The 57671-nt window shown below is 73.3% G+C and carries 43 protein-coding genes, 1 tRNA gene, 1 pseudogene and 1 CRISPR repeat array (1 of these 46 only partly in view); of the genes and pseudogenes, 13 read left to right on the plus strand and 32 right to left on the minus strand.

The genetic code is table 11. The annotated features are described in order from the left end of the window. A CRISPR array of direct repeats spans positions 1–3073; the repeat unit is 29 nt; unit sequence GTCCTCCCCACGCACGTGGGGGTGCTCCG. 135 nt (positions 3074–3208) lie between these two features. The 16 genes from C569_RS0121850 to C569_RS33330 form a co-directional block, all read right to left on the minus strand. Beyond that, positions 3209–4540, minus strand: a complete 1332-nt coding sequence (locus tag C569_RS0121850; RefSeq protein WP_026268474.1) for an MFS transporter — start codon at positions 4538–4540, stop codon at positions 3209–3211. Positions 4541–4622: 82 nt separating this feature from the next. Continuing rightward, positions 4623–6005 carry an APC family permease gene (locus C569_RS0121855; RefSeq protein ID WP_018787889.1) on the minus strand — a complete coding sequence of 461 codons (1383 nt, stop codon included), beginning with the start codon at positions 6003–6005 and terminating at the stop codon, positions 4623–4625. Next, the gene (locus C569_RS0121860; protein ID WP_018787890.1) at positions 6002–6535 is read right to left on the minus strand and encodes a MarR family winged helix-turn-helix transcriptional regulator; all 534 of its coding nucleotides are present in this window, start codon (positions 6533–6535) and stop codon (positions 6002–6004) included. The genes C569_RS0121855 and C569_RS0121860 overlap by 4 nt, the downstream gene beginning before the upstream one ends. After that, positions 6532–6675: a hypothetical protein gene (locus C569_RS33325; protein ID WP_018787891.1), complete on the minus strand. Its 144-nt coding sequence runs from the start codon at positions 6673–6675 to the stop codon at positions 6532–6534. Before C569_RS33325 ends, C569_RS0121860 begins: the two co-directional genes overlap by 4 nt. Positions 6676–6721: 46 nt before the next feature. Continuing rightward, entirely contained in the window at positions 6722–7819 is a 1098-nt protein-coding gene (locus C569_RS0121870) for a M23 family metallopeptidase (protein WP_018787892.1), read from the minus strand. Further along, on the minus strand, positions 7816–8319 hold the full coding sequence (locus C569_RS30765; protein ID WP_155945579.1) for a hypothetical protein: 504 nt from the start codon (positions 8317–8319) through the stop codon (positions 7816–7818). The genes C569_RS0121870 and C569_RS30765 overlap by 4 nt, the downstream gene beginning before the upstream one ends. Next, positions 8316–8528 carry a hypothetical protein gene (locus C569_RS0121885; RefSeq protein ID WP_036346522.1) on the minus strand — a complete coding sequence of 71 codons (213 nt, stop codon included), beginning with the start codon at positions 8526–8528 and terminating at the stop codon, positions 8316–8318. Before C569_RS0121885 ends, C569_RS30765 begins: the two co-directional genes overlap by 4 nt. An 8-nt stretch (positions 8529–8536) precedes the next feature. Beyond that, positions 8537–8803 (minus strand): hypothetical protein, encoded by a 267-nt coding sequence (locus tag C569_RS0121890; RefSeq protein WP_018787895.1) that lies wholly within the window; start codon positions 8801–8803, stop codon positions 8537–8539. Further along, the gene (locus tag C569_RS31785) at positions 8800–9396 is read right to left on the minus strand and encodes a hypothetical protein (protein WP_018787896.1); all 597 of its coding nucleotides are present in this window, start codon (positions 9394–9396) and stop codon (positions 8800–8802) included. The genes C569_RS0121890 and C569_RS31785 overlap by 4 nt, the downstream gene beginning before the upstream one ends. Then, positions 9396–11249 (minus strand): type IV secretory system conjugative DNA transfer family protein, encoded by a 1854-nt coding sequence (locus C569_RS0121900; RefSeq protein WP_231394862.1) that lies wholly within the window; start codon positions 11247–11249, stop codon positions 9396–9398. Before C569_RS0121900 ends, C569_RS31785 begins: the two co-directional genes overlap by 1 nt. Continuing rightward, positions 11249–12823, minus strand: a complete 1575-nt coding sequence (locus tag C569_RS0121905; protein WP_081635999.1) for a hypothetical protein — start codon at positions 12821–12823, stop codon at positions 11249–11251. Before C569_RS0121905 ends, C569_RS0121900 begins: the two co-directional genes overlap by 1 nt. Continuing rightward, entirely contained in the window at positions 12820–14316 is a 1497-nt protein-coding gene (locus C569_RS0121910) for an SCO6880 family protein (protein ID WP_018787899.1), read from the minus strand. The genes C569_RS0121905 and C569_RS0121910 overlap by 4 nt, the downstream gene beginning before the upstream one ends. Before the next feature lie 15 nt (positions 14317–14331). Continuing rightward, a complete protein-coding gene (locus tag C569_RS0121915) occupies positions 14332–16401 on the minus strand; it encodes a hypothetical protein (protein ID WP_018787900.1) in 2070 nt (689 codons plus the stop codon). A gap of 4 nt (positions 16402–16405) precedes the next feature. Continuing rightward, positions 16406–16954 (minus strand): hypothetical protein, encoded by a 549-nt coding sequence (locus C569_RS0121920; RefSeq protein WP_155945580.1) that lies wholly within the window; start codon positions 16952–16954, stop codon positions 16406–16408. Positions 16955–17133: 179 nt separating this feature from the next. Continuing rightward, positions 17134–17499 carry a hypothetical protein gene (locus C569_RS0121925; RefSeq protein WP_231394863.1) on the minus strand — a complete coding sequence of 122 codons (366 nt, stop codon included), beginning with the start codon at positions 17497–17499 and terminating at the stop codon, positions 17134–17136. A gap of 33 nt (positions 17500–17532) precedes the next feature. After that, complete coding sequence (locus C569_RS33330; protein WP_155945581.1) at positions 17533–18570, minus strand: hypothetical protein; 1038 nt, start codon at positions 18568–18570, stop codon at positions 17533–17535. Positions 18571–18912: 342 nt separating this feature from the next. Between C569_RS33330 and C569_RS33335 the strand changes: the two genes are divergently transcribed. After that, the gene (locus tag C569_RS33335) at positions 18913–19350 is read left to right on the plus strand and encodes a hypothetical protein (RefSeq protein ID WP_155945582.1); all 438 of its coding nucleotides are present in this window, start codon (positions 18913–18915) and stop codon (positions 19348–19350) included. 1020 nt (positions 19351–20370) lie between these two features. On the opposite strand, the gene C569_RS0121935 is transcribed toward C569_RS33335, so the two are convergent. From C569_RS0121935 to C569_RS0121945, 3 genes are all read right to left on the minus strand, one after another. Then, positions 20371–21390 (minus strand): site-specific integrase, encoded by a 1020-nt coding sequence (locus C569_RS0121935; protein ID WP_026268476.1) that lies wholly within the window; start codon positions 21388–21390, stop codon positions 20371–20373. Then, positions 21387–21707: a hypothetical protein gene (locus tag C569_RS0121940; protein ID WP_036346527.1), complete on the minus strand. Its 321-nt coding sequence runs from the start codon at positions 21705–21707 to the stop codon at positions 21387–21389. The genes C569_RS0121935 and C569_RS0121940 overlap by 4 nt, the downstream gene beginning before the upstream one ends. Positions 21708–21993: 286 nt before the next feature. Continuing rightward, a tRNA-Leu gene (locus tag C569_RS0121945) sits at positions 21994–22077 on the minus strand. Positions 22078–22277: 200 nt separating this feature from the next. On the opposite strand from C569_RS0121945, the pseudogene C569_RS35105 reads away from it, so the two are divergent. The 7 genes and pseudogenes from C569_RS35105 to C569_RS0121980 all read left to right on the plus strand — a co-directional run. After that, positions 22278–22451 (plus strand): annotated as a pseudogene (locus C569_RS35105) (hypothetical protein); the annotation flags it as partial. A 1662-nt stretch (positions 22452–24113) separates the two neighbouring features. After that, entirely contained in the window at positions 24114–25418 is a 1305-nt protein-coding gene (locus C569_RS34485) for a hypothetical protein (protein WP_018787907.1), read from the plus strand. A gap of 206 nt (positions 25419–25624) precedes the next feature. Then, positions 25625–28189: a fibronectin type III domain-containing protein gene (locus C569_RS0121960; protein WP_196806754.1), complete on the plus strand. Its 2565-nt coding sequence runs from the start codon at positions 25625–25627 to the stop codon at positions 28187–28189. A 24-nt stretch (positions 28190–28213) separates the two neighbouring features. Further along, a complete protein-coding gene (locus tag C569_RS0121965) occupies positions 28214–29209 on the plus strand; it encodes a MoxR family ATPase (RefSeq protein WP_018787909.1) in 996 nt (331 codons plus the stop codon). A gap of 2 nt (positions 29210–29211) precedes the next feature. Next, positions 29212–30366, plus strand: coding sequence for a DUF58 domain-containing protein (locus C569_RS0121970; RefSeq protein WP_018787910.1), 1155 nt, complete (start codon positions 29212–29214; stop codon positions 30364–30366). Then, positions 30360–32594 carry a DUF3488 and transglutaminase-like domain-containing protein gene (locus tag C569_RS30775; protein ID WP_051090519.1) on the plus strand — a complete coding sequence of 745 codons (2235 nt, stop codon included), beginning with the start codon at positions 30360–30362 and terminating at the stop codon, positions 32592–32594. Before C569_RS0121970 ends, C569_RS30775 begins: the two co-directional genes overlap by 7 nt. Positions 32595–32838: 244 nt before the next feature. Next, positions 32839–34044, plus strand: coding sequence for an MFS transporter (locus C569_RS0121980; protein WP_155945585.1), 1206 nt, complete (start codon positions 32839–32841; stop codon positions 34042–34044). Positions 34045–34059: 15 nt separating this feature from the next. Here C569_RS0121980 and C569_RS0121985 read toward each other — a convergent pair whose 3' ends face one another. Next, positions 34060–34866: an SDR family oxidoreductase gene (locus tag C569_RS0121985; protein ID WP_018787913.1), complete on the minus strand. Its 807-nt coding sequence runs from the start codon at positions 34864–34866 to the stop codon at positions 34060–34062. Position 34867: 1 nt separating this feature from the next. Next, positions 34868–35842, minus strand: a complete 975-nt coding sequence (locus tag C569_RS0121990; RefSeq protein WP_018787914.1) for an LLM class F420-dependent oxidoreductase — start codon at positions 35840–35842, stop codon at positions 34868–34870. 199 nt (positions 35843–36041) lie between these two features. On the opposite strand from C569_RS0121990, the gene C569_RS0121995 reads away from it, so the two are divergent. After that, positions 36042–36881 carry a DUF1028 domain-containing protein gene (locus C569_RS0121995; protein ID WP_018787915.1) on the plus strand — a complete coding sequence of 280 codons (840 nt, stop codon included), beginning with the start codon at positions 36042–36044 and terminating at the stop codon, positions 36879–36881. A gap of 4 nt (positions 36882–36885) precedes the next feature. On the opposite strand, the gene C569_RS0122000 is transcribed toward C569_RS0121995, so the two are convergent. Then, entirely contained in the window at positions 36886–37557 is a 672-nt protein-coding gene (locus C569_RS0122000) for a maleylpyruvate isomerase N-terminal domain-containing protein (protein WP_018787916.1), read from the minus strand. Positions 37558–37563: 6 nt separating this feature from the next. Continuing rightward, on the minus strand, positions 37564–38445 hold the full coding sequence (locus tag C569_RS0122005) for a phosphatase PAP2 family protein (protein ID WP_026268479.1): 882 nt from the start codon (positions 38443–38445) through the stop codon (positions 37564–37566). Between the two features lie 93 nt (positions 38446–38538). Here C569_RS0122005 and C569_RS0122010 point away from each other — a divergent pair, with 93 nt between their 5' ends. Then, positions 38539–39222, plus strand: coding sequence for a DUF3159 domain-containing protein (locus C569_RS0122010; protein ID WP_018787918.1), 684 nt, complete (start codon positions 38539–38541; stop codon positions 39220–39222). 287 nt (positions 39223–39509) lie between these two features. Here C569_RS0122010 and C569_RS0122015 read toward each other — a convergent pair whose 3' ends face one another. Further along, positions 39510–42407 carry a glycoside hydrolase family 48 protein gene (locus C569_RS0122015; protein ID WP_026268480.1) on the minus strand — a complete coding sequence of 966 codons (2898 nt, stop codon included), beginning with the start codon at positions 42405–42407 and terminating at the stop codon, positions 39510–39512. Between the two features lie 841 nt (positions 42408–43248). Between C569_RS0122015 and C569_RS0122020 the strand changes: the two genes are divergently transcribed. After that, the gene (locus tag C569_RS0122020; protein ID WP_018787920.1) at positions 43249–44742 is read left to right on the plus strand and encodes a GH1 family beta-glucosidase; all 1494 of its coding nucleotides are present in this window, start codon (positions 43249–43251) and stop codon (positions 44740–44742) included. A 54-nt stretch (positions 44743–44796) separates the two neighbouring features. Here C569_RS0122020 and C569_RS0122025 read toward each other — a convergent pair whose 3' ends face one another. The 3 genes from C569_RS0122025 to C569_RS0122035 are packed head-to-tail and all read right to left on the minus strand — an operon-like array spanning position 44797 to position 49269. Then, positions 44797–45210 carry a roadblock/LC7 domain-containing protein gene (locus C569_RS0122025; protein WP_196806755.1) on the minus strand — a complete coding sequence of 138 codons (414 nt, stop codon included), beginning with the start codon at positions 45208–45210 and terminating at the stop codon, positions 44797–44799. Positions 45211–45215: 5 nt separating this feature from the next. Continuing rightward, a complete protein-coding gene (locus tag C569_RS0122030) occupies positions 45216–47867 on the minus strand; it encodes a nitrate- and nitrite sensing domain-containing protein (protein ID WP_026268481.1) in 2652 nt (883 codons plus the stop codon). Between the two features lie 31 nt (positions 47868–47898). Continuing rightward, positions 47899–49269, minus strand: coding sequence for an FGGY family carbohydrate kinase (locus C569_RS0122035; RefSeq protein ID WP_018787922.1), 1371 nt, complete (start codon positions 49267–49269; stop codon positions 47899–47901). A 259-nt stretch (positions 49270–49528) separates the two neighbouring features. On the opposite strand from C569_RS0122035, the gene C569_RS0122040 reads away from it, so the two are divergent. Then, positions 49529–51448 (plus strand): chorismate-binding protein, encoded by a 1920-nt coding sequence (locus C569_RS0122040; RefSeq protein WP_018787923.1) that lies wholly within the window; start codon positions 49529–49531, stop codon positions 51446–51448. A 66-nt stretch (positions 51449–51514) separates the two neighbouring features. On the opposite strand, the gene wrbA is transcribed toward C569_RS0122040, so the two are convergent. Then, positions 51515–52132, minus strand: a complete 618-nt coding sequence (gene wrbA, locus C569_RS0122045; protein WP_018787924.1) for an NAD(P)H:quinone oxidoreductase — start codon at positions 52130–52132, stop codon at positions 51515–51517. A 438-nt stretch (positions 52133–52570) separates the two neighbouring features. On the opposite strand from wrbA, the gene C569_RS0122055 reads away from it, so the two are divergent. Then, the gene (locus tag C569_RS0122055; RefSeq protein ID WP_018787925.1) at positions 52571–53674 is read left to right on the plus strand and encodes a winged helix DNA-binding domain-containing protein; all 1104 of its coding nucleotides are present in this window, start codon (positions 52571–52573) and stop codon (positions 53672–53674) included. Positions 53675–54272: 598 nt separating this feature from the next. Here C569_RS0122055 and C569_RS0122060 read toward each other — a convergent pair. The 4 genes in view from C569_RS0122060 to C569_RS0122075 are tightly spaced (at most 9 nt apart) and all read right to left on the minus strand, a layout consistent with a single transcriptional unit that may run on beyond the window. Then, positions 54273–55481, minus strand: coding sequence for an ABC transporter ATP-binding protein (locus tag C569_RS0122060; RefSeq protein ID WP_018787926.1), 1209 nt, complete (start codon positions 55479–55481; stop codon positions 54273–54275). 9 nt (positions 55482–55490) lie between these two features. Beyond that, the gene (locus tag C569_RS0122065) at positions 55491–56327 is read right to left on the minus strand and encodes a carbohydrate ABC transporter permease (protein WP_026268483.1); all 837 of its coding nucleotides are present in this window, start codon (positions 56325–56327) and stop codon (positions 55491–55493) included. A gap of 1 nt (position 56328) precedes the next feature. Then, positions 56329–57324 (minus strand): carbohydrate ABC transporter permease, encoded by a 996-nt coding sequence (locus C569_RS0122070; RefSeq protein ID WP_018787928.1) that lies wholly within the window; start codon positions 57322–57324, stop codon positions 56329–56331. Then, positions 57321–57671: the final stretch of an ABC transporter substrate-binding protein gene (locus C569_RS0122075; protein WP_018787929.1), read on the minus strand. 933 nt of this gene lie beyond the right edge of the window; the window shows 351 of its 1284 coding nt (coding positions 934–1284); its start codon lies beyond the right edge, outside the window — the gene reads right to left on this strand; the stop codon is at positions 57321–57323. The genes C569_RS0122070 and C569_RS0122075 overlap by 4 nt, the downstream gene beginning before the upstream one ends.

Below are 57671 nucleotides of genomic sequence, written 5' to 3' on the forward strand. Positions count from 1 at the left end.
GTCCTCCCCACGCACGTGGGGGTGCTCCGTCAACATGCAGTACGTGCGGCGCATCGAATGCGTCCTCCCCACGCACGTGGGGGTGCTCCGGCCCGCGAGATCATCGGCGTGCGGCAGCAGGTGTCCTCCCCACGCACGTGGGGGTGCTCCGTCCATGCGTTCCTCCTGGTGGTGGGCGGTTGGGTCCTCCCCACGCACGTGGGGGTGCTCCGGAGTACCGGGCGTACACCGACTGCGGGGTGATGTCCTCCCCACGCACGTGGGGGTGCTCCGTCGTCGGTGACGAGCTGGTGCCGGCCGGCGTAGTCCTCCCCACGCACGTGGGGGTGCTCCGTAGAGGACGGCCTGCGGCACGTCCGGATCCGGGTCCTCCCCACGCACGTGGGGGTGCTCCGCTGCTCATCGGGTACCCCCGACCAGGGCGAAGGTCCTCCCCACGCACGTGGGGGTGCTCCGCGGCTGCCTGACCGGCCGTTCCTGGAGCCGGCGTCCTCCCCACGCACGTGGGGGTGCTCCGGGGTTCGCGTCGCTGTTCGTGGCGTTCATGCCGTCCTACCCACGCACGTGGGGGTGCTCCGATGCACTTACCGTCGACGCGTTGGAGGTTGTTGTCCTCCCCACGCACGCGGGGGTGCTCCGGAACCCACGCTCGCGCGTACCGTCGTCGACCAGTCCTCCCCACGCACGTGGGGGTGCTCCGGTCCGCTGGTCGATGTCGGTGCCGATGCGCTGGTCCTCCCCACGCACGTGGGGGTGCTCCGCGGTGGAGGTCGGCGGCGACGGCTCCTCCGTGGTCCTCCCCACGCACGTGGGGGTGCTCCGGCGGGCCGGCTCCGTAAGACGCGGATGGTGGAGTCCTCCCCACGCACCTGGGGGTGCTCCGGTGAGTAGGTCATGAGTGACGTGCCCGGTCGGGTCCTCCCCACGCACGTGGGGGTGCTCCGTAGCAGCACCGGCCTTGCGCCGCTGTCTCAATGTCCTCCCCACGCACGTGGGGGTGCTCCGCTGCTCGGCACCGCTCCCGGTCAGGGCTCGCTGTCCTCCCCACGCACGTGGGGGTGCTCCGGCGGCACGTCCACCATTCAGATCCTGAAGGGCGTCCTCCCCACGCACGTGGGGGTGCTCCGCGTTCGCGGTAGGTGGGTGACTGCGCCTGCTCGTCCTCCCCACGCACGTGGGGGTGCTCCGTCGGCGCCGGTGCGCCGGTGCTCGACCCTGACGTCCTCCCCACGCACGTGGGGGTGCTCCGGCCCGCGCCGCGTTCATCGACCGATTCGAGCGGTCCTCCCCACGCACGTGGGGGTGCTCCGCGCCGCTGCCGAGGGCGAGGAGCCTCCCCGGTGTCCTCCCCACGCACGTGGGGGTGCTCCGGGCCAGCCGGACGTGGACGGCGTCGCCTACTTGTCCTCCCCACGCACGTGGGGGTGCTCCGAACCCTGCGCGCGGGTCGGCGGGGACCATCTCGTCCTCCCCACGCACGTGGGGGTGCTCCGCGAGAGCTGGCCGGCTGACAGCCGCCCTACGCGTCCTCCCCACGCACGTGGGGGTGCTCCGCAGTGGGTCGACAGCGACGTGTCCCGGGATGCGTCCTCCCCACGCACGTGGGGGTGCTCCGAAGCCGCAGACCAGCGCGCCGGAGCGCGACGGGTCCTCCCCACGCACGTGGGGGTGCTCCGGCGGGTGCCTGATCATGGCCGACTACGCGCCGGTCCTCCCCACGCACGTGGGGGTGCTCCGGGGCGACGGTGGCTGACACCGTGCACGTCCTCGTCCTCCCCACGCACGTGGGGGTGCTCCGTCGGCGGCGGTGCGGCGGTGCTCGACCCGGACGTCCTCCCCACGCACGTGGGGGTGCTCCGGTGCGCAAGACGGCGTCCTGACCCTCGTCGCCGTCCTCCCCACGCACGTGGGGGTGCTCCGGGCTCGCGGACCACTGTGGCCGGGACGGTGACGTCCTCCCCACGCACGTGGGGGTGCTCCGCAGTCAGTGCCGGCCGACGGCGTGTACCGGGCGTCCTCCCCACGCACGTGGGGGTGCTCCGACACCTGCCGCCGCTGCCCCGTCACCACGGCCGTCCTCCCCACGCACGTGGGGGTCCTCCGCAGGCCGGCGCCATCGAGTCCGTTCTCGCCGCGTCCTCCCCACGCACGTGGGGGTGCTCCGGAAACAGGTGCCACTCATGTCCGCACCCACCAGTCCTCCCCACGCACGTGGGGGTGCTCCGTGCGCGAGGTGGTTCACCCCGAAGTGCATCTCGTCCTCCCCACGCACGTGGGGGTGCTCCGGTGTCCCGCTGGCTCACCCACGGCCCCCGCTCGTCCTCCCCACGCACGTGGGGGTGCTCCGGCGGCACGTCCACCATTCAGATCCTGAAGGGCGTCCTCCCCACGCACGTGGGGGTGCTCCGCCGGGCACGAAGCGCAAACCCCGGCAGGCCCCGTCCTCCCCACGCACGTGGGGGTGCTCCGCGGTCAGCAGTCGCGGGTCCGCCAGCGGCGGTGTCCTCCCCACGCACGTGGGGGTGCTCCGAACGGTAGCGACCTGCAAGCGGGCGCTGTGGCGTCCTCCCCACGCACGTGGGGGTGCTCCGGCCCGGGTCGTGCCCACGCACCCGCTGATCTGGTCCTCCCCACGCACGTGGGGGTGCTCCGCGGCTGGGGGCAGCGATGACGCTGGAGGTGGTGTCCTCCCCACGCACGTGGGGGTGCTCCGCCGCCCGCGGAGCGGTCCCTCGATGAGTTCCCGTCCTCCCCACGCACGTGGGGGTGCTCCGCGTACGCGGAGGAGATAGAAGCCGACCTGGTCGTCCTCCCCACGCACGTGGGGGGTGCTCCGGTGCGCTGTAGTTGCCCAGTTCGTAGGGGCCGTCCTCCCCACGCACGTGGGGGTGCTCCGCGGGTGACGTGGTAGGCGAGGGTGTAGCCGGCGTCCTCCCCACGCACGTGGGGGTGCTCCGGTGGGTGACTGAGCATGGCGACCATGGCTCTCGTCCTCCCCACGCACGCGGGGTGCTCTGAACGTCTGCCAACCTCTGTCGTACATCCCCCTCCCCACGCACGTGGGCGTGCTCTGGAGCCCGCCCAGCCGTCGCAGAGGCTGACGTGCCCTCCCTCCCCACGCACGCATACACGGTCCGAGTTCACTGACGTTCAATCCGTGTTCTCCCCACGCACCTGGAGGCGCGCCGTCCACGATGTGTCATCGGGCCTATCCCGTGCGATTCATCCATCGACAGTGCAGCGAGGCTGCTCCAGCTGAAGCGATCGCCGGCAGCACTGCTACGGCGGCGAGTGCGGCGGGCAGTCCCCATGGCTGCCACAGCGCCGAACACACGGATGCGCCGACTGCGCCTCCGGTGAAAGAGATGAGGTTCAGCAGGCCGAGCGCGCCGCCTCGTTGCCGGGGGTCGACACGAGCGGTGATGGCGGCTGTCAGGGTGGTCTGCGCGATGGCGAACGCGGCAAACGCGGCCGTCGTCGCGCAGATCAGTGCTACCGGGCGGCGGTCCCATGCGGCGAGTAGCAGGCTGGCGCTGAACAGCGCTGTCACGCCAGTCAGTACCCTTCGGCGCGCGGTGTCGCTCGCGGCACGGCCGACGAGGCGGGCCGTCGCTGCTGCCACGATCGCGCTAGGCATCAGCAGCAGCCCGATGCCCTCAGCGGAGTAGCCGAGGCGGGTGAGGATCTGCGGGACGGCGTAGACGCAGGCGAACAGGCCACCGTAGACGCCGGCGCCCGCCAGGCCGGCGAGGAGGAACCGTCGCCGGCTGATCACTGTAGGGACGAAGCCGTCGGGGTGGCGTCGGCGGTGACGATCCGCCAGGACGGCGAGCGCGCAGGTGCCCGCGACGAGACCGGCGACGGCCGGCGGCGGGAGGTGCAGGGTGGTGGATTGAATCGTCAGGAGCAGTCCTGCTGCGGTGGTGGCCAGCAGGGCTCCGCCGGTCCAGTCGACCCGTGCCGGCGCCCTCTGGCGGGGTTGGGTGAGCGGCCAGCACAGCGGTAGGGCGGTCAGTGAGAGCGCGGGCAGGACGAGCGCGGTTCTCCAGGATGTGGTGACGGCCAGGGCTCCGGCCAGCGGTGCGGTGGCCGAGAACAGTGCCATCGCGGCGCCGAGGTGGGCCAGCACCGCCGGTCGTTGCGGTGGCGGGCGGCCGGCGGCGAGGGTGAGGGCGGTCGCGGTCATCGCCCCCGATCCCGCGGCGAGCAGTGCGCGGCCCGCGACGGCCACGGCGAGGATGGTCGCGAAGGTGCAGAGGACCGTCCCTGCCGCGAGCAGCGCCGCCCCGACGCTGAGGGTGTGTCGTGGTCCCCAGATGTCGGTGGCGCGTCCGGCGACGGCGGCGCCGATGCCGAGGCACAGGGCGTGGATGGTCAGGATCCACACGGCTGCGGCCGGCGTGGTGTGCAGGCGGTCGGCGGCGACGGGTACAGCGACGGCTGCGGCGCTGACGCCGTAGATCGCTGGCCCGTAGAGGGCGCCGAGGCGCCATCCCACGCTGGCCGCCGACGCTTCGGTGGGTACGACTGTGGTTGTCACCAGATGGCTCCTTTGCCGGTCACCGGACAGGAGGTGACGACGGTCGCCGGTCATGCATCTGCCCGGCGACCGCCGCCGAGGGTCACCGCTGGCTGGCGGGACGGCTTCGGGTGGACGCAGACATCCGGGCACCCGGATTCACCAGGTCGTGAGACCGGCGGGGTTGGACATCCACCTCCGCGATACGCCGTGGCGTCGATCCCACGGCGGGCCTCGTCACCGGCGGTGCTGGCGGGGCCGGGTGGTGGCGCCGCCAGGTCAGGGCCGCGACGGCGACCGCCGCCGGCAGCAGCACCAGGCGGCCACCGCAGGCGGCGACCCCGCCGACGGCAGCCGCACCGACGGCCGCGCCGCCTCGGATCAGCGGCGAGTCGAGCAGCCGTACGGCGGAAGCGAGCCCCAGCAGGGTGACCGATGCCACGAGGACCGAGAACGCGCGCATCAGCAGGTCCACGTCCACGACGGTCGGTGCGGCCGTCGCCGCGACGGCGACTGCTGCCGCGGCGCCTGTTTGGACGGCGAGGCTGCGCCGCGGTGCCCCGCCGCGGGTGGCGGCGAACCAGGCCGGGAAGGCGCCGTCGCGGCCCAAGGCCGCGCCGGCGCGTGCCGCGGCGGCGATGAACGTGAAGCAGGCGCCGAAGGTCAGCAGCAGCGCGCACAGCGCAGCCGCCACCGAAGCCCCGACGCCGGCATGCGGGCCGAGCAGCCGCAGCAGCGGCACGTCGCTCCGGCCGGCGGACGCGCCGAGCACGCCGACGGTGCAGATCGCCAGGCCGGCGTAGAGCACCGCGATGATGCCCAGGCTGGCGGCGGCCACGACCGGCAACTGGCGGCGCGGGTGCGTGAACTCACCCGCCAGGTGCGCGGCGGCTTCCCATCCGCAGATCGCGACGAAGAGCACCGCCGCGGCGCTCGTCACGCCGGACAGGCCCTGCGGGGCGAACGGCGTGAACCGGGTCGCCTGGATGTGCGGCACCGCCACGACGATCACCGTAACCAGCAGCGCGCAGAGACCACCGGTGAGCGCCAGCTGCACCCGGCCGGACAGATGCAGGCCGACGAGGTTCATCGCGTAGGCCGCCGCGAGCACGCCGGTCGCGATCCCCGCCGCCGCGCCCGCTCCGGCGCCCAGCGCGGCGGCGGCGTATCGGGCGCCGGCCAGCGCGCCGGCGACCATGCCCATCGGCACCGCCGTGTAGAACCACCAGCCGACCACGGTCGCGGCCGTGGGCCCGAACGCCCGCCGGGTGAAGGTGGCCACCCCGCCGGAATCGGGATAACGGATGCCGAGGGCGGCGAACGCCGCCGCGATCGGCACCGACACGGCCAGCATGACCGCCCAGGCCAGCAGCGACGCCGGCCCGGCGGCGTGCACGGCGAGCGCGGGCAGCACCAGCACGCCGGGCCCGAGCACCGCCCCGACGTACAGGGCGGTGCCGCGCGCCACACCGATGTGCCCGGTCACCGGGCCGCGCCCGGCTCGCCGGTGCTGTGGTCCCGCTGTGAGCGGGCGGCCACGGTCCGCAGAACCCGGGCCAGGCTGTCGCCGGAGGGCATGCCCGGCTCGCCGAATAGCCGCGCCTGTTCGGCCTCGACCCGGCCTTGGACGTGGCGGGCCAGGTCCATGCCGGCCTGGGTCGGGCGCAGGACCACCCGCCGCCGGTCGCCCTCCTGCAGCTGCCGGCGTACCAGGCCCCGGTCGACGAGCGACACGAGAGCGTTGGTCAGGGTGGCCTTGGCGATGCCCACCTCGACGGCGGCCGTGCGGGTGTCGACCGCCCGGCGGGCGCACACCAGGACGAGCACGTCGTAGGTGGTCCAGGTCAACCCTTCGTCGCGCAGCACGTCGCGTTCGATCTGGGCGCGCAGCGTGTTGGCGGTGCGGACCAGCTGCGCCAGCGGCCCCGGCCGCGGCGCCGGCATCCGCGCGGCGTTGACCGGCGGCCGGTAGACCCCGGCGACGTGTCGTGGCCGGCGGTCCGTGGCGGCGCTCACGGCGTCCACCTGCGCCGGGCCGGGCGCCGGTTGGGTTTGCGGTTGCGGCGCTGGCCGATCTGCCCGCCGCGGTCGGCCGGCGGCGGCGGTTGCGGCGCCGGCCGGCGCGGACGCTCGGTGTCCTCGTCCTCGTCGTACATGGTGTCTCCCCCGTGCTCTGGCTGATGACTTACGTGCAGGCTCTGGTCAACGCCTCACCTCCTCCTGTTCGCCGAGTGCCGCGCCGCGTTGCCGCATGAACGGGACCGGATCGACCGAGTTGGAGTTGTCCAGGTCGCACCGGGAGGCGGAGCAGACCCGCTGGTGGGTTTGGAAGTGCAGGTGCGGGCCGGATGAGTGGCCGCTGGTGCCGACCAGGCCGATCCGCTGGCCGGCCTGCACGGTGTCGCCCTTGCTGACATCCGGCCGGCGGATCAGGTGGCAGTAGCGGGTGCCGTACCCGCCCGGGTGCACCAGGTCGACGTACCAGCCGCATCCCTTGGTGGTGGGGCTGCCGTCGATGTCGCAGTTGCCGGTGCTCGGGTCGCAGCCCGCCCACACCACCTCACCGGCGCTGGCGGCGTGGATGACGGTGTTGCGGGGCACGCTCAGGTCGACACCGGCGTGCAGCCTGCCTGCGCGGGGTCCGTAGCCGCTGCCCACCTCGGCGCGCAGCGGCACCGTCCACCCCGACGCGGCCACCGTCACCGGCCCGCCCGGACACGTGGCGAGGCTCGCCCCGGGCAGGTCGGCAATCGTGTCGACGCCGGCGACCGCGGCGACGACCTGCTCGGCGTCGTGCTCGTACTGACCGTAGCGGTCGGGGAACGCCGATACCTGCACCCGCTGCGCGGCCACGGTCAACGGCAGACGCTCCCAGCCGTCAATGCGCAGCAGCTTGTCGTAGAACTTGCCGCTGGCGTAGACGGGGTCGAGGATCTGCGCGGGCGTGCCCCAGCCCTGGCTGGGGCGCTGCTGGAACAGCCCGAGGGAGTCGCGGTCACCGCCGCGCAGGTTCCGCAGGCTCGACTCCACCATCGCGGTGGCCACCGCGATGACCCACCCGCGGGCCGGCACACCACGCTGACGTCCCACGGCGACGATCTGCGCGGCGTTGCCGACCTGTTCGGCGTTCCACCGCCCCACCGCCCCCACCTCGTTCGTGGGTGCGGGCGGCGACGGGCCGGTGGCGGTGCACGCCGCTGCCGGTGCGTCGTCGGTGAGCACCACCGTCACCGGCAGCCCGCACAGCAACAGCAGCGCGGCGATGACCGCCGCACCGAGCCCGATCCGTCCACGGTTCACCGCGCCGCGGCCTTTTGGGCGACGCCGAGCGTGGCGACCAGCCACCGGGGGCCGCTGCGCAAACAGACCGCCCGCAGCACCCCGGCGTCGGTGCTGACATCGACGTCGACCCGCTGCGCCGTGGCCGTCACGACCCGGTGCGCGCCGGCAAGACGGGTGGCAGGGACGTTGGCCGGGTCGACCGTGGCGAGCAGGTCCGCGTAGGCGGGAACGGCGTAGGGGCGCACGCCCGCCCACCAGGTTGCGGCGGGCAGGTCCGGGCGGGCCCAGGCGCGTACGAACCGCAGCGCGGTGGTCATCGCCGCCGGGTCGGCTGTGCCTGCCGTGGCCGGCAGGACGCCGTCAGGGTCGGCGGGCAGCGTCCCGGCCGGCAGTGCAGGTTCGGCTGCGGTGCCGGTGGTGGCTGCGCTGCCGGTCGGAGCGGGCTGAGGTGCGGCGCAGGCGGTGAGCAGCAGGGTGGCCACCCCCGCGATGGCCGCCCTGACCGGTCGTGGTGTCACGGTTTCTCCTCGGGCAGGACCGGCTCGGTGGGCGCGGCGAGGGCGGTGTTGAGGTGCTGGCCCAGCAGCCGCAGCTGGTGGTGGATCTCCACGAGGTGCGGGCGCGTGTGCGGATGCCGGGCCGCGCCCTCGACCAGGGCGTGGATGTCGTGGCGTAGTTGCTCCAGGCCGGAGTTGACGCGGGCCAGCGGAGCCTCCGCGCTGCGCATGGTGGCGCTCATTCGTCGACGTCGCGGGTGTAGTTCCCGTCGAGGCGCCCGTCGCTGGCGAGGTCCAGCTCCGTCTCCCGCCGGGTCATTTCGTCGAGTTCGGTCCATCGCTGCCTGTCCTCCTCCTGCTGCTGGTCGTCGCGCCAGTCGTGGCGCCTGTCGTGGATCTCGGCGATGTAGTCCTGGAGCGTGTCGACGCCTGTGCGCAGCCCGACCAGCGCGGCTTCGAAGCGTTGCCAGTCCCAGACGCTGGTGACCTCGGCTGGGTGCGTCATGTCGTCCCCTCTTCCGGTTGCGGCGCTGCGCGCTGGCGGGCGTCGATGTCGTCGGTGACGGCCCGCGCGGCGTCGTCGGGCCACGGCTGTGACCAGACGGTGTCGCCGCTGCGGGGTGTGTGGTGCCCGTGCCGGCAGCGGGTGGTGTCCCATGCCTGCCACCGGTGCCGGGCGCGGTGCAGCGCCTCGTGCCAGCGCAGCGGCGCGTCCGGGTCGGCTGTGCCGGAGTAGGCGTGGTGCCAGGACACGCTCAGCGCGGTCAGCTCCTCCACCAGGGCGGGGTGCGCCGGCCAGCACGCCCCGAGGTCCTGGGCCAGGCCGTAGCGGTCCACGAGCCACCGCGTCCACACGGCCAGCCATGCCCACAGCCGGCGTGCGGCGTCGGCATCCAGGTCGCGCCAGCAGTAACCCGCCGGCGCCCACCCGCCGGGCGCGTCGAGGGCGTCGACGCGTTCGGTGAGGGCCACGTGTGCCTCGGCGAGCTGCTCCACGCTGCCGCGCAGCGTGTCGATCAGTTCGGCGAGTTCCGCGAGGGCCCGCTGTTCCTCCGATGCCTGCTGCGGCACCTCGAACTGGAACGCGCGTGGTGTCATCAGGAACGCCGCCCTTCGAGGCGCGCGGTGAACGCGGCCTGCGCGGCGCGGAACCGGTCGGCGTCCGGGCGTTCCCACCACGCCGGCTGGACCACCTCGACCGGGGGCATGTTCCCGAGCAGCACCAGGGCGTGCCCGGCGGGCAGGGTGCGCAGCTCGGCGAGGTCGAGCAGGTTCTCCCGGCGGCTGTTCTCCTGCACGCTGGCGCGCCCGCCGCCCCAGGACGCCGCCGACGTCACCTCCTGCACCTGCCCGAGCAGCGACTGCGCGTCCTTGAGCGCGGACACGTCCTGCATGCCGCCCATCACGAATCGGGCGTTCACGCCGTCGCGCAGCGCCTGGCCGCCGTCGCGTCCCCACCGCTGCTGCAACTGGTGGGTGTTCTGACAGGCGATCGACAGGGCGATACCGGAGCCGCCGCCCTCGGACACCAGCTCGGGCAGCGACGGCAGCGGCGCGATGTTGGTGATCTCGTCCCCGACCAGATACAGGCACGGCTCGACCCGGCCGCCCACGGCGGTCAAAGCGCGTTGCAGGGTGCGGTAGATGATGTCTTCGGTGATCGCGGCGAACAGCGGCGCGACCAGCGACTGCCCGCTACGGGTGCCGACCAGGTAGAGGGTGCCGCAGGCGTCCAGCCACGGCTCCGGCCGGAACTGCTGCCCGCGCGGCGGGGAACAGGCGTGCAGGATCCGCGGGTTGCTGAACGCGTCCAGCGCGCCGAAGACGACGGACTGGATGGCGTCGCGGCTGCGGCCGGTGGACTCGCGGTGAAACGCCAGCCGGTCGGCCCACACCGTCTGCTGGTGGTGGCGCAGGATCCGCTCCGCGCGCGGGTCGGCGGGGTTGGCCGCCCAGCTGGCCACGTCGGTCAGAGTGGTGTTCTCATCCAGGGCGGCGGCGTGCAGCAGGCCCCGGATGATGGACGCGGCCTGGTCCTGGAAGTATTGACCGTTCTCGACGTCGGCTTTGAGGCCGGCGCCGGCGGCGAACCCCTTCGCCCGCAGCGCCGCGATGTCCGGGTCTTCGGCGCCCTCGATCGGGGACCACCGCAGCCGCGGAACCCCGGGCAGCTGACCTTGCGGTTCGAAGATCCACGTCGGGCCGATCTGCGCGCGCAGGTCGTAGGTGACGGCGGCGACGTCGAGGCGGGTGGAGGTGGTGATGACCGCGCCGCGGGCGTCCGCCACGCGGGGTATCACATAGCGGCTGGTCTTGCCCGCGAAGCGGGCCGCTCCGGCGAGCAGTTCGGTGTACTCGTTGGCCAGGTACAGCGGCTCCCCGGTCAGCGCGTGGTCGCCGAGGCGCCTCGCGACCTCCAGCGGGTCGGCGCGGCGCCGGGTCTTGGCCTGCACGACCTCGGGCCGGTCGGTCACCTGGATCGTCAGGGCGGGGCGCAGCACGTCGACGCGGCGCAGCACCGCCGCCGCCGTGACAACCTGTTCAAGGTCCGTGCGTCGGGCGAACCCGTGCCGCTGCACTCGCCGCCGCGCGAACCGGACCCCCGACACCGTAAGGCCCACGACGGCGCCGCTGAACAGCCCGAGCCACAGCACGTACAGCAGGCCGGTCGGCGGCAGGTCCGCGCGGGCGGCAGCCGGCCACGCCGCCGCCGGGTCGCCGCGGTGCAGGATCATCCGTACTGCGATGCCGGGCGCGTCCGCCGGTGTGCTGTCCGGCCAGGCCGCGTGCGTGAGCAACCCGCCGAGTTGCCCGGCCAGCCACAGCGCCGCCGTGCCCAGCAGCACGAGCGCTGCGGCGATGCCCAGCAGCGCCAGCCGGGCCAGGATGTCCGCCCGGGGCATGCCGCGCGTGGGCAGCCGATGTCCGGGGGACATGAGGGAGCCGGCCATCACGGCACCTGCCCCACCGCGGCGGACTCCCGCGCCGCGTACTCCGCCTCGGTCAGCCCCCGGCCCTGCCGGTCCGGGTCGACGCGCATGCGGCTGTCCGTGTCGACCATGGCCTGCTCCATCGTGGAGAGCTGGTGCTTGACGACGTAGGACCGCAGGCCGACCTTCCACAGCCCGACGCCGCGGCGCAGGTGCAGCAGCAGGTTGGTCTCCGTGTCGGTGGTGCCGAGGAATTCGCGGGCGGCGTCCAGCGAGCCGGCGGCCTGGCGGTAGGACACCCGCACGCCGGTGTCCTCGATCAGGCCGCGGGCGATACGGACCTGCTCGGAGTCGGCGCTGCCGCTGGCCGCGAGGTCCGAGAAGCGGTGGAACGCCAGGATGTTCTCCGTGCCCAGCGCGCGGGCGAGTTTCAACTGCTCGCGCATCCGCCGCACCAGGCCGAGGTGGCGGGTGATCAACGCGAACTCGTCATACAGGCACACCCTCGGTGGGGCGTCGGGGCGGGTCAGTTCCGCTTCCAGCCAGGACTGGGCGCAGGTCATCGCCATCGCCGTCATCTGATCCGACGTGCGCACCGACCGCAGGTCGAGGATCGCCCCGGGCTGGTCGAAGTCCACCGTCAACGACGAAGCCGCCGGGGCGTCGAAGATCCCGCCGAGGGCGCCGGTGATCAGCCGCTCCAGCGCCAGGCGGACGCGCCGGCTGTCGGCGGCGAACTGGTCGACCTGATAGTGCACCCCGGCCAGGCGGTGCGCCCACGCCTGCGGATCACCCATCGCGGCGAGCACCAGCGACAAGGTCGGGGTGCCCAGCCGCCCGGCGCTGGTGCCGTCATCGGCCCGGGTCACCGCGTCGAGCGCGTACTCGGTCAACGAGCGTTCCGCCTCGGTCAGCGGGCCGCCGAGCTGGATCTCCAGCAGCCCTTCCAGCAGCAGCAGCCGACGGGCCCGCTGGATCTGCAGCCACTGCTCCTCCCCCTGCCCCGGCTGGCGGCGGATCCCGGCGAGGGGGTTCATCACCACGCCCGCACCAGGACCGATGCGCACCGGCCGGATCCCGGCGGCCTGGGCGAGGGCGTCGTACTCGCCTTTGACGTCGACGATGTAGAAGCGGGTGCCGAACGGGATCCCCCGGAACGCGATCGTCTTGAGCAGCGACGACTTCGCCGAGCCGATCTCCCCGGTGACCACCATGTTCGGAGCGCTGAGCACGCCGGCGCGGTACAACTCCCGCATCGAGAACACGAACCCGGCGCGGGAGTACACCTCCTGCCCGATCAGCGGCCCGTCCACCCCCAGGCCGGGATCGGCGACGAACGGGTACACGCTGCACAGCTGCGCGCTGGTGGTGACCAGCGGCGGCAGCCGCAGCCGCCAGAACACCCGCCCGGCGGCCCGCCCCAGGGCACCGCGCCCGTCGACTGGTGGGGGGCCCAGCAGCCGCTGCGTTGCTCGGCGCAGAGCGCGCTGCTCGCGCGCCAAGTCGGCTTGCGCCGCCGCCAGATCCCGCCGTTCCGCCGCCTGCGCGATGCGCTGTGCCAGAGATCCTTCCCGCCGCAGCCGTGCCCGACTCACGCCAACCACCCCCGCATCGGCTTGAGTCCCCGTGCCAGGGGCAGCGCACCGGCTACGAAGCCCTGGTCCTGCTCGCCGTAGAGCACCACCGCCTGGCAGCCGGCACGGCCCAAGGCGCGTTTGATCGCCCGGACGTCGTGGCGCAGCTGCTCTTCGCTGCCGGCGGTGACGGTGACGATGATCGCGTAGCGGTAGCGCACGTGCCCGACCGCCTGCTCCCGGTCGACCTGCTCCACCGACCGGGCCTCCTCGTCCTCCCGGGCGGTGCGCACCAGCCGCATCTTGCGTTTGGTGATCTCGTCCCCGGCGCGGGCGACCTTGTCCCGCCGCGTCGCCAACTGCGCGAGCTGCGCGGGCACCGGCTCCGCGACGACCGTCACGGCACGCCGACCGGCGGTGCGGGTGAACAGGGCGGTCATCCACGTCATCGCCACCGGCTGGCGCGGCATCTCGTACACCCACAAGGTCTGGGAGAACCCGGAGTCGTGGCGATACGACGACCAGCCGACGTTCTCCGCGGCGATCGGCCCGGCCATGCGCGGCGCCACTCCGCCCGCGCCGGTGGTGCGCATGTCCACGTGTGGCTGGTCTGCGGGGTCGAACTGGGTCCGCAGCACCGCCGCATACTCCCGCGGCGTCAGCCAGCCCACCGTGTCGACGCCGGCCTCCCCGACCGCGGCCCGCACGCCGCCGAGCTTGTCCAGCACGACGGTGGCGATGGCCGCGTCGGTGCCGCCCGCGTCGGCGATCTCCGCCGACAGCTTCTTCGCGTCGAACACGACGCTCAGGTACACCTCGTGGCGCTGCGTCGACGGCGCCGCCCCGGCGGTCAACTCCGCCAGGGACCGGTACGCAGGCGTGTCGGTGTCGACCGCCGCCTGCACCAGGTAGCGCTGCGCCCGGTTCCCGGCGTCCGGCACCGCGCGAGCCGTCAGCGCCCACCGGACCAGACCGGCGTCGGCGTACTCGGTGCCCAGCAGGTTCAACACGTCCGCCCACGCCGACACGCGCTGCTGCTGCACCGCCGTGTCGGCCAGGACCAGGTTGCTGCCCGCGCACAGCAGCGCCGCGGTGACGGTGTCCTCCCGGCGGTGGTGCAACAGGCCCACCTCCGTCAGCCCGTCAGCGGCCACCGCCGGCAGCCACCGGTACCCGGCAGCCGGACCCGGCAGGTGCAGATGCGCGCTGCCCGGGCTGGCGGCGAACACACCACCGCGGAAGCGGTCCTGCCGGGCGGCACGCTGCGCCAGCGCACCGGCGACGATGGGCGCCCACTCGGTGACCCGGCGGCCCCGCACCCGCAGCAGACCCACCGTGAGCAGCAGCACCGCCGCCAGCAACATGCCGCCGGCACCCCCGGGCCGGCCGGCGGCGAGAAGATTCGCGGCGACGACCAGGCAGATCACGCCGGCCACGGCCATGCCGATCTGCCCCGCCGAGAAACCCATGATCGAGCCGCGTGTGGACCGCGGCGGGAACTGGAACTGAGTCACCTGCTTCCTCCTCACCTAGACCGGAACGATGGGCAGCTCGGCGGCACCACCCGCAGCAGCACCACCCGCGCCACCGCCACCGGCGCCCGCGCCACCGCCTCCGGGGCCGATGCCTCCGGGGCCGGGGCCGCCCTGCGGGGATTGGCCGGAGCCGGACGGCTCGGTCGACGGGCTGTGCCCGCTCGCATCGGGGGGCAGCGTCGGGCCGGCTTCCGGAGGCGCACCGCTGGAGGTGGCGGTGCCGGCGCCGCTCGCCGCCGGCGCGGGCTCTGCCCCCCGCGGACTGCCGGACGCCGACGGGTCCGCGCCGGTGGCCTGCTCGCCGATGGCGTGCGGCGCGACCGGCAGCGCCGGCTGCCCGGTCGCGTCGCCGGGCGCGGTGAGCCGCCCCATGGCCACATCGCCCTGCGCGGTACGGGAGTCCCGCTCGACGCCCTCGGCCTCGTCGGCGTTCTCCCCACCGTCCGGGCCAGCGCCCGGCTCACCGGCCGGCTGCCCCACCTGCGCGGCGTCCCCGCCCACGTGCAGCGCCTCCACAGCCTCCGGTATCGCGCCGGCACGCACGCCGGCCGGGCCGTCACCGCTGGTGGGGTTCGTCGGGATGGCATCGGAGTTGCCCTGCATCAACGACGCCGCGTCCCCGCCACCCCCGCCGCCGCCGCCAAGCGGGTCTGCCAGGCGTCGCGCGGCGGCGTCCATCCCCACCGCGCCGGCCGCCGAGACCAAGAACCCGCGCGCGTCGACGTCGGCCAGGTAGCCGTCCCACATGCTCGTCAACCGCAGCAGAATCCACGGCGCCAGCACCATCAGGATGATGACGAACATGCCGCGCAGCACGTTGATCACGTTGTCGCTCTCGTAGGAGCTGCGCGTGCCGTAGATCCACAGCGCGGCGATGAAGAACTTGCTGCTGGCCAGCGCGTTGCAGGTCCAGAACCACTTGCGTCCCCACGAACGGGTCTCGGCCATCACCTGACCGGTCATCGCCATCGCCCCGAACAGCGCCGCGCCGGCCGCGAGCAGGGACCGGAACAGCAGCATCACGAACACCAGCACCAGGCCGATCACGCTGATCACCGCGACGACGAACGCCAGCAGGATCGTGCCGGTGTCCGCGGTCAGCGCGTTCAGCGCATCCACCCACATGCTCGGCTGCCAGTCGCGCTGCTGATTGCGGGCGATCAACGCCACGGTCGCCTCGTCCCAGGCGGCCATGAGGATGTAGGCGATGCCACCGGCGAACGCGATCCCGAACATGGCCCGCACCAGCCCACCCAGGCTCGACAGCGGGCCCGGGCCGTTAAGGCGCAATCCGCTGATGGCCGTAGAGATGAGGAAGAACAGCAGCACCACGACAATCAGGACGCCGGAGATGTCGTTGTAGACGCCGTAGAACGGCTCGTCCGGCACTGCGGAGGACTGCTCGAACACCACCTCGGCCAGCTTGCTCAACATCCAGCCAAAGCCCGCCACCGCGATGTCCGCCAAGCCCTCGAACCCCGACCGGGCCGCGTTCTTGACCTGCTCGCCGACCCGGCAGCCCACATCGAGAACGTCACAGCCCGCCGGCTGCTTGAGGGACGACATCGACAGCAGCGACGCCCGCACCGCCTCGCATCGGTGCTGCTTCGCCGTCCACCGATCCGCGTTGCCCACGTCGTCGGCGGCGCGGTCGGCGAACCGCTCGCACCGCACCGGCGCGGCACCACCCGCCGGCAGCAGCTCGTCGAGAACCGACCGGGTGCCATCCGGTGGCGGTGACTGCACCGTGAGCGACACCGCGTCGCAGCGTTCCTGCTCCACCGCCCCACCGGCCGTACCGCAGTCGGTGACCCACCCGTCACCGGCCTTCCAACGGGCCCACGGCAGGCACCAGTTCACCTGCGGCGCCGACAGCTCCCCACCGGGCTGCGACGGCTGCCCGGCAGACGGCGGCGCTAGGCACGCCCCGGCTGCCGACGCGGACGGCGCCGGTGTCGGGGTCGGGGCTGCTGCGGCCGGACCGGGCGACGCCAGCACGCCCGTCAGCGCCAGCACGCCGACAGCCACGCCGATCCCGCGCCGGCAGGTGGTGATCCAGGACATGGGATCAGACCGTTCCCGGCGCCCACGACCGCGCGCTGAGCACCTCCAGCAACGGCTGGGTGTCGCGCGGGCCACCGTCACGGCGGGCGCCGCGCTGATCCGGCGGCGGCACCGGCACCGGCCGCTGCACCGCCACCACCCACCACCGGTGCTGGAGCCAGCGCACCGTCACCGACTGCACGTACCAGCCACCCGCCAGGCCCGCCTCCGGGCCCCCCACGACGCCGTCGGTCATCGCCCCGGTCAGCGCACACGCCAGCAGCCGCGCCGTGACCTCACCGCCCGGCGGCACCGGCACGTCGACATCCGTGTCAGCAACCCACACCCGGGCGGTCAGGGTCTGCGAGATCCCCGCGCTGCCAGCAGACGGCGACCCGGCGCCCATCATCTCGGCCACCGCCGGACCCGAACCGTCCACCGCGACCGCGTCGATCAACGCCTGCCGCTCGACGTCCGAGCGGCCCGTCGCGGCGGCCACCACCGCAACGTACGCCGCCGCCGCGTCACCGGCCCCGCGCGGCGTGCCGGCGAAGCCGACCGGCACTCCCCTCACAAGACGGTCGCTAAAGCGCTCCGCGCCACGCTCGGGAGCGCTTCGCCCGGGCGCGCTCGCACGTCCCGCGACGAAGACCGCCGCTGCGACCGCTACGCAGACAACCAGCGCAACTCCCACTGACACGCCGCGGCTACCATCGGTTGGCTTGTACCGTGTTCCCCGCACGCGGGCACCTCCTAAATGTTGTTCAGCAGGAAGCCGATGATCGTGGTGGCCGAACCCACGACGATCGCGACGAGCCCCGCCTTCCACATCATCGACTTGCCTCGATCACTGATGATGTGCGCGCCGAAGATCGGCCCGATCCCGAACGCGATCGCGCCCGCCGCGAGGCCCGCCACCGCGGAGATCACCCCGAGGAACAACGCCGCGTTGGCGAGCTTGTAAAACAGGTCCGCACGCGGGACGGCCCCCGGGTCAGGGCTGATCCGATCGAAGTCGAACCCCCCGCCCGACGGCGACGGCGACGGATCCGGCGCCAGCACCGCCACCACCGCAGGCGCCCGCGCCGTCAACACGGCAGCTACCCAGTGCACGATCACAACCAGTTCCTCCCCCGTGTGAAGTCGCCGCCGTCAAACGGCAGAAGCCCCCTCGTGCGGGTCGAGGTCAGCCGGGCAGCGATCCACAACCGCTGCGGCGACCTCGGTCAACGCCGTTCGCGTCGCCTTACTCAGCGACCGCGGATCCAGCGGGTCAGGGCGCGCAAGAGCCGGGTCGAACGGCACCCGGACCAGATGCGTCGCCGCCTTGTGCGCCAGACGCTCGACCGCGCGAACCTCCCGCGCCGTCGAGTGAGTAGTCGTCATGACCACCACCACCGCGGACTGCGCCACCTGGTCCAAACCCGCCGCCGTGAGATGCGCCAGCAGCCGCATCGTGTGCTGCAGAGCATCGACAGTCGCGCGACTCACCAGCACCGGCACCGTCGCCCAGCCCAACGCCCGCCACGTCGGCGTGTTATCCGCCGCAGGAAGATCCAGCAACGCCATCGCATACACCGATCGCAGATGACCGATCACCCCAAACATCTCCGCCCAGGTGGGCGGACGACGCTGCGCCGTCATCTTGCTCTCACCGACCAGCACCCGCAGGCCAGTCGGCCCCCGCTGCATCAACTCCTCAGCGACCAGCGGGTCAGCCAACCTCGTCTCCGCGACGCCCGCGTCCCACGCCGACGCCGCACTACCGCGGACCACCCGGTGACCCAGCCCGCCCCACGCCCGGCCCGTCGCATCCACCGCGACGACCGGAGCGGGACTCGCCAGCGCCAGGACACCCCCGAGCGCCGCCGTCAAGGTCGACCGCCCGACACCGCCGTCCGCCGACGACACACTCACCAAAGGACAGCCCGGCCGCAGCGACGACGCGCGCAACCACAGCGCCTCGACCCGGCCGCCGCCGCCGAACTCCCGAGGAATCTGCCGCGGCCCCCGCGCCGCTCCGGAAGCCCACCAGGGCTCGGAACCGCGCCGCGCCGGCCGGTCGGCGTCGGCTGGCGCAGCGAGCGTCGCCCGCTGCGCCAGCCTTCCTCCCTCGCCGACGTCCGGCGCTTCCGAAGAAGTCCCGGCAGCGGCGAGACGGCCTGCTGGGTCAGTCGATGGATCCGACACGTCCGCCTCCCCGAAGGCTTGCCGTACAGCACTAGCCCAGCGACGACGAGAAAGCCCTCGCCGCGGGCCGGTCCCCCGTTACCGTCACGACCTGGACGTCGACCACACGGGCAGGCCACCCGGAACCACGTCACCCCCGAGGGCGTCACGGTTCCTCAACGAAGCGGATCGGACGGCCCGCACCCCTCCAGCGCGGGCCGACCGATGCGCTACCCTCAACCCACCAAGTTGGCTCACGGCCTACTTGGTGTGGATCAGGCACTGAGAGTTAAGCACAAGCCGGATGGAACTTCCACACAAAGTTGGGATAGAGCCAACTCTGGTCGCACGCTGGGGGGCGTCATGGCGGCACCGAACGAAGACCCACCAGGCGGCACGGGCGCAGCACTCATCAGAGAACGACTTCGATACCTCTACGCCCACCACCACCCCAAAGGCCGGGGCCCGTACACCGACACGGAAGTAGCCGAGGCACTCAAAGCCCGAGGTCACCGCACCTCTGCGGAGACCCTGCGGCGACTGCGCACAGGCGAACACAACAACCCGACAGCCGCGACCCTCACAGCCCTGGCGGAATTCTTCGGTACCTCCCCAGCCTTCTTCCTCGACTCATCACAAAGCAGCGCCGAGGTGCAGGTCTTGGCACGGTCCATCGAGAAGCTGTCCCCCGGAGCACGCGAAGGCATTGCCGCGATCGTCGAGAGCACGCTGAAGATGGAGCAAGCGGCGCGCGCTGCAGTTGACCCGCCAAAGAGGAAGCACGGACAGGCAACCGACTAACTACCTCTCCCCAGCTACGCAACCACAAACGGCCTGCCCCGACCGACCGGCCCAGGATCGGCGACAGGCTGCGCGGGTTCGCCCCGACCCAAAGCGGCGGTCAAGCGCGGCCACGCCTGCGTACAACCGCCCTCCCGCCACCAGCCGGCCGCATCCCCCACCGATACAGCCAGCCTTGGCCGCATCGCCGTCGGAGCCGAAACCACAGCTCACCGCTGTCGCCGAACGCCCAAGCCAGCTCGACGAGCAGATCCGCGTCTGGCCAAGAACAGGAAAGCACCACTACGGTCACGAGCCTCAGACACCAAGCCGGGTCAGCGTCACCGGCCGCCCCACGCGACGACGGAAAGGACGGATCGCATGGTAGACCGATGGGCCATCGAACGCGCAATTCGAGACGCCGACTGCGACCTCAGCCCTTCCGGACGCCACCTCATCCTCACGCTCCTGACCTGGACAGACACCTCCACCGCAGCGATCCCGCCGCAGTTCTCACCAAGCCTGACAGACCTAGAAAGAGCCACCGGAATGGCCCGCTCCACAATCACCGTCTGGCTGAACCAGCTGGAGGAGTTGGGCTGGGTTACACGATTCAGGCCAAAGGTGAACGACGCCCGTCGCAAAAAAACAAGAACAGCCTACCGCCTTCGAATTCCCCCACAGACAGCACCTGGTTCGACCACCGAACTAGAGCTAGTACGACAGCCGAACAAATCTAGTCCGACCACCGGACCGGAATCAAACACCAAACACCGCCCAACCCCTCGCCCCTCACCGAACACCATCCAGAACCACCCCTACATCCAAGGAGCCAATGGCTACTGCTCATTCCCTAACTGCGGCAGATCCGCGCCACTCCACTGACAAAAGCCAGCCAGGCAGAAGCCACTACGTGGCGGTGGAGTCGCGCCAGCAATCATAGACGAGCCATCTGCAGTCGAGGCCCTATGTGGAAGCTCTGCGACTGCGCCGCAGCGCAATGGGGCCTAGCCCTGAGATGCGGCCAGGCCCCACCAACATCTAGTTCAGAGGGTGCGGCTCGTTGGTAAGCGCCGACAGCGCGCCAGCAATCTCTTGCAGCGTTGCCTTCACGTAGGTCGCCGTGGTACCGACGTCGCCGCCATTCTCCGAGTGACCGGCGTAGGCCCGCGCTATGGCGTAGCCAAAGTTCCGCTCCACCCAGGTCAACGTCGTATGACGCAACCAGTGCGTGCTGATCTGTTGCACGTAAACCCAGGGCAGGTGCTCACCGATCCGTACCCACAGATAGTCGTACCGCCGGCGCGTGATGGGCTGACCATTCCGGTAGCGCAGCAACTGACCCGTCTCCGTCGCGCCCCGCTCCTCAGCATGCCGCTGCAGATACCGCATCAGCGTCGGGGAAACCGGCTGCCACCGCATCGTGTCCGCCTTCTCCCGAAGCAAGACCAGACATTGGTCCGGATCCAAATCGGCCGGACGAAGCGCCAAGGCCCCACCGCGCCGGCATGCCGTCTCGGTGTGTAGCCGCAAGAGCAGGCTGTCGAGCGCCGGATCGTCACCTGTGCTGGCCGCAACCTCGTTGATCTCAGCCAGCCGCGTATCCGCTACCGCCCGCCGCGTGCTCGGCAAGCGCCGCGGCTTCGCCACCTTTAATGCGGGGTTGTCCGCAGCAGCGATAAACCCATCGGCGACCGCTTTCTTATAGAGACACCGCAAGGCGGCAATAAGGTGCTCCGCCGCACTCCGGCCTCCGCGGGCATTCCGCCGAGACACAACATGCGTCTTGACGTACTCGGCCAGTTGCTCGATCTCCGATGGCGTGGGTTCGTCGAGCCTTCGCTGCCCCCAGAGCTGCAGCACACGCTTCCAGTAGGAGCCGTAGGCGCGCCGCGTGCCTGCCGTGACCGCAGCCGCCACGACGGGGACGTACTCGGCGAAGGTCGGGGCCGGAGGCCGAGGCACGGCAGCTTCCAAGAGATCAGCAGGTGATATACCCATCCGGGCAAGAAGCAGTCGAGCCGCGTCCAGCTCAACAGGGTTTGCCGCGTTATCACTCATGGCTGTCCCCCGAACGCCGCGTCATGAGCCTGACTGATCATCACGTCAAGCTTCGCCGGCGGGTGAACCACCAATCGTCTGCAGGCCGGCTCAGCCACGATAAGAACCCGGTCGCCGGCGGCAAGGCCACACCATTGACGGACCACCGCCGGCAATCGGAGGTGGCCTTCTTTCGTCACCTTGAAGATGCCCTGCTCGTCGGCTGATACGACGATCAGCCCGCGGTGCTCCCTGATGTTCAACCGCAGCCCGGGAGCCCAGTCGAGCACCTTCATCGTGACCCGGTCGGCAATCCGACCACGCGAATTGAGCGTCACGAGGCCGTAAAAGTCTGCACGGGGTCGAGCTACGGCAAGTGTCGGAAGGGGTGGTGGAGGCCGCCTCATGGCCGACGCAGAAGAAGCGGGCGCGCCACGCGGGCCGGTCGCCTGACCGGACATAACAACGGCAGGGATTACGGACGAGCTTTGGCGCATCGTCGTAGTGCTCGCCTGACGCCCATCACTGAGAGTAGCGGCAGGCGAGGCATGGGAGGGACTTGGTGGGTGGTCAAGCATGCTCGACCACCCACGACGTTCGCGTGCCACGCATGAAACATGCTCGTGTCCGAGGGGGGACTTGAACCCCCACGCCCTATACGGGCACTAGCACCTCAAGCTAGCGCGTCTGCCATTCCGCCACCCGGACCTGCACGTATCAGCCTACCCGGTCGACCGATGTGAGCTGTTCACCGCACCGGCCGGCCCGGCGGGCCGCACGGGGCATTACTGTACACGGCTCGAAACGATCATGCACATCCGCTCCAGGTCGGGCCGTTTGCGCAGGTCGGCGGCCACAAGGATCGGGTGGGTAGCGCGCAACAGGCGATTCCGGGCAGCATTGCTCACGTGTCCCACCCCTCCCCGTTGATCGCCGCTCAACACCAGGCCCTCGCGCTGCGTTCCGCGGGCGACCTGACGAGCGCCCGCCGCCTGCTCGCCGACGCGATCGTCGCGGCCCGCCCGGCGTACGGCGAGGACCACCAGGACGTCCTGGCCACCGGCCACCTGCTGGCCCGGCTGCACCGCGAGGCCGACGACCCGGCCGCCGCCCGGCGCGTACTCGAAGAGGCCTACGCGGCCGGCGAACGCCGTCGCGGCGAGGCCGACACGCTGATGCTTGCGCTCAGCTTCGACCTCGCCGGTGTGGCCGAGAAACTGGGCAACCGGCACGAGGCCCGCCGCAACTACAGCCGCGTGGCGACCGCCGGGCCCGCCGTGCTCGGTCCGGACCACCCCGCGGTACGCGCAGCCCGCCAGTACCTCGGCGGCTCCGCCGCCGCTCCCGCAGGTCATGGCCCCTCCCCCGGCGGCTCCGCCGCCGCTGCCGGAACGCACCATGCTCCGCCGGTGCCCGGCCACCCGAACCCGGGCCGGCCCGGGCCCTCCCATCCGTCAGCGCCCGGACATGCCGATCCGGCTCCGTCCGGCGGTCCCGGTCCGGTCCGGCCCGGCCAACCCGGTGCCGCCTCCTCCGGGTACCCCGGGCACGCAGTGTCCGAGCCCACCGTCTCGCTGCGGGCGGTCACACCGCCGCACCCCCATGTTCCCGCTCCGCCCCGGCCCGTCGCCCCGGGGACGCCCGCCGCGCATCCGCCGGTACCAGGTTCACAGTGGGCTCCCCGCCCGGGCCCGGTGCCGCACGTCGGGCAGCCACCTCAGCCCTCGCCGGCCCCGCGAATCGTCCCTCCGCTGGCGGCTGCGCCCGCACCGCCGCACCACGCTCCCCCCGCCGGGGCGAACGGACCGGCGAGTCCGTGGGCGCCGCCCTCGCTGCCGTCCGCGGAGGCGACGACCCGCTTCGCGCCGATCGCGGAGGAGGCCACCGCCCGGTTCCCGGTAGCGCCCGTCGAGCCCATCGCACCGGCGACGCCGACGACTGCCGCCCCGCAGGCTCCCGGTGTCCGCCCGGTGCCCCCGGCCCACGGTGTCACCCCGGTCCCGCCGGCTCCGGGCGTGACCGCGGTTCCACCAGCCCGAGGCGCGACGCCGCTCCCGCCGGGAACGTACGGCCGGCCCGCCGCCGCTCCCGGCATGCCTCCGGTCCACTCGCCGCCGGGCACCGCGGGAGGACCGCTACCGGCCCCGCAGACGCCCGGCACGCCGCTGCAGCCGCCGGGCCAGGCGGGTGGAACGCTGCCGCCCGCACAGATGCCCGGGACGGTCGGCGCCTCCCCGTTACCGCCTCCGCCGGTCATCCCACCCCCGCCCGCAGCGCCGGTCGTCGGGACGCCGGCCTCCACCGGAGACACCCCGGCGGCGTCACGGACGCCATCGGCGGGAGCCCTGCCACCACCACCGCCTCCTCCGGCCGTCCTGCCGCCGGCGCCGCGCGTCCCGTTACCGGAGCGCGGGGTCCTGCCGCCACCGCCGGCCGTTCCGGTCGTCCCGCCGGTCCCCGTACCCGGGTCGACCCCGCCCGCACCGCCGTCGGTCGCCGCTGCGGGCTCGACGGCGCCTCCGGCGCCGGATGCCCAGCCGGTGGCGGAATCCGCGGCGGCCGTAGCGGCACCCGTGACGCCCGGGCCGGCGCCGGCCCGGCGGGCGACACCGGCGACCGAGGCCGTTCCCGCTCCCCCGCGCTCCGACACGGGCCGGGCGGCCGATGCCGGGCCGGGCAGGAACAGCGACCCCGCCACTTCGTCCGCCCCCGGTCGACCGGACTGGGACAAGCCGACGATCCAGGTGCAGCAGATCGGCCCTCTGCTGGAGGAGGAGGAGGCGGCGGCGGAGCGCGATGCCGCAGAGGCGGCGGGCGACGCTCCGGCGACGCCCGCAGCGACCGACTCGGCCGGCGAACCACCGGTCGGCGTGCCGCCGGCCGGCGGCGCACCGCTGCCCGCCGCACCCCACATCGGCGCACCGCCCACCAGCGCCGCGCCGGTCAGCGCACCGCCCGTCACCCCCGCACCCACGAGCGCACCGCCGGTCAGCGCGCCGCCCGTCGGGCCGCCCTCGACGGCGCCGATCAGCGGACCGCCCGGACAGCCGGTCAGCGGACCGGCCGGTCACCAGGTCAGCGGGGTTCCGGTGAGTGGCTACCCGCCACCGGTCAGCGGCCCTCCCGGAGGGCCGACCAGCGGTCCACCCGCGCCCGGCTACCCGTCGCTGGCCGGCGGGCCTCCCGGACCGCCGGTCAGCGCGCCGCCCGGACCCGGCCGTCCACCGCCGGTCAGCGGTCCCCCCGGTGGGCCCGTGAGCGGCGTGCCCGCGGCACCGGTCAGCGGCTCCCCCGTACCGCCCTGGGGCATGGTCGCGCCGCCGTGGAGCAGTGCCGCCCCGTCCCAGCCGGTCGACCGGCCCACCGACCCGGAGCCGGACGACGACGAACCGGCGCCCGCCGACGCGGCAGGCGAACCGGAGCGGGACGCGCCGGAGCCGAGCCGGCCGATGACGATCTACGAGGACCTGCTGGACTTTCCCGAGTCCACGCGACCGGAGCCGCCGGCCCGCCCGGAGCAGGGCATCTGGCCGGCGACCCCGCCGATGTTCCACCAACCGCCGCCGGTCCAGCCGCAGGACGCGTACCCGATGGAGCCGGAGCGGCCGGGCCGCAACCGGACGGTGCTGGCCCTGGTGGTCGGGGGTGCGGTGCTCGCGGTGATCGCGGCGGTCGGTGTCGGCGCGGTGGTGCTGAACCGGGAGGCGGCGGCGCCGCCCGCCCCGGTGCCCGCGTCCGGTGCCGCGTCGCCGAAGGTGGCGGGCCCGCCGCCGGGTGATCTGAAGCTGCGTGACGACACCACGACCGTGACGGTGACCTGGACCGACCCGACGAACGGCGGGGTGCCGTTCGTGGTGGCGGGTGGCCGGGTCGGGCAGAAGCTCGGGGTGATGGCGACTGTGGACGCCGGGCAGACCCGTTACACGGTGAACGGCCTGAGTGCGAAGCTGGACTACTGCTTCACGGTGCTGGCGGTCTACTCGACCGATTCGTACGCCACCTCGGGTCAGGTCTGCACGGATCGGGAGGGAGGCGGCACGCCCAACTGAGCGTCCACGGACGACACGCTCGGTGTCCACAGCACGACGGTGCGGGTTTCACCGGCTCCGGGCGGCACCTATGATGGCTCCCGGCTCTGGGGAGGGTCGGCCGCGCTCGGCGTCACTCCCCCACCGACACGGGGAGGCAGCCGGCAGTGACCACCATCGAGGACGTCACGGGCACCGGGCCGGAACAGGCTCGCCCACGGTCGCGGATGCGCGGCGGACTGGTCACCATCGGCACGGTGGCCGCGCTGCTGGCCGCGATGGGGCTGACGGTGCTGGGGCTGGGCGCGGCCGACAACGCGGTGGCGAGCTTCGACGCGTCCTCCTGGTTGTGGAGCACCACCCGCAGCGAACTGGCCCGGGTCAACGGCGTCACCGCGCGGGTGGACACCCGGATGGAGGTGCCGGGCGGGCGGCGGCACCAGATGCAGGTGGTGCAGACCGACCGGCTGCTGATCCTGCGCGATCTCCACACCGGCCGGGTCAGCTCGCTGGACCTGGCGACGTTGCAGATCACCGCGACCACGCCGACCGCGCCGGGGCTCGGGGTGAGCGTGGCGTTGCACGAGGACGCGGCGTTCGTGGTGGACGCGGTGCAGGGCATCGTCCGGCAGCTCGACCCGCGGGCGCTGACGCCGGTGGGCGAGCCGGTCCGCTACCCGCCGGGCATCACCGGCGGTACGTTCGACGGCGCCGGCAAGCTGTGGGTCGCGGTGCCCAGCGAGGGCACCGTCTCGGCGGTGACCGCCGCCGAACTGCCGGAGACGCCCGGTGAGGCGCCGCCCGCGGGGCTGAGCCCGAAGCGGGTCGAGACGTACGACGTGGCCGAGCCGGCGCACGAGCTGGTCGTGTCCACGCTGGACGAGGGTGTGGCGGTCCTGGACCGGACCTCGGCGTCGCTGGTGACGGTGGTCGGCGGGCAGACCCGGCGGGCGCAGCTGAGCATGACCGCGCCGGGGTACCTGCCGACGCGTACCAGCGGGCCGCAGGTGCCGGTCACGGTTCCCGGTGACCGGTCGGTGCACGTGGTGCGGGACAGCCGCGAGGTGAAGCGGTTCACGGTGCCCGGCACCGGCGCCCGGCTGAGCCCGGCGGTGGCGTGGGCGGGCCGGTTCTACTGCGCCGACGAGAACACCGGCACGGTGTACGCCTTCGACACCGAGGGGCAGCTCGTGCAGACCGTCAAGGGTTCCGGCCGGCCCGGCCCGGTCGAGCTGGAGGTACGCGAGAACCACCTGTTCATCAACCCGCCGGACTCGTCCACCGCGCAGGTGGTCGACGACCGCAACCGGGTGCGTGAGGTCGACAAGTACGCCAACGACGTGCTCGGTGGCGACCCGCCGCCGGTGGCCCCGCCGCCGCCCCCGCCGAAGAAGCCCAAGGTCGGCAAGCCGGGTGCGCCGAAGTCGGTGACGGCCGCCGCCGGTGACGCGTCGGCGCGGGTGAGCTGGCAGGCCGCCGCGTCCAACGGCGCCGAGATCACCCGGTACGTGGTGGAGGGCGCCGGTCGGACCCACCAGGTCGGCGCGAACCAGCGTGCGCTGGAGGTCACCGGTCTGACGAACGGTGCGACGTACACGTTCTCGGTGCACGCGGTGAACGCCAAGGGCGAGGGGCCGCCGCGGCGCAGCAACCCGGTGGTGCCGACCGCCGAGGTGCCGGACCCGCCGGCGTCGGTGGCCGCCGAGGCGCGGCCGGACGGCACGGTGCGGGTGAGCTGGCCCGAGGCCGACGGCCAGGGCAACACGATCGCGAGGTACGCGGTGACGGCGACCTCGGCGGGCGCGAGCGCCCCGGCGGGTGAGTCGGCGAAGACGGAGCTGGTGGTGCCGGCCGGGCAACTGGAGTACGGCACCCAGTACGCGTTCACGGTGACCGCAGTGAGCGACAGGGGGGCCGGGTCGAAGGCGTCGCCGGTGAGCAACACGGTGGTGCCGTTCACCACGCCGAAGGCGCCGACGGAGCTGCGCGCGTCCACGGTCGCCGACCAGCCGGGCACGGTCGCGGTGCAGTGGTCCCCGGCGGTGGACAACGGCCGCCCGGTGACGAAGTACGTCGTGGAGGCCGCCGGAAAGTCCGTCGAGGTGACCGACGTGCAGACCACGGTTGGTGGGCTGGGCAACGGCCAGAACGTGACGGTGAAGGTCAAGGCCGTCAACGAGGCCGGGCCGGGCCCGGAGGCGAGCACCACCGCGCGGACCGTGGCCGAGCCCCGGATCACGGTGACCGGCTCGTCGGCGGACGCCACGTCGGTGACCGTCACGTTCACAGTGGATGCGGGCGGTGGGCGCGCCACCTGCACGGCGGCGACCGGCGGGAAGACGGCGAGCGGCAGTTGTTCCAGCCTGCGGGTGACCGGGCTGGCGCCGGGTACCGCGTACACGGTGACGCTGACCGCGTCGAACGCCGCCGGCCGGGGCACCGCTTCCCGCGCGCAGACCACCGACCCGGTGTACGGCATCGCCACGTGCAAGAACGGCCCGTCGGGTGACCAGCGGACGTACTGCGACAGGGACGTGGCGGGCCGCAACGGCAACGAGATCTTCAAGGTGCCGCAGCAGGACAACGACCGGCAGGCCGGTTGGGTGCCGGACGGCCGGCGGCTGCGCACCTACTGCAAGGTGAAGGGCGAGAACGTGGACGCCTGGATCTACAACGACAACAAGCAGAGCACCTGGTGGATCCAGGTCGCCTACGAGGGCAAGACCTACATTCCGTGGGCCTGGCTCAACCTGGAGGGCGGCGACGACCTCGACGTCCTGCCCGCCTGCTGACCGCACCGTCCGAGAGGCACATCCGTGAATACGCACGAACCGCTGAGCCAGCCGGAGGTCCAGGGCTTCGCCGCCCTGGCCGCCCGGCTGGCCGACAACGTCAACGCGGTCGTGCTGGGCAAGCCGCAGGTGGTGCGGCTGGCGCTCACCGCGCTGTTCGCGCAGGGGCACGTGCTGCTGGAGGACGTGCCGGGCGTCGGCAAGACCACGCTGGCGCGGGCGATCGCGGCCACGGTGAAGGGGCAGTGGCGGCGGATCCAGTTCACGCCGGACCTGCTCCCCTCCGACGTGTCAGGGGTGACCATCTTCAACCAGGCCAGCCGGGGCTTCGAGTTCCACCCTGGGCCGGTGTTCGCCAACATCGTGATCGCCGACGAGATCAACCGGGCGTCGCCGAAGACGCAGTCGGCGCTGCTGGAGGTGATGGAGGAGCGGACCGTCACCGTGGACGGCGTCCGGCATCCGGTGCCGCAGCCGTTCCTGGTGGTGGCCACGCAGAACCCGGTGGAGATGGACGGCACGTACCGGCTGCCCGAGGCCCAGCTCGACCGGTTCCTGGTGAAGCTGTCGGTCGGCTACCCGGACGAGGCGGTCGAGGTGGAGGTGCTGCGCGGCGCCACGGTCCGCTCCCCCGACTCGCTCACCGCCGTCACCGACACCGCGACAGTCGGCGAGATGGTGAAGATGGCCCGGCGGGTGCACATCGCCGAGCCGCTCTACGCGTACGCGGTGCGGCTCGCCGCGGCGACGCGTACCCATCCGCAGGTGCGGGTCGGGGTGAGCCCGCGCGGGGTGATCGCGCTGACCCGGGCGGCGTGCGCGTACGCGCTGATCGACGGCCGGGGGTGGATCATGCCGGAGGACCTGAAGGCGCTCGTCGAGCCGGTGTTCGCGCACCGGCTGCTGCTCACCCCTGATGCGCAGGTGCGTGGTGTGACACCCGCCGAGGTGCTGCGCCAGGCGGTCGCGTCGGTGCCGGTGCCGCTGCCGTCGGGCCAGGCCACAGCGGTGCACGGCTGAGCGTGGGGATCACCGCCCGTGGCATCGGGCTGCTCGTCGCCGCCCTGGTGCTGCTCGGCGTCGGGTTCCGGTTCGCGTACCCGGAGCTGACGGTGCTCGGCGTGGCGGCCGGCGTGGCGGTCGGCTACGCCGTGGTGAACGCGGCCTGGCGGCCCCGGCTGAGCGTCGACCGGCGGGCCGACCCGGACCGGGTGGCCCGGGGTGAGCCGGCGGCGATGGAGCTGACGGTGCGCAACACCGGCCGGTTGCGGGCAGCGAACCTGGTGGCCGAGGACCGCTGCGCCGGGGCGCTGGTGCCGGTGCCGCTGCTGCGGTTGCGCCCGGGCCGGGACACCGTGGCGCGGTACGAGGTGCCGACGCACCGGCGTGGCGTGGTGCCGGTGGGGCCGCTGCGGGTGGTGCGCCGGGATCCGCTGGGGCTGGTGGCGCTGGCGCGCGGCTACGGCGGCACGGTGCCGGTGTGGGTGCACCCGCGTATCCACCCGCTCTCCGCGGTGCCCACGGGTGCCGGGCGCAGCCTGGACGGGCGCACCGACAGCGTGCCGCACGGGTCGATCACGTTCGACTCGCTGCGGGAGTACGTGGTGGGCGACGAGTTGCGGCGCGTGCACTGGCGCACCAGCGCCCGGGTGGGTGAGCTGATGGTGCGGGAGAACGTGGACACCAGCCTGCCGCGCCTGGTGGTGGTGCTGGACAACCGCGCGTCCGCGCACCCGGGCCGGGCCGGTGGTGTCGCTGAGTCGTTCGAGGCGGCGTGCGAGGCGGCGGCGTCCGTGGTGGCCGCGGCGGTGCGGGAGGACCTGCCGGTGCACCTGCTGCTCGTCGTACCGGCCGAGGTGGAGCCCGCGGGCGCGGCCGGGCCGCTGGACCGGCTCGCCGCGGTGGAGCTGGCGGGCGCCGGGCCGGACGTGCTGCCCGCCGCTACGAGCAGGCTGCGCCGGGATCGGCTCGGCGACACGCTGGTGTTCCTGACCGGGCCGGGTGGCCGCGACGACCTGGGGCACGTGGGCGCGCTGCGCGGCGCGTACCCCTCGGTCGTGGTCGGGATGTTCGGTGCGGACGGGCCGACGGCGGCCGGCGCGGCGGGCCTCACGGTGCTGGACGCGGCCGACGGCGCGGCGTTCGCCGCCGAGTGGGACGGGGTCCGCCGGTGGTGACGCCGCCGCGGACCGAGGCGGCGGGCCGCGTGGCCCGGGCGCTGCGGGCCACGCCGGTGCCGGCCGCGCTGATCGTGCTGGTCGCGCTCTCCGGCGTGGTGCTGGGCCGGGTGTACGCGGATCCGCTGCTGACCCGGCTCATGGCCGGCGCGGCGGCCGGTTCGGTGCTGGTCGGCGTGGCCGCCCGGCGGCTGCCGTCCTGGCTTGTCGCGCCGCTGTCGGTGGCCGCGCTGACCGGGTGGACGCTGCTGTCGCTGCGGCTGGCCGCCGCGCACGCGGCGCTGCCCGGCGGGCTCGGCGAGGTGACCGCCGACGCGGCCCGCAACGCGATCCCCCGGCTGCTCACCGCGATGATCCCGGTCGAACCGGCCCCGGACACGGTGCTGGTCCCGGTGGTCGCGGCCTGGCTGGCCGGGCTGACCGCCGCCGAGGTGGCGCTGCGGGCCGGGCGGGTGCTGCTGGGCTACCTGCCGCCGGCGCTGCTCTACGCCGGCGCGCTCTACGTGGTCGGGCCCAACGCTGATCCGGCGATCGGCCCGACGGTGCTGTTCGCGGCCGTCGCCACGGCCGGCCTGGCGGCCCCCGGGCGCCGGTCCGGACCGGCGCCCGGCCCGGTCGCCGGTCTCAGCCCCGCGGTACGCGCGGCGGTGCGGCTGCGGCTGGCGTCGGCGAGCGCGGCCGGGCTCGCCGTGGTGGTGGCGCTGGCGGCGTTGCTCGCCCCGGTGGTGGCCGCCCAGGTCGACGAGCGGCCGGTCGACCCGCGCCGCTACGTGGAGCCGCCCCGGGTGGAGTCGCTGGACGAGAACCCGCTGATCCGGATCTCCGGGTGGGCGCTGAACCCGGACCAGCGGCTGCTCGACGTGCGCACCGTCGCGGGCGCGGGCGACGGCGGGCCGCCGCGGATCCGGCTGGCGGTGCTCAGCGACTACGACGGGGTGACCTGGCGGGTCGGCGCCACGTACCGCAACGCGGGGCGGATCCTGCCCGCCACCGAGCCGGCTCCGGGCGCGGCCACCGACGAGGTGCGCCAGGAGATCACGGTCGGCGACCTGACCGGGCGGCTGCTGCCGGCCGTCCCCACGCCGCGCGAGGTGACCGGTGCGCGGGTGGCGTACGACCCGGCGACCGGGACGCTGATCCGGCCGGAAGGGCTCGCGCCGGGGCTGCGGTACGAGGTGTCCTCGGTGCGGGAGCGCCCGGACGCGAACCTGCTGAGCACGGCGAACGTGCCCGCCGGCGACGAGGTGGCCCGGGTGCTGCGGGTGGCCGACGGCGCGCCGGAGCCGTTGCGGAGGCTCGCCACCCAGCTCGCCGAGTCGAACGGCGGCCCGTACGCGCGCGCCGACGCGATCGCCATGTTCCTGGCCGAGCACTACCGGGTGACAGCCGACGCGCCCAGCGGGCACGCGTACCCGAACCTGGCGTTCTTCCTGTTCGGACCGCGTAACGGCGGCGGGCAGCGGGGCACCTCGGAGCAGTTCGCCGCCGCGTTCGCGGTGCTCGGCCGCCTCGCCGGCCTGCCGACCCGGGTGGTGGTCGGGTTCGAGCCCGAGGGCGACGGTCCGGTGCGGGCGGCCGACGCGTACGCCTGGCCGGAGGTGCTGTTCGACGGCGTCGGGTGGGTGCCGTTCGACCCGATGCCGCGCCCGGACTCCGAGCCCCGCCCGGTGGAGGAGGACTTCCGGCCGCAGCCGGAGGACCCGCCGCCGTCGGAGGTGCCCGCTCCTGCCGAGGAGCCCAGCGTCACGCCTCCGGCCGCCGCGCCCGCACCGGGCCGGGAGCGGGACGGCCCGGGTACGCCGGTGCTGGTCGGCGTCGGCGTCGGCGCTTTGGTGCTGCTGCTCGGCGCGGTGCTGGCGACGCTGGTCGTGTTGCGCCGCCGGTTGACACGCTCCCGTCTGGCAGTGGGCGATCCGGGCGAGCGGGTCGCGGGCGCGTGGCGGGAGCTGACCGACGCGCTGCGGCTGGCCGGGCACCCGGTCGGGCCGGACCTGGCGGCGGCGGAGGTCGCCGAGCAGGCCCGTCGGACGCTCGCCGAGGCCCGTACGGCGCGGCCCGGAGAGGGCGCGGCGAGCGACGACCCGGATGGCGCAGCGGTGGACGAGCTGGCCGCTCTGCTCAACCAGGCGGGCTTCGCGCCGGGCAGCGTCACGCCGGAACAGGCGGAACGGGCCGCACGGCTGAGTCAGGGTTTCGCCGACGCGCTGCGGGCGGCGCGGTCCCGGTAGGGACGGCTGTTGTGGACGGTCCACCCGGGTCCGCTACGGTGGCGACGCTGATGAACAGCCGTAACCGGATCGCCGGGCCGGTACCTCTACGAGCCGTCCTGAGCAGCTGCTGACCCTCCTGGTCGTCGAACGCCTGCGGGGCACCGGCGGCCGGCGTCGCGGAAGTAGGGTAAGCGGTGATCTGCATCAGGAACCGGCGTTTCGGTCTGCTCTGGAGCAGTACGCTCTTGTCCAACCTGGGCAATTGGCTGATGATCGTCGCGGTGCGGTCTACGTCTACACCATGACCGGGTCGACGCTCAGCAGCGGTGTCGCCTTCGTCGCGCAGACCCTGCCCGCGATCGTCTTCGCGCCCCTGGCCGGGGTGCTGGCCGACCAGTGGGACCGGCGCGCGGTGATGGTCGGCGCGGACCTGCTGCGCGCGGCTATCGTGCTCGCCCTGATCGTGGTCGACGATCCGGGCATGCTGTGGCTGCTCTACACGGTGATGTTCTTCGAGAGCGCAATCGGGCATGTCTTCCAGCCCGCAGCCCGGGCGGTGGTGCCCGCCATCGTCGGCCGGGGCAGTGACCTGGAGGCGGCGAACGCCTGGAACACGGTGGCGAGCGGCATCGTCCGCCTCGCCGGCGCACCCCTGGGCGGCGCGCTCTACGCCCTCGTGGGTTTCGACGCTCTGGTGCTGATCGACTCCGCGACGTACCTGGTCTCGGCCGTACTGATCTTTGGAATGGGCAGGCTGCGGGTGGCCGATGACTGGCACCGGCCGGACAGGTCGTCCTGGCTGGCCGCCTTCCGAAGGCAGATCCGGGAGGGACTGGCCTTCCTCTTCGCACATTCCGTCCTCCGCACGATGCTCGGCGTCTCCAGCCTCTTCCTGATGGCGAACGCCGCTCTGAACGTGCTTCTCGTGCCGTACGTCATCAGCGTCCTCGGCGGCGACGCCGGCGATGTCGGCGTGCTCATGGCCGCGCTGGGCGGCGGCTTCCTGGCCAGCGCGTACGTCGGCAACGTGCTGTCCCGTAGCGGTCTCCTCCGGCTTTCGTTCACCGGCTGCCTGGCGGCGATCACCCTCTGCTTCGCCGGGCTCTTCCTCATCCACCACTTCGCCGCCGCGCTGGTCTTCATCGCCCTCGCCGGCCTGCCCGGTGGCGCGTTGCTGATGCTGGTCCAGGTCCAGGTCCAACGCCATACCCCGGACCGCCAACTCGGCCGGGTCGGATCCGCCTTCTCCGCCGCCGAGATGGCCGCGACCGTCGTGGGTGCCTCGGCGGGCAGCATCGCCGGACAACAGTTGCCCCTCATCACCACGGTCTGGCTCGTGATCGGCGTGCTGGCGGCCAGCACAGCAGTCGCCGCCCTCCTGCTACCCACCCGGTCCGGACCGCCGGTGGCGGAGCCGACGGCGTCGGCACCTCGGCCGGCGACAGCCAGAACCGGTGGCGACGGCTGAATCGCCGTCGATCCGTCACGACTGAGGGAAGCTGGCGCGCAGCTTGCGGACGAGTTTGCGCAGCCCGGCCTGCCAGCCGTCCGGGTCCTCGGCGCGGCGGCGGGCGTAGTCGGCCACCTCCGGGTGCGGCAGGATCAGGAACCGTTCCTCGGCCAGCCCGGCGACGACCGCGTCGGCGACCTGGTCCGGGGTGAGGATCGTCCCGGACGCGGCGATCACCCGGGCACCCAGGTGCCCCTCGGCGAGGCCGTCGGCGAGCATCGGGGTGTCCACACCCTGCGGGCACAGCGCGCTGACCCGGATGCCGGCGTCCCGGTAGGTGATCGCCAGCCACTCGGCGAAACCCACGGCGGCGTGCTTGGTGGCGGTGTACGGGGCGTCTCCGACCGCCGTGAGCACGCCCGCCGCCGAGCAGGTGAGCAGCAGGTGGCCCTGGCCCCGGCTGAGCATCCCCGGCAGCACCGCGCGGGCGCTGTGCAGGTGTCCCAGCACGTTCACCCGCCAGGCCCGGTCCCAGTCCGCGTCGGGCGCGTAGATGCCGCCGCCGGTGGCCACGCCGGCGTTGGCGCAGAACAGGTCGATCCGGCCGTGGCGGCGCTCGGTCTCCTCGACGAGCGCGCGTACCGCCGCCTCGTCGGTGACGTCGAGCCCGGCGCCGCTCGCGACCGGGCCGATCGCCTCGGCGGCGGCGCGGGCCGCGTCGGCGGCCAGGTCGGCCAGGACCACCGCGGCGGCGCCCTCGGCGGCGAACCGGCGGCCCAGCGCCGTCCCGATCCCGCCGGCTCCACCGGTGATCACCACCACCCGGTCGGTCAGGTTCATCTCAGGCCACCTCTCCGGGGGCGAGCCGGGGCAGCAGGTCCATCCAGGCCGCCGTGCCGCCCTCGGTGATCTCGGGAGTGGGCAGCACCGCGAGCACCGGCACGTCGACGCCGTTGTCGGCGTACCGGCGGACGGCGGCCACGCACTGCTCGGGCGAGCCGTGCGGCACCAGCGCGTCGACGACCTCGTCCGGCACGGCCGCGGAGGCGCCCTTCCGGTCCCCGGCCGCCCACGCCTGCCACATCGGGCCGAGCGAGTCCTGGCGGCCCAGCCACCTGTGGAAGGCGGCGTACGCGGGCACCGTCAGGTAGCCGGTGATCATGCGGCGGCCCAGCGCGCGGGCGTAGGCGGCGTCCTCGGTGGGGCAGACGAAGATGCGGGCGGCGACCTCGAAGCCGGGCCGGCGCTCGCCCACCTCGGCGAGCGCGGTCGTCACGTCGTCGGCGGCCAGCCAGTTGAGGATCACCCCGTCGGCCTCGGCGGCGGCCAGGCGCAGCATGCCGGGGCGCAGCGCGGCCAGCAGGACCGGTGGCGGCACGCGGGGCGGGCGCTCCAGCGTGAACCGCCGGACCGTGAACGTGTCGAACGTCCCGTCGACTGTCTCGCCGCGCAGCGCGGCCCGCAGGAACCGCAGCACGTCCCGGGTTCGCTTGAACGGCTCGTCGAACGGCACCGCGTTCCAGTCGCGTACCACCACCGGCGACGAGGCGCCGACGCCGAGCGCGAACCGGCCCGGCGCGGCCTCGGCCAGCGCGGCGGCGCTCATCGCGAGCAGTCCCGGCCCCCTGGTGGACACCGGCGTGATCGCGGTGCCGAGCCGCAGCCGCGGCGACCACGCGGCGGCCAGGGCCAGCGGGGTGAACGCGTCCGTGCCCGCCACCTCCGACGACCAGACGTCGGTGAACCCGGCGTCGTCGAGAGCCGCGTAGACCGCGGCGTGGTCGGCGAGCGGGATGCCGCCCAGCGGCACGGTCATGCCCCATCGGTTCGTCACCCGTCGATGGTGCCCGTCCGGCACCGCCGGCAGCAAGATCCAGGCGAATATGGGTGATCCGCACCGAGGCGCAGAGAACGCGGCTGGACGGCGGTGACCGGCGGCGGCAAGACGCTGCTGACGAGGCCGTTCTGACCGGCGACGCCGGTGCCGGACGCCGCACCCGGGCTACGATCCGCGCGTGACCTTCTCGCTCGTCGCCCGCTCCGCCGACGGGCGTCTGTACGGCGTCGCCGTGGCCAGCCGGTTCCTCGCCGCCGGGGCGCTGGTGCCGGCGGCCGAGGCACTGGTGGGCGCGGTCGCCACCCAGGCGCACGCCAACCTCGCCTACCGGGCGCAGGCGCTCGCGCTGCTGCGTACCGGCGTCACCGCCACGGACGCGGTGGCCGGGCTCGTGGCCGCCGATCCCGGCCGCGACGACCGGCAGCTCGCCGTGGTCGGGGCGACCGGCGACGGGGCCACCTGGACCGGGCCGCGCTGCCATCCGTGGGCCGGCGGGCAGGCCGGCGACGGGTGGGCCGCGCAGGGCAACATCCTGACCGGTCCGCAGGTGATCGACGCGTTGCGCGACGCCTGGCTGACCGGCGACGAGCTGCCGTTCCCGCAGCGCCTGCTGGCCGCGCTCACCGCCGGTGACCGGGCCGGTGGTGACCGGCGTGGCCGGCAGAGCGCCGCGATGCTGGTGGTGCAGCGTCACGGCGGCTACGCCGGCACCGGCGACGAGCTGGTGGACCTGCGCGTGGACGACCACGCCGACCCGGTCGCCGAGCTGGGCCGTCTGCTCGGCATCCATCACATGCTGTTCGGCCGCCCCGACCCGGCGACGCTGCGTGACCTCACCGGTCCGCTCGCGGCCGAGGTGGCGGAGCTGCTCGCCACCACCGGTCACCCGGTCGGCCCGGCCGGTCTGGACGACGCGTTGGCGGCCTGGACCGGCCTGGAGAACCTGGAGGAACGCTTCGTGCCCGGCCGGATCGACCCGATCGTGCTGGAGCACCTGCGGCACTGCGCGGGGCGCTGAGCGGTCAGCCGCCGAAGGCCAGCCGGCCGATGCCGGCCCGGGTCAGCTCGGCGTGTTCGTCGGCGGTCAGCGGCAGCCGCCCGGTGGCTTTGCGCAGCACGGTGAGCGCGTCCCAGCCCAGGGCCGGCGGCACCGGCGCGCCCGCGGTGAGCACGCCGGCCACCGTGTCCGCGGCGGCCGGGGTCAGCCACGGCGGCAGGTCCAGCGCGTCGGCCAGGTCCAGGCCGTGCACCGCGACCTCCACCACCCGGGTACGCAGGAACTCCGGCAGCGTCATCGCGTCACCGTGCCGGGTGCGTACGACCTGGCCCGGCGGCGCGGCGGCGACCGCCTCGTCGGTGGCGCGCCAGGCCCGGCCGAACTCCGCCGCCACCGCCGCCGCACCCGGGTGCTCCCGGGCGGCACGGCGTGCGCCCTCGACGCGGTCCCGGTCGACCGGCGGGCTGAACTTGGCCGCGCCGAAGTAGGCGGGCGCGTCGACCTCGGCCCGGGGCGGGGCGGGTTCGGCGAGCATCCCGGCCAGGCGTCCGGCTCCGGTGCTCACGTGCGCGACCAGGTCCCGAACCCGCCAGGGCGGGCACGGGGTGGGCCGGTCCAGCGCCGCGTCGTCCAGGTCGCGCAGCGCCCGTTCCAGGCGTCCGCACTCGGCCCGGAACGCCGCCCGTACGGTCCGCACCGGCGGTCAGCCCTTCCAGCGGGGCACCAGCCGGTGCACCACGACCAGCACCAGCGCGGCCACCACGGCGACCATGCCGACGATGCCGGCCGCGCTGCCCGCGTACCCGACGAACAGCGGGCGGCGGCCGAGCGCCTCGACGGGGATGGTGGAGCGGTCGACCAGCCAGGACAGCGCCGCCGCGGAGACCAGCAGGGCCACCACGCCGATGCCGCCGAGCACGGCGCCGGCCACCCGGTGCGCCTCCCCCGGCTCCACCACCGCCTGCTCCCGCTGGAAGAACAGCAGCACCAGCCCGGCGGCGGCGGCCCAGGCGCCGACCACCAGGTACGCGGCGACCGCGTCACTGGGTCGGTGCCACCCGGCGGAGAGGGTGGCGACACCCGCGGCGGCGGCGTACCCGGCGCCGAGGAACGCCCCGGCGACCCGCAGCTTGCGCGGCAGCACCAGGATCAGCGCGACCGCGACCGAGGCCGCCACGGCGGTGTGCCCGCTGGGCAGGCTGTTGCCGGCCGCCGCGCGTTCCGGGTCGATCCCGAAGTCCGGACGGACCAGGTAGTACTTGAGCAGTTGGGTGGTCACGTTGGCGCCGGCGATCAGCAGCGTCGCGGTGACGGCGAGCGCCTTGCGCCCGCGGATCAGCGCGATGAAGCCGATCACGGCGGTCGCGGCCAGCAGCGACACCACCGACATGGCGTTGAGGATCGTGTCCACCGGACCGTCGATGCGGTCCTGACCGATCCGGTTGCCGGTGAGCGCCACCGTGTCCAGCCACTGACCCAGTTCGGTGTGCACGGCGAAGCGCCACACCAGCCCGAACGCGGCTGTCTGGATCAGGGCCAGTACGACCAACCAGACCGCCGTCCAACCCCTCGCCGTCTCCCGCACCCGGACAACTTAGCGGTAGGCCCGCTCCGGCGCGCGGCGGAGCGCCATCGGCGGCGGCGTACGGTGAGGCGGGCGATTTCGAGGAGGTGGCGCGTGACCGGCACGACGCAGCGGCAACCGGAGGACGGTCCGCGGCCGGAGTCGCTGGCCGACCTGCTCGGCGGCCGGCGCGGGGCGGTGGACGCGACGCTTCCCCCGCTGGCGTTCGGCCTCGGCTGGGTGCTCGGTGGGCTGGGCGGCGGCGTGCTCGCGGCGGTGCTGACCGGCACGGCGGTGGCCGGCTGGCGGTGGCGGCGCGGCGACCGTCCCCGCTCGGTGCTCGTCGGGCTGCTCGCGGTCTGCGTGGCGGCGCTCATCGCGTTGCGCACCGGCCGGGCCGCCGACTTCTTCCTGCTCCAGATCGCCGCCAACACGGCGAGCGCGCTGGCCTGGGCGGTGAGCATCCTGGTGCGGTGGCCGCTGCTGGGTGTGGTGGTCGGCACCGCGCTGGGCCAGCGGACCCGGTGGCGGCGCGACCCGGCGCTGCTGCGGGCGTACGGGCGGGCCAGCTGGGTGTGGGCCGCCACCTACGTGCTGCGGGTCGCGGTGTTCGTCCCGCTGTGGCTGTACGGGCAGGTGGTCGCGCTGACGGTGGCGCGGGCGGCGCTGACGTGGCCGGTGATCGCGGCGGCGCTGGCGGGGAGCTGGGTGGTGATCCGGCGCTCGCTGCCGGCCGGGCATCCGGGGCTGCGGCATCCGGTGGCGGGCACGGAGGGTGTGGCGGCGCGCACAGAATAATGGAGAGGCCGCCACGGGGGGAGCGGCCTCTCCGTCAATTACGGTACTCCGTTCAGCGCCCGGATGTGATCCCGTGGACCGCTGAATTTCCGTGCCTTTTCGCGCCATGGGTCGTCGCCGGGCGGAGTGGTGGGCCGGCCGGTCCGCTGCGTCGGCCGGACAGCCGGCCCACCCGGCCTGACCGTGGGCGTCAGGCCGTCCGCCGACCCGGCCGCTCCGTTCCCCCATCGGCCGGGTCGGCCTCCTCCGCGGGCGGGCTCTCACCCGCCCGCGGAGGAGAGGTCACCTCACCCCTGCGGGAAGTAGGTGCCGTAGTCGGCGTACGCCATGGCGACGTCCGCCTGCGCCCAGAACCGGTGGTAGTTGAAGACCGGTTCGGGACCGCCGTCCAGGTACGCCTGCACCTTCGGCCAGTCCGGGTCGTTCTTGTAGAACGACCGGATGTCCAGGAAGCTCTTGCCCGGGGCGATCACGTCGCCGTTGGGCATCTTCCCGGTCCAGCCGTTGGGGACGTAGAGACCCTGGCCGTTGGCGGCGTTGTAGACGTCGTCGAAGCGCCGGTAGTCGCCGCGCTTCTCCGGCGTCGAGACGCCCTTGCTGTCGGCGGACGCCGAGAGCGCGTCCAGCAGGCCCTTGGCGGTGTTCTTCGCCGCGGCGTTGCCGGACTTGGCCGCGTACGCGATGAGCGTGCGGGCGTAGGCGCCGGCGACACCGACGTCCTGACCCTTGACCGTCACCTCGACGTGCAGGTTGGTGTTCGGCTGCGGGCTGCTCGGGTTCCAGTTGGCCGGCTGGCCGGTCCACTTCATGTCCGACGGGATCGACCAGTTGGTGCCGATCGTGGTGTTGGCGATGGCCCACGGCACCCACTTGTCCAGCAGCGCCTTGGCCTTCGCGTTGCCGGTCTCCAGGTACAGCTCGGCGATGCGCTGCATCGACCAGGCCTGCATGCCGAACCACTGGTTCGACGGCGGGTCGTTGTAGACCGGGTCGACGTCGTAGTACATGCCGTAGAAGGTGGCGGTGCCGGCCGGCGGCTGGGCGTAGCTGCCGTCCCAGCTGTTGGTGGCGCCACCGGCGATGCCGCCCTCGGCGGACTGGAGCCAGGTGTAGAACTCCAGCTGCCGGTCGAGGCTCTTCTGCCAGTCGGAGACCGCGGTCGGCGACTTCGGCTTCAGCTCCGCGACGTTGGTCATGGCCCAGGCCGCGAACGGGTTCTGGTAGCCGAAGTGGTTGTGGCTCGAGCCGATCCGCCAGGACCAGTTCTGGCCCGCCTCGTACGCGCCGCCCCAGGCGTAGTACCAGGAGAGCAGGTAGTGCGCCGAGTCACGGCCGCTGCCGGCCGGGCAGGTGCTCGCCCCGACGCAGTTGCCGATCTTCTTGAAGTACTTGTCGAACAGCGCGTAGCGCAGGTAGTCGCCCATCTTGGCGGCCTTGGCCACGGTGGCCGCCACGTCGGCCTGCTTGCCCTGCGCCTTGGCCCAGGTCAGCGCCCAGTAGGCGGCCTGGACGGCACGCGCGTCGGCGTCCGGGGCGTTCGTGTACTTCCACTGCTTGGCCGGGGCGCTGGACTCCTTGACGAACAGGTCCAGGTAGCCGTTCGGGCCGCCGTGCTTGAACGTGTCGCAGGACGGCTGCGGCACGGTCTCCCACACCGACTCCTGGGTGCCCCGCTGGAACGTGTTGATGTACGCGGGCCGCGTGGTGCCGTCGCCGCAGCGGCCGAACCCGTAGGTGTTGTCCACGTCGAGCAGCCAGTGCATGCCGTAGATGTCACCGGTGCCGTACGTGGACTGCAGCTCCGAGCGCAGCGGGTCCTGGCCGACCGGCACGTTCGGCTGCAGGGCCGACGGGTACTGGCTGGGCAGGTTGTGCTCGGCGGCGTACTGCGGGGTGCCGGGCGAGCCGGCCGTCGCCTGGTCGGCGTGCGACGGGATGATGTACTTTTCCATCACCGTCCAGGCGTTGTTGAAGGGTGCCCAGTTCTGGGTGACCCGGCCGTACTGCGCCTCCAGCCAGAGCCAGAAGCTGAACGCCTCCGAGGTGGTCTCGTGGCCGTGGTCGGGCGCCTCGACGATGAGCGTCTCGATCGAGTGGTACGGCACACCCTCGGGGCTGAAGTAGCCCGAATTCTTGATCTTGCCGTACTGGTCGAGGAACTTCTTGATGTAGGCGTTGTCGCCGCCGGGGGTGTCGTTGTCCGCCTCGGTGGCGATGACGGCGATCGGGGCGTAGCCGGTGGCCGACGCGGTGACCGTGGCGGTGCCGCCGACCGTGTCGGAGTCCTCCGCGGCGGAGACCGTGGCGGCGACGCCGGTGCTCCAGTTGGCCGAGGTGAGCGTCAGCGAGGCCGGCGACACGGTGATGTCGCGGTCGCCGGTGACGGCGAGGGTCACCGGCACGCTGGCGGTGGGCGCCGCGCTGAGCGTGTACCGGACCGTGGCGCTGCCGCCTTCGGCGACGGTGACCGCCGACGGGCTGGCGACCAGCTTCGGCCCGCTCGCCGCGGTCACTGTGAACGACTTCTCCGAGACGGCCGTGCCGCCCGCGTTGTCGTACGCCTTGGCCTGCACGGTGTAGCTGCCGGCCGGCAGGTCGAGCAGGTCGTAGCCGTACGGCGCGGTGGTGTCGGTGTTGACCAGCAGGCCGTTGCGGTAGAACTCGACCTTGGTGATGGTCCCGTCGGCGTCGCTCGCGGTCGCGGTCAGCGGGACGTCCGCCGGCGCCTCGAACGGGCCGGACGGCACGGTCAGCGAGACCGTCGGCGGCTGGTTGGTCTGCGCGCCGTTGCAGGCGACACCGTTGAGGGTGAACGCGGTGGGCTTCGGGTTGCTGCCGCTGTAGCTGCCGTTGAAACCGATGCTCGTGGACGCGCCGGTGGGCAGGCTGCCGTTCCACGACTCGTTCGTCGCGGTGACCTCGCGGCCGGACTGGCTCCACTTGGCCGACCAGCCCTGGGTCACGCGCTGGCTGCTGTTCGGGAAGGCGAACTTCAACGACCAGTTGTTCAGGGCGTCACCCAGGTTCTTGATGGTGACGTTGGCGGTGAACCCGTTGTTCCAGTCGGTCGTCGCGTAGGTCACGTCGCAGGCGGGCGCGGCCTGCGCGGCGCCCGCGGGCAGGGCCACCCCGCCTATGACGAGGGCGGTGGCGGCGACCATCGCCGTACGGCGACGTCTGGCCAGAAGTCTCATGTGGGCGGTGTCTCCTCGGACCGGGCCGGGACCTCGGGCCCCGGCAGGGCGCCTCTACGCGCCGACGGGGCGTACGCGGGGGGACGGAGGCGTCCGGAAAGGTGGTCGTCCCGGCCGTGCCGGGGATCGGGCGCCGCACCGGTTCGTCACCGGGTGCCCTCGGCGGCCCGCGCTCGCGTTCACTGGCTCCGCGTGGCGTGACGAGAGTGTGCCATGGAAGCGCTCCCACCACAACGGCCAGCGCAGATATGCGCTTCCATGTTTCGATCTCGTTTAGGGGCTTTTCCAAACCCGTGACGGGCGTTACAGTCGCAACATCCCGATGGGAGCGCTTCCATCGACGGAGATGCAAGTACTGAATCGCCGGGTGCACCAGTGCCCGGCGCGTCGGCCCGAGGCCGACGGCGGACCAGCCCGGACGCCGCCGCCGGCCGTCACCCGCCAGACGGAGGGAGGTGGAACCAGAGCCACTCGCGTGGCCCGGCTCCCGCGCGACGCGCACGACGGACGCCAATCCCACTTCGTGCGTGTGTGCACCATCGGTGGGGACGGGGGTTGCCCTCCCCCGTCCCCACACTAAACCCCCGTTGTCGACGGCAAAAGAGGCCGACGGGACCGGCGTGACACGCCACCCGGACGGCCTTTCTCGCTATCCACCCCACCCCTCGCCGCTCGCGACGCTCCCGAGCGACGCCCCCGCCCACCCCACGTTCCGGCCGCCCGCCGGCCGCGCCGCGCCCGCGCCGCGTCCGCCGGATCGGGGCCGGCCGCCCCTGGCTATGCCCGGAGCGCTCCCGGCCCAGGGCGGCCCGTCACTCCGAGGAGAAACCTCATGTCGTTACTCACCCGACGGCGCCTGCTCCGCCGCGCCGCCCTGTCCGCGACCGCGGCCGGCGCGGCCCGGTCCGGACTCGCCGGCGCCACCGCGGCCGGGACCGCCACGTCGACAGTCGCGCTCAGCGGCTGCGACAGCCCGCCCGAGCGCACCACCGACCCGGAGCCGGACCGCGGGCTGCGCTTCCCCGACGGCTTCGCCTGGGGCGCGGCGACCTCGGCGTACCAGATCGAGGGGGCCGCGAAGGAGGACGGGCGGGGTGAGTCCGTCTGGGACACCTTCAGCCACACGCCGGGCCGGATCCGCAACGGCGACACCGGCGACGTCGCGGCCGACCACTACCACCGGTACGCGCAGGACCTGGACCTGATGCGCGACCTGGGGCTGCGCAGCTACCGGTTCTCCATCTCCTGGCCCCGCATCCAGGCCGACGGCTCCGGCCGCCCCAACCAGCGCGGCCTCGACTTCTACCGCCGCCTGGTGGACGGGCTGCACGAACGCGACATCGCGCCGATGGCCACGCTGTTCCACTGGGACCTCCCCCAGGCCCTCCAGGACGCCGGCGGCTGGGAGAACCGGGACACCGCCGAACGCTTCGCCGAGTACGCCGACGCGGTGTTCCGCGCCCTCGGCGACCGGGTGCCGGTCTGGCTGACCATCAACGAGCCGAAGACGGTGGTGCAGAACGGCTACATCTGGGGCCACCACGCGCCGGGCATCCGCGACGAGGACGCGGCGTACCTGGTCGCCCACCACCTCCAGCTCGCCCACGGCCTCGCCGTGCAGGCGCTGCGCGCCTCCGGCCTCAGCGGCCGGATCGGCCCGGCGCTCAACCTGCACCCCTGCTACCCGGCCGACGACTCGACCGAGTCGGCCGCCGCGACCCGGCTGCACGACGGCTACGAGAACCGCCTCTACCTCGACTCGATCTTCAAGGGCGCGTACCCGCAGGACGTGCTGGACGACCTCGGCCCGGACAGCCGGATGGTCAGTGGCGTCCGGGACGGCGACTTGAAGATCATCTCCAGCCCGGTCGACCTGCTCGCCGTGCAGTACTACACGCCGATCTACGTCACCGGCGACGGCGGCACGGTCCGCAAGTGGCCCACCTCCGAGGCGGAGTGGCAGCAGATCTACCCCGAGGGCATGTACGACATCCTGACCCGGGTCACCCGCGACTACGGCCGGGTGCCGATCACCATCACCGAGAACGGCCTGCCCTGCCCCGACGTGCCCGGCCCGGACGGGACCGTCGACGACGCCGGGCGGGTCACCTTCCTGCGCGACCACTTCGCCGCCGCGCACCGGGCCGTCGGCGACGGGGTGCCGCTGGAGAGCTACCACGTCTGGTCGCTGCTGGACAACTTCGAGTGGGCCGAGGGGTACGAGCAGCGCTGGGGCCTGGTCTACGTGGACTACGCGAGCCAGCGACGGGTGCTCAAGCGCAGCGCCCACTGGTACCGCGACGTGATCCGCCGCAACGGCCTGTGAACCGGTGCGCGCCCCGGCCGGCGATGGGCCGGCCGGGTGCGCGCGTCGGGTGGATCAGCGCGGCAGCGCCTGCTGCAGCTCGGCGCGCAGCGCCGGGGTGAGCATCTCGCCCGCCTGCTTGGCCAGCCGCGCCATCTCGTAGCCGACCACGCCGATGTCGGCGTCCGCCCCGGCCAGCGTGGCCAGGATCGAGCCGTCCCGGATCTGCATCACCAGGAAGTAGCCGCGCCCCATCTCGACCACCGTCTGCTTGACGACGTCACCGTCGAACATCTGGGCCGCACCGGCGGTGATGCTCATCAGGCCGGAGGTCACCGCGGCGAGCTTGTCCGCGTGGTCGCGCGGCAGGTGCGCCGAGATCGCCACCAGGAGGCCGTCGGACGACACCACCACCGCGTGCGCCACCCCCGGAACACGCTCGGCGAACGCGTTCACCAGCCAGCTCAGGTCGCGTGCCTCCTGGCTCAACGTCGTCACTGTCGTCGTCCTCCTTCATCGCGCGGCAGGTACATCTCGGTGGTCTCCTCGGCCTCGGCCCGCCGTACCCCGCTGTAGAGGCGCGACAGCATGCCGCCGACCGCCTCCGGGTCCGGCTCGTGCCGCACCACCGGGCGGCCGGCCGGGACGGCCGAGGTGAGCTGGGCCATCGGCACGCGTACCGGAAGACCTCGTTCGTTCGTCCCTCCGGTCACCGGCGTCGCCGCCGGTGCCGGCGGCACACCCGGCGCCGACGCGGCGGGCCCCTGCCGGCTGAACCACCCGCCGGCCGCCGCGCCGGCATCCGGCGTCAGCACGTCCTCGGCCCGTGCCGGGCGGGGACGCGGCACGGTCACCGGCGCGGGGGCCGGCGCCGGCGCAACGGCACCGTCGTCCGACCCGTCGCCCAGCGGCCGGCCGGTCAGCGGGGACACCGGCAACGCCGCGGGCTGGCCCGGCGCCGGACGCCATCCGGCCACCGGCAGCTCCGCGGTCGCCGCCGCGAGCGCACCGGACGCGGTGACCGGGCCGGAAAGCATCGGCTGCGCCATCCCGCGCCCGAACCGTTCCGGCACCGGCCGGCCCGCCTCCGGCGCGGGCGCCTCGGCCAGCAGCTCGACCGGGATCCGCACCCGGGCCACCAGGCCCTCGCGCCCGGCCCGCAGTTGCACCCGTAAGCCGTTGCGGGCGCTGAGGTGGCTCACCACGAACAGGCCCATCCGTTCCGAGGCCGACACGTCGGCGGCCGGCGGCTCGGCGAGCACGGCGTTCGCCTCCGCCAGCGCCGTCGGGCTCATCCCCAGCCCTTCGTCGACGATCTGCACGAGCGCGCCCCGGCCGTCCGGCTCGACGACCACCCGTACGGCGGTGTCCGGGCGGGAGAACGCGGTGGCGTTCTCCAGCAGCTCCGCGAACAGGTGCACCAGGTCGCCCACCGCGTGCCCGACGACGTGCAGGCCGGTCCGGTTCTCGTGGCGCACCCGCTGGTACTGCTCGATCTCCGCGCTCGCGGCCAGCAGCACCGCGCCCAGACCCACCGGGCGGTTCCACCGCCGGGTCGACTCGGTGCCGGCCAGCACCAGCAGGCTCTCGTCGTTGCGGCGCATCCGGGCGGCGAGGTGGTCGAGCTTGAACAGGTTCTCCAGCTGCTCCGGGTCGCTCTCCTCGCGTTCGAGGTCGTCGAGCAGCTCCAGCTGCCGCTCGACGAGCACCTGGCTACGCCGGGCCAGGTTGACGAACATGGCGTTCACGTTGCGGCGCATCATCGCCTGCTCGACCGCCACGTCGACGGCACTGCGGTGCACGGCCACGAACGCCTCCGCCAGCTCGCCGATCTCGTCCTGCGAGTCGATCACCGAGGGCGGTACGTCGATCGCGCCGATCGGGCGGTCCACGGTACGCAGCCGTTGCAGCGTCAGCGGCAGGTCCACCTGCGCGATCCGCAGCGCCTGGCCGCGCAGCTGCCGCATGGCACGGGCCACCGACCGGCCGACCAGCAGCGAGATCAGCACCGCGACCAGGAGCACGGTCGCGATCGCGCCGGCCACCAGCAGCGTGTCGCGCAGCTGGCGGGCGCTGGCGTCGTCGGCCTGGCGTACCGCGTCGGCGACGATCTCGCTCTCCAGCTGGCGGAACAGCTCCTGCCGCTGCTCGCTGGCCGCCCACCACTGGGTCGCGTCGAGCAGGGCCGGCCCGGCGCCACCGCCGGGCAGTGTCCGCTCCTCCATCCGGGTGGCGGCGGCGAAGGCCGGGTCGACGGAGGTGCGGTCGTAGCGGCGGATCTGGTCGGCGGTCGCCGCGACCCGGAACGCGCCGAGCGCGGTGAGCTGCTGGGCCCGCAGATCGCTGAGCGTCACCTGGTCGTCGGCCTCGTACCGGCCGGACCGGGCGGCGGCGTAGAGCTCGGCGCGGATGCGCGAGGACAGCTCCTTGACCCGGGACAGCTGCACGTACCGCAGCACCGCCTCGGTCAGCTCCTGCCGGCCGCCGCCGGGCGACGGCTCCGCCAGCAGGTTCAGCAGCGCCGCGACCGACCGGTGGTAGTTGCTCAGCACCGTGTCGCTGGAGAGCACCGCCGGCGCCACCGCCGCCCGGATGTTCACCACCTGGTCGTACGCCTCGAGCGCCTCGGAGTAGGACACCCGCCAGGCGGCGTCGGCGTCGGCCAGCGGCGCGGCGGCGACGCGCAGCTCGGCCATCGCCCGGTCGGTGGCCTCCTGCAGCGGGGCGAGCGCGGCGACCGCGGCGTCCCGGTCGGCGCCGGGGCGGCGCAGCGCGGCCAGTTCGCCGGCGGTGCGGTCCCGCTCGTGCTGGAGCCGGTCGACGACGGCGGAGATCTGCTGGCCGATGCCGACCTGCTCGGCGAAGGCGCTGAGCGTGGTGGTCTGCCCGACCAGCCCCCGGGTCTGGATGCCGGCCAGAACGAGGAACGCCAGTGAGGGGATCACCAGCACCGTGGCGAGCTTGGTGCCCATCCGCCAGTCCCGCAGCCGCAACCCGGAGCGCCGCCGGTGCGGCGCGGGGGCCGCACCGCGAGCCGGGTCGGGACCTGCGCCCACGGTTGCCTCCTCGTCCCGCCCCACCACGTCGGGGAGCGGAGTCCATCCAATCAGGCCGCCGGTCGGTGTCAACGGCCGCCCGGACGGCATGACCAGGACGGTCAGCGCCACTGGTGGACGGTCACGTGTGCCAGGCGGCCTCGTCCGTCCGGCCGACCCCGGCGATCTCGTCCGCCTCGGCGAGCCGGCCGAGCGCGACGAGCGCGGCACCGGTGGCGCCGATCTCCGGGTTGCGTTGCCAGCACACCCGGCGGGGCGCGAGCACGTCGAGGAACGCACCGCGCCACCACGGCGAGGCGGTCAGCGCCCCACCACCGAGGATCACCTCCATCGGCTCGCCGACACCGGACTCCAGCAGCGCCAGGTCGTCCGCGACGAGCCGGCACAGGCCGCTCATCAGCCCGGCCAGGATGTCCACGGCGGTGGTGCCGAAGCTGAGTCCGCGCAGCTCCCCCGAGCCCGCCGGGGCGATCCCCGGTGGCCGATCGCCGCCGAAGCGGGGGTTCGCCCGCACCGAACCGGTGACGCGGTCCAGCGCCGCCTCCAGTTCCCTGCCCTCGGGCAGGCGCAGCTCGCGCGACGCCCAGGCGAACAGGTTGCCGCCGCTGGAGTACGCCGCGCCGGTCACCACGTGATGGTGGTCGACCCGGTACCGCCAGAGCTGCTCCGGCAACGGCGGCGGCTCCGAACCGGCCGGCACGGCCTGGATCGTGCGGACCGCCGCGGAGGTGCCCACTGTGACCGCCGCGCGGGTCGGGTCGACACAGCCGGAACCGACGTTGGCGGCCGCGCCGTCGCCGACCGGCGGCGCCCATCGCGCACCGGCCAGCTGCGGCCAGCGCCGCGCGTACGCCGCGTTCAGCCGGCCGTGCCAGCCGTCCGGGGCCAGCCGCAGCATCTGCTCCGGGCGTACGCCGGCCAGCTCGCACGCCTCCGGATCCCAGTCGAGGCGGCGCAGGTCGAGCAACCCGGTGCCGGAGGCCAGCGAGATCGACATCGGCGCGTCGTCGAGCAGCGTGCCGAGCGTGTACTCGGCGAGCCCGGTGAAGCCGGCGGACCGGTCGACGCGCTCGCGCAACCACGGCAGCCGCACCGACCAGTAGCAGCGGTGCCACCAGGCGCCGGTACGCCTGTGGAAGTCCTCCGGATCGGCTGGCCCGGTCGCACCGGGCAGCGGCTCCGGCCGGGTGTCCAGCCAGGTCAGCACCGGACCCGACGGTGTGCCGTCGGGCGCCACCGGCAGCACCGAGTGCCACTGCGCGGAGGTGGCCACGAGGTCCACGTCCCGCAGGTGCCCACCGGCGGCCAGCTCGTCCAGGCACTCCACCAGGCAGGCCAGGTAGGCGGGGCCGTCGAGCGTCCCGGTGCCGTCGTCCCCGGTGACCAGGCGCACCCGACGCCGGGCCAGCGCGCCCGGACGCGGCACGGCGTCCGCGTCGAGCACCAGGCCGCGCACCGAGGAGGTGCCCAGATCCAGAGCGAGAATGTCCATCGCCGGTCAACCTACCCGGCGGGACCGGCGATCACGCCAAGATCCGTACCCGGTGCCCCGCGATCGGGTTCCACGGCGCCTGTCGATCGCGTACAGTGACCGTCATGCCCGCGCACCTGTCCTGCTGGTGGCCCGCCGACCCGGCGGCCCACCCCCGCGCGTAGCTTCCCCACGCGGCCGCCCGACGAGGCGGCCGCCGGTCTCCCCCGGCATCCCGGGTCGCCTCCACCGGCGGCCACCGGCCCACCGAGGAGATCCGATGACCCGCCTGTCCGACCCGCTCGCCGCCGTCGCGGCCGGCCGCGACCCCGGCCCGTTCGCGCTCGTCCGCCGCGAGGGCACCGACCACGTCGACCTGTTCACCGGCCCGGTACACACCGCCGGCCGGCTCGCCGACCTGCCGCTGCCCGAGGACGGCGCCGGTGCGCACACGCTGGCCCTGGTGCCGTTCCGGCAGGTCACCGAGCGCGGGTTCGAGTGTGTCGACGACGGGCTGCCGCTGGAGTTCCTGGCGGTCGAGACGCACCGGCGGATACCGCTGGCCGACCTGCTCGACGACCTGCCCGACGCCGAGGTGCGCACCCGCGACGCCGGCTTCGACATCGCCGACGACGAGTACGCGGCGATCGTGGAGCGGGTGCTGGCCGACGAGATCGGCCGGGGCGAGGGGGCGAACTTCGTCATCCACCGGACCATGCGCGCCACGGTGCAGGGCGACCCGCTGGCCGCGGCCCTGGCGGCGCTGCGCCGGCTGCTACTGCGCGAACGGGGCGCGTACTGGACGTTCGTGGTGCACACCGGCACCCGGATCCTGGTCGGCGCCAGCCCCGAGCGGCACGTCAGCGTCACCGACGGGCTGGTCGAGATGAATCCGATCAGCGGCACGTTCCGGCACCGGGGCGAGACCGTCGACCGGGCCGAGCTGCTGCGCTTCCTGCACGAGGAGAAGGAGGTGGAGGAGCTGTACATGGTGCTGGACGAGGAGCTGAAGATGATGGCCGTGGTCGCCGAGCACGGCGGCCAGGTGGTCGGGCCGTACCTGAAGGAGATGGCGCACCTGGCGCACACCGAGTACCTGCTGGCCGGGCGCTGCTCCCGGGACGTGCGCGACGTGCTGCGGGAAACCATGTTCGCGCCCACCGTCACCGGCAGCCCGATGGAGAACGCCTGCCGGGTGATCGCCCGGCACGAGCGCACCGGCCGGCGCTACTACGCCGGGGTGCTCGCCCTGCTGGGCCGCGACGAGCAGGGCCGGCAGACGCTGGACGCGCCGATCCTGATCCGTACCGCGGAGATCTCGCCCGCCGGCGCGCTGCGGGTGCCGGTCGGCGCGACGCTGGTCCGGCACTCCACCACCGCCGGGGAGGTGGCCGAGACGCACGCGAAGGCGGCCGGTGTGCTGGCCGCGCTGGGTCTCGGCCCGGACGCGCCGCGCTCCGCCACCGAGCCGGCCGTCCGGTACGCCGACGACCCCGAGGTACGCGCCGCGCTGGCCGCCCGCAACGCCCCGCTGGCCCGGTTCTGGCTGGACCAGCGGGAGCCGGGGGCGATCGCGCTGCGCGGGCTGGCCGGGCGCCGGGCGCTGATCGTCGACGGTGAGGACACGTTCACCGGCATGCTGGCCCACCAGCTCGGCGCGCTGGGCCTGGCGGTGACCCGCCGGGACTGGCCGGAACCGGGCCCGCTGGACGGCTACGACCTGGTGGTGGTCGGCCCCGGGCCGGGTGACCCGCGGGACGCGACGGCACCGAAGATGGTGGCGCTGCGGGCGCTGCTGGCCGAGCTGCTCGCGTCCGGCCGGCCGACGCTCGCGGTGTGCCTGGGCCACCAGTTGCTCGCCGGGCTGCTGGGCCTGCCGCTGCACCGCCGCGACGCGCCGTACCAGGGGTTGCCGCGGGACGTGCCGGTGTTCGGGACGATCCGGCGGGTCGGGTTCTACGCCAGCTTCACCGCACTCGCCGACGCCGACCGGGTCACCGGCCCGTACGGCCCGGTCGAGGTGTCCCGCGACCCGGCCGACGGCGCGGTGCACGCGCTGCGCGGCGCGGGTTTCGCCGGGGTGCAGTTCCACCCGGAGTCGGTGCTGAGCCAGGACGGCACGAGGGTCCTGGCGGACCTGCTCGGGCATCTGCTCGACCGGCCGGCGCTGAGCGCGCATGGCGCGGCCGATCGCGGGTAGGGCACAGGCGACCGGTGGTGCGGACGGGTTCGAGAGCCCCCGTCCGGCCACCGGTCGCCAGCCGGGTCAGCCGGCCATGCCCCGCTTCAGCGCGGCGCCCATCAGCACGGCGCGCTTGGCGGTCAGCGCGGTGGCGGCCAGTGCCACGTGGTCCGGGGCGACCTCGCCGTTGTTGCTGGTGTGCGACGCGCCGTACGGGTTGCCGGCGACGAACTGGCTCGGGTCGGTGTAGCCGGGGGTCACCACGATGCCGCCCCAGTGGTAGAAGACCGTGTACAGCGACAGCAGCGTCGCCTCCTGGCCGCCGTGCGACGTGGCGGTCGAGGTGAACCCGCTGTAGACCTTGTCGGCGAGCGCGCCGGCGGCCCAGAGCGGGCCGGTGGTGTCGATGAACTGCTTGAGCTGGGCGGCGATCATGCCGTACCGGGTCGGCGAGCCCATGATGACCACGTCGGCCCAGGACAGGTCGTCCGGCTGCGCCTCCATCACGTCCTGGGTCTCCAGCCGGTGTGCCTGCCAGCCGGAGTTGGAGCGGATCGCCTCGTCAGGCGCCAGCTCACGTACCTTGCGCAGACGCACCTCGGCACCGGCTTCCCCCGCCGCCTCGACCGCCGCCTGCGCCATCTGGTACGTGATGCCGGTCGCGCTGTAATAGATCACCGCGACCTTGACCTGGCCATCCATCAGACGTCCCTCCTCGTTTCGGGTCAGCTCCGGCGACTACCCGTTACTTGTTCCGTCAAACTCCGGGGCGTGGCATCCACTCCGGGTGGAGATCCGCGCGGCCGGCGCCGGCGCGGACGTGGTCGCGGTGACGCCGGGCGCTGGGCTTCGAGGTGATCGGCCGAGGGCCGGAGGGCTTCCGGCACCCCACCCGGGGGTACGTCGATCCGCTGGCCGTGCACCGGCACCTGGACTGAGCGTGGCTCAAGATTTGCGCAAGTTCCGTCCGCAACCGCTCTGCCCGCCCAGCCCGCACGGAATGCTTGTCGAACCGGCGCCGGCCGCATCGGCCGCCCCGCGCCGGGAACCTGAACGGGGGATCGCGCTGGTGTCGGCAGCGCCGCCGGCGCAGCGCGATCAGGGGCCGGTCTGTCGTACCCCGGGCCTACGCTGACGCCCGTGACCATACGCCTCAACCGCGCCGAGGCGCTCGCGCTGCGCATGACCGGCCTGCTGTTGCGCCCGCACCCCACCGCCCGTCCGCAGGGCGTCGCCGACGTGGTCGAGTGGTTCGGCGCCATGCAGGCGCAGGACGCGGCAAGCGGGCTGTGGTCGCTCGGCGTCCGCCTTCCCGGCGCCACCCAGGACGACGTCCGCGCGGCGCTGGAGCGGCGCGAGGCGCTGCGCACCTGGCCCATGCGCGGCACCGTGCACCTGGTCCCGGCGCGCGACGCGCGGTGGATGCTGGAGCTGACCGGGGTGCGGACGCTGGCCGGCACCGCCGGGCAGTGGCGGCAGCTCGGGCTGACGGTCGCCGACGGCGAACGGGCCGGTGACGTGCTGGGTGCGGCACTGACCGGCGGCGGCCGGCTGACCCGCGCCGAGTGCCTGGCGGCGCTGCGGGCCGCCGGGCTGTCCACCGACGGTCAGCGCGGCTACCACCTGCTCTGGTACGCCAGCCAGCGCGGCGTCACCTGCATCGCGCCGCACGTCGGCACCGAGCAGACGTTCGCCCTGCTCGACGAGTGGGCACCCGAGCCGCACCGGCCGGAACGCGACGAGGCGCTGGCGATGCTGGCGCACCGCTACGTGCGCGGCCACGGCCCGGTGAGCCGGCACGAGTTGGCCCGGTGGACCGGCCTGACCGTCACCGACGCGACCCGGGCGATCACCCTGGCCGGTGACCTGCTCGCCCCGGTCGAGGCCGACGGCGAGCCCGCAGTCGTCGACGCCGCGCTGCTCGACGCGCCCCGCGCGCCGGTCGACGACCTGCACACTCTGCCCGGCTTCGACGAATACCTGCTCGGCTTCAAGGACCGCTCGCTGATGCTCGACCCGGCGCACGCCGCCGCGGTGGTCCCCGGCAACAACGGGGTGTTCCGGTCGACTGTGGTGCGGGGCGGGCGCGTGGTCGGCACCTGGACGCGGACGCTGGGCGTGAGGGCGGTGACCGTGACGGTGCAGCAGCTCGTGCCGTTCGACGCAGCGCTGCGCGACCGGGTGGACGCGGCGCTCACCGGCTACGCCCGCTTCCTGGGCCGGGAGCTGCGCCACTCCTGGTGAGCAGAGGGCTCCCGCCGCACCTCTTCTCTTCTTCTCTCGTGCTGTCCGGCTTCGCTCCTGCTCCGCTGCTCCTGTTGCTCTTCAGCGCCTTTGCTCTGCAGCCGTTGACACATCGGTTCGCGTGACCGTCGCGTGGGTGGGTGCAGAGCAAGGGCAGTGAGGGCGCTCTCCGGCGGCTGACACTGCGGGTCGGCGGCTCACCGCCCGCTGGTCCCCGAGGTCGGCGAATTGTGGCACCGTCCCAGCAAAAGGTCCCCGCGCCGGTGATGAGTGGAACGTCATGGGTGTCAAAACCGCGCTGAGACACCCATGACGTTCCACTCACCGGTTCGGCCGGGCGCGGGGGACGGAGTAGGTGGTGGCGCCCGGCGCGTGGAGTCACGGAGCTGACACGTCGCCGTAGTGCGGCTCGACCTTCCTCGTGGCCAGCAGGGCCGGCCCGGCCGCCAGGTGGGGTACCCGCCTCACCCCCCTTGCTCTGCAGCCACGGAGGCAAGCAGCGCACCGAGCGTTGCGTCGAGGGCTGCAGAGCAAGGCGTGGCAAGGCCGAAGGGCCGGCGGCGCGCATCGCCACCGGCCCTTCGCACACGTCAGGGGATCAGTCGGCGAGCGCTCCGGCCGAGCGGCCCTCGTGCAGCGTCAGGTTGCGTCCGCTGCCCGGGTCGAACAGGTGGATCTTCTCCAGGTTGAACCACGCCCGGCGCGTCTCGCCCTCGCGAGCCGAGGACTCCGCCGACAGCCGGGTGACCAGGTTCGACCCGCCACCGGCGAAGTCCGCGGCACCCGTGTCGGCGGCCAGCTCCTCCAGCTCGGCGGCGCTGGCCCGCTCCCCCTCGACGGTGAAGTAGACGTACTTGTCCGAGCCCATCGACTCGACGATGTCGACAGGCGCCTCGAACTCCATGCCCCGGCGGCGGGTCTCGTCGTCGACCAGCGCGGCGTCCTCGAAGTGCTCCGGGCGGATGCCCAGAATCAGCTCCTTGGGCGCGTCACCGGCCTCCAGCTCGCGGCGGATCCGGTCGCCCACCGGCACGTCGCCGAGCGCGGTCCGCAGCCGGCCGTCCTCCACGACGGCGTGCACGAAGTTCATCGAGGGCGAGCCGATGAACCCGGCGACGAAGAGGTTGCGCGGGTGGTCGTACAGCTCCTGCGGCGGCCCGACCTGCTGCACCGCGCCACCCCGCATGATGACGACCCGGTCGCCGAGCGTCATCGCCTCGGTCTGGTCGTGGGTGACGTAGACGGTGGTGGTGCCGAGCTGCTTCTGGAGCCGGGACACCACGGTACGCATCTGCACCCGCAGCTTGGCGTCCAGGTTCGACAGCGGCTCGTCCATCAGGAACGCCTTGGGCTGGCGGACGATCGCCCGTCCCATCGCCACCCGCTGCCGCTGGCCGCCGGACAGGTTGGCCGGCTTGCGGTCCAGCAGAGCGGTCAGCTCCAGCACCTTCGCCGCCTCGTCGACCTTCTGGTTGATGGTCTCCTTGTCCAGCTTCGCCAGCCGCAGCGGGAACGCCATGTTCTCCCGCACGCTCATGTTCGGGTAGAGCGCGTACGACTGGAAGACCATCGCGATGTCGCGGTCCCGGGGTGCCTTGTCGTTGACCCGCTCGCCGCCGATGCGCAGCTCACCGGAGCTGATGTCCTCCAGCCCGGCGATCATGTTGAGCGTGGTGGACTTCCCGCAGCCGGACGGGCCGACCAGGATCACGAACTCGCCGTCGGCGATCTCCAGGTCGACGTCCTGTACGGCGGTGGTGCCGTCCGGGAACCGCTTGCTCACCTTGTCCAGCACGATGTCGGCCATTGCTACCACCTATCCCTTGACTGCGCCGGAGGTCAGACCGGAGACGATGCGGCGCTGGAAGAAGAGCACGAACAGGATGATCGGCACGGTGATCACCACGGCGGCGGCACAGATCGCCCCGGTGGGGTCCTCGAACTGCGACTCACCGGTGAAGAACTGCAACGCCACCGGGACCGTGCGGGACCGCTCGGTCGAGGTGAGCGTGATCGCGAACAGGAAGTCGTTCCAGCAGAAGATGAAGACCAGGATCGCCGTGGTGAACACGCCGGGCGCGGCCAGCGGAGCGATCACCCGCCGGAACGCCTGTGCCTGGGTGGCGCCGTCCATCTTCGCCGCCTTCTCCAGGTCCCACGGGATCTGCTTGAAGAACGCCGACAGCGTGTAGATGGCCAGCGGCAGCGCGAACGTGATGTACGGCAGGATCAGGCCGGGCCAGGTGTCGAACAACCCGAGCTGCCGCTCGATCTCGAACAGCGGCGACACCAGCGACACCTGCGGGAACATCGCGATCAGCAGCGAGACGCCGACCAGGAGCTTCTTGCCCGGGAAGTCCAGCCGGGAGATGGCGTACGCGGCCATCGCCCCGAGCACCACCGCGATCGTGGTGGCGATCAGCGCGATGCCGATGGAGTTGACCAGGGCGCGGACGAACTGGTCGGTGTCGAAGATGGTCCGGTAGTTGTCGAGCGTCCACTCCCGCGGCCAGAACTTGCCGTCGGTGAGGGTGGCCGGGGTCTTGAACGACAGTGAGGCGATCCAGAGCACGGGGACCAGCGCGAAGACGACGACCACGACGTCCAGCAGGCCCCAGCGCACCTTCGCCCGCGTGGTGGTTTCCACAGCCATGTCAGCGCCTCTCCCCATCGTCGCTGCCCGGGGCAGCGGTGCCGAACAGCTTCACGAACACGAAGGCGATGATCGCCACGGTGATGAAGATCAGCACCGACATCGTGGAGCCGATGCCGAGGTTCAGGCCCCGGATCAGGTTGTTGTAGGCGAGCATCGACACCGACGACGTCTCGTTGCCGCCGTTGGTGAGCACGAAGATGTTGTCGAAGACCCGGAACGCGTCGAGCGTGCGGAACAGCAGCGCGACCAGGATGGCCGGCTTCATCACCGGCAGCATCACCTTGGTGAACCGCTGCCACGCCGTCGCGCCGTCGGTGGAGGCCGCCTTGAGCAGGTCCTCCGGCACCAGCGCCAGCCCGGCCATCAGCAGCAGCGCCATGAACGGGGTGGTCTTCCAGATCTCCGCCAGCATGATGATCGCCAGCGAGCTGGCCCGTTCGGTGAGCGGGGCGCTGCCGTCGAACAGGTTCGCCAGGTAGCCGGTGCCGGGCGTCCAGGCGTACCGCCAGGAGAACGCGGCGACCACCGTGACGATGCCGTACGGGATCAGCGCCGCGGTGCGGACGATGCCCCGGCCGACGAGCGTCCGGTGCATGATCAGCGCCAGGCCCATGCCGAGCACCAGCTCGACCGCGACGGTGACCACGGTGATCAGCGCGGTCACCCCGAACGCCGTCCACCAGAAGTCGTTCGTCAGCACCGTGACGTAGTTCTCCAGCCCGACGAACTTCCGCTCGTCGGGGAAGCGCAGGTCGAAGCGCTGCAGCGACAGCCACACCGAGTACAGGATCGGGTACGCGGTGACCAGCACCATGACCAGCGCGGCCGGCGCGCACAGCAGCAGGCCGAGGCGCCGCTCGGCGCGCTTGTTCTCGCTCAGCGGGGCGCGGGAGCCGCGCCGGGACCGCTGTTCCGGTACGGCGGCGTGTCGGCCGTCCGGTGCCTCGGCCTCGGCGGCGGCCTGCGCGCCGGCCGGGGTGGCGTTCACGCTCATGGCAGAACTCCCTTGGACTCCAGCGCGTCGGAGATCGCCTCGCGCAGCTCGTCAGCGGTCTGCTCGGGCCGGATCGCCGACGGCGGCGACAGGATCGCCGACATCACCGTGGAGATGCTCTGGTAGGCCGGGGTCAGCGGCCGCACCGCCGGCTCCTTCAGCTCCTCCAGGATGGTCTCCTTCATCGGGTACGCCTCGGTCATCTCCGGGTCGTCGTAGACGGCCTCGATGGTGGGCGGCACGCCGTCGTTGACGGCGGAGAACTTCTGGTTCTCGGCGTTACGCAGGCAGCGGGCCGCCTCGAACGACTCCTCCGGGTGCTCCGAGTAGGTGCTGACCGCCAGGTT

Source organism: Micromonospora sp. CNB394 (assembly GCF_000374985.1).
GTDB lineage: Bacteria > Actinomycetota > Actinomycetes > Mycobacteriales > Micromonosporaceae > Micromonospora > Micromonospora marina.

Bases quoted from the DNA above. Each gene is read 5' to 3' on its own strand.
- C569_RS33325 (WP_018787891.1), bottom strand. From the start codon at position 6,675: ATGTACGACGAGGACGAGGACACCGAGCGTCCGCGCCGGCCGGCGCCG.
- C569_RS0121885 (WP_036346522.1), bottom strand. From the start codon at position 8,528: ATGCGCAGCGCGGAGGCTCCGCTGGCCCGCGTCAACTCCGGCCTGGAG.
- C569_RS0121890 (WP_018787895.1), bottom strand. From the start codon at position 8,803: ATGACGCACCCAGCCGAGGTCACCAGCGTCTGGGACTGGCAACGCTTC.
- C569_RS31785 (WP_018787896.1), bottom strand. From the start codon at position 9,396: ATGACACCACGCGCGTTCCAGTTCGAGGTGCCGCAGCAGGCATCGGAG.
- C569_RS0121900 (WP_231394862.1), bottom strand. From the start codon at position 11,249: ATGGCCGGCTCCCTCATGTCCCCCGGACATCGGCTGCCCACGCGCGGC.
- C569_RS0121915 (WP_018787900.1), bottom strand. From the start codon at position 16,401: ATGTCCTGGATCACCACCTGCCGGCGCGGGATCGGCGTGGCTGTCGGC.
- C569_RS33335 (WP_155945582.1), top strand. From the start codon at position 18,913: ATGGCGGCACCGAACGAAGACCCACCAGGCGGCACGGGCGCAGCACTC.
- C569_RS0121935 (WP_026268476.1), bottom strand. From the start codon at position 21,390: ATGAGTGATAACGCGGCAAACCCTGTTGAGCTGGACGCGGCTCGACTG.
- C569_RS0121960 (WP_196806754.1), top strand. From the start codon at position 25,625: ATGCGCGGCGGACTGGTCACCATCGGCACGGTGGCCGCGCTGCTGGCC.
- C569_RS0121985 (WP_018787913.1), bottom strand. From the start codon at position 34,866: ATGAACCTGACCGACCGGGTGGTGGTGATCACCGGTGGAGCCGGCGGG.
- C569_RS0121990 (WP_018787914.1), bottom strand. From the start codon at position 35,842: ATGACCGTGCCGCTGGGCGGCATCCCGCTCGCCGACCACGCCGCGGTC.
- C569_RS0122020 (WP_018787920.1), top strand. From the start codon at position 43,249: ATGTCGTTACTCACCCGACGGCGCCTGCTCCGCCGCGCCGCCCTGTCC.
- C569_RS0122030 (WP_026268481.1), bottom strand. From the start codon at position 47,867: ATGCCGTCCGGGCGGCCGTTGACACCGACCGGCGGCCTGATTGGATGG.
- C569_RS0122035 (WP_018787922.1), bottom strand. From the start codon at position 49,269: ATGGACATTCTCGCTCTGGATCTGGGCACCTCCTCGGTGCGCGGCCTG.
- C569_RS0122040 (WP_018787923.1), top strand. From the start codon at position 49,529: ATGACCCGCCTGTCCGACCCGCTCGCCGCCGTCGCGGCCGGCCGCGAC.
- wrbA (WP_018787924.1), bottom strand. From the start codon at position 52,132: ATGGATGGCCAGGTCAAGGTCGCGGTGATCTATTACAGCGCGACCGGC.
- C569_RS0122060 (WP_018787926.1), bottom strand. From the start codon at position 55,481: ATGGCCGACATCGTGCTGGACAAGGTGAGCAAGCGGTTCCCGGACGGC.
- C569_RS0122065 (WP_026268483.1), bottom strand. From the start codon at position 56,327: ATGGCTGTGGAAACCACCACGCGGGCGAAGGTGCGCTGGGGCCTGCTG.
- C569_RS0122070 (WP_018787928.1), bottom strand. From the start codon at position 57,324: ATGAGCGTGAACGCCACCCCGGCCGGCGCGCAGGCCGCCGCCGAGGCC.